This is a genomic window from Mediterraneibacter sp., assembly GCF_030825015.1.
In the GTDB taxonomy this organism is placed as follows: domain Bacteria; phylum Bacillota; class Clostridia; order Lachnospirales; family Lachnospiraceae; genus Mediterraneibacter.
On sequence record NZ_JAPJQP010000014.1, the window covers coordinates 1 to 48790 of the forward strand.

A 48790-nucleotide genomic window follows, 5' to 3' on the forward strand; every position below is an offset into this window, starting at 1 on the left:
GGAAGAGGTTTCGATCTCTTCCCTTTATTTTTGCCAATGATAATTATACTCTAAGAACATGATTTCGCTCTCTTCATATGATGCAACAACATAATCTGCTTCACTTACGTCCTGCCCATTACCCGAACCGGTAAAAGCCACAACTTCAATTCCCGCCTGTTTCGCGGCATGAATCCCGACAGTAGAATCTTCAAACACAAGACACTCCTGCGGCATAGCGCCTAATAATTTCATTGCCTTTAAATAACACTCCGGATCAGGCTTCCTTTCGGCACACATATCGCCGCAGACAATCACATCAAACAAGTCCATCATCTTCATTCGATTCAGACCCATAATAATCAGGTGCGTCGTCGTAGAAGATACCAGCGCTGTTTTGATTCCGTTCTTTCGAAGTCTTTGTACCAACTGAACAATTCCTGGAATAGGAGCGATTTTTCCATTTTCATATGTGTTTCCGATTTCTTTTCGTCTCCTTGCAAGCTGCTCTACTGTTACTTTTTGGGAAGCTCGCGACAACAGTTCTATCATAAACCCTTGATCATGAGTACCTATTAATTTCTGCTTATCTTCCTCTGTCAGTTCGATTCCAAACTCCTTCAGAGCAAGCCCAAGATAACGACTGTTACTTTCTTCTGTGTCTGCAATCACACCATCAAAATCAAAGAGAACATACCTTTTCTTCATAACCTATAACCGCTCCTTTTCCACTTTCCAATTACATTTTTCTATGCTTTGCCTGTGAAATGTCAGGCGAACAAATTACGCGCTTCTTCCTGAATCCTTTTGATTTCCTCTTCCGAAAGATCACAGAAATCACTGTTCTCCATAGAGCATCCCGAATCTTGAACATAAACCATCTTCGTATCTTTCTGTGTGATCGAATAGAACCAGCACTCCTGCGGAACATTATAGACTTTTCCCTTTTCCATAAGTGTTAATTCTGTCTCGAATTTTCCATCTTTTCTTTCTGCTGTGATCAGTATTGCTTTTCCATTCACAAGTATAAACTGCTCATCTGTCGTATGATGGATCTCTAAATGTTTCAGTCCTTCGATATCATTATCCGGTTTCCAATTTTTAATGCTTACAAGCCATTTCTCATTCGTATATACACATTTGATTCCTTCTTCTTTGTTTTCGTATACATTTGGTTTCATTTTTCATTCTCCTATCTGCATTTTTTAATTCCTTAATTTACTTTTTTATAATATTTTTGTGACTTCAACTTTTTTCTGAGCTTATATTCTGTTTTCTATACGGTTGTCTTTCCTAAAATCGGAACACCATATCCAAACGCGCCTTCCAAAGCACATACTTTTGCTGCAAAAGCAGCTCCTTTTCCCATCGCCGTCTGAAGTCTTTCTTCCATTTCTTCTTCTGTTCCTTCAATGATCTTTCCTGTCTTTGACTTCTCAAGAAGTGAACATAAGAATGCCGAGAAATAAGAATCTCCTGCTCCCATTGTATCAATCACATCGTCAGCATGTACGGCAGGAACGTATAAAATCTTGTCATTATAAAGTACATAAGATCCATCCTCACCGATTGTTCCTAAAACAATTTTCACTCCATAAGACTGTGCTTTTCTCATTTCTCTTTCCCGCTCTTCATCTGTAAGGTGCGCACAAGACATGATCGCAACCGTCACATAAGGACAGATTTCTTTCAGATATTCGTCTGTCCAACGAGTAGAAAAATCATACGCAACCGGAACGCCTGTCTGCTGTAAAACAGGAAGTTCCTTCTCGATGTAAGAATTCAGATTTGTATAAATAAGATGGAATCCTTTAATATAATCTAAATCTTCTTTTGTAAATCCGAAATCATGCTCTTTTGCGATACCACCTTTATTTGAACCTAAAAATACACGGTCAGTTCCTTCCAAAGTTACAAGAGCAAATCCATTTTCCCCGCTATAATGACGGCAATGGCTATCGTCAATCCCTATTTCCTTTAACGTGTCCTGAACACATGCAGCAACTTCATCATCTCCGTATTTTCCAAGATACGCCGACTCCATATCATTCATTTTAATATAGGCACATGTATTGACACACTGTCCGCCGGGATACATCTTTCCTCTTGATAAATATTTGTCACATACGTTATCTCCGATTGCAATAATTTTACAACGCTCCATTTCCTCTGTTCCTTTCTTTTTCTTAGTATTTTTTGTTCGATATTCTTTTTCCATTTTGCTGTTCAGCCGCAATCTTCTATGTAATATCATTTTTCAGCATTTTTATTTATAAGGATTAAACTGCTGTATGATCTCTGCTGCGCGCTGTCTTCCGCGCCGCATACACTGCATGATATCCTCTCCCAGACTTACTCCGTATGTAAAAGCTGCAATATAGGAATCCCCTGCTCCTACTGTATTTACCACTTCAACTTTTTCCGCTTCCAACTTATAAAATTCCCCATTCTCATAAGCAAGGCTTCCGTGTTCTCCGAGCATTGCAACAACTGTTTTTGCCCCTTTTTTACTCGTTTTCAACATAAAATCTCTTATATATTCATCATCCCGATCATAAGAGAAGAACGCATAATCAAGATACGGTATGATCTCATCATTACTTTCCTGCTCCAGACGTTTTGAGAAATCATACACCCAAATCTGATCTTTTTGCTTAATTTCTTTTATATATTGGCCAATCTTTGCCCAACGCTCCGCATAAACAATATCAAACTGTTTCACAAATTCCAAATCATCATCTTGAAGTTCTATCTCTTCCATCGCATTTCCTTCAAAATGCAGATGCTTCTTATCTCCGTCAACAAGATCCATTTTTGCAGTTCCTGTAGGACGGTCAGAACGTTTCAGTATCCGCAGCGGGATTTCCCTTTCTTTTAACCGCTCTTCCAACGCATCAGCGAATACATCATTTCCAAGAATCGTCATTTCCGTAACATCACCGCCCAGATCTTTATAATTCAATGCAAAATCAATACTGTTTCCCGTCAGATAATAGCGGTCTAACTTATAGTAAACATCAATGCAGTTATCCGCCATCGCAAGTGTCCGTTTCATAACACTTTCAACTCCTTTCCCCAACGACATAAACCATATAGCGCCTGCTTTTTATCCCGTCATACTCACAGAAATAAATATCAACTGCATGTCCGAGTTTTAACGTTCCATTCAAAACGGGAAATACACAGTGATTTCCTGTCAAAAGCGATTTCAAATGCCCGGGAGCGTTTCCTCCGATCGTTCCGTAAGTCGGAAGATAATGATTATGATTATACGGATAATCTTCTGGCGCAAGCCGATCAAGACATTCCATAAGATCTTTCTCCACACACGGAAGGCTTTCGTTTACCGTGATCCCCGTCGTTGTATGTTCTGTGATTACATAGACGATCCCTTTTTCGACTCCGCTTTCTTCTACAATCTTGCGTACATCATCTGTGATCCTGATCATCTCAAACTCTTTATCTGCGCATATCGAAACTTCCTTCAATATAAATTCCATCCGTCTCACCCCTTTCCAAGAAACCGCTCTGCATTTTCGGCATATATTTTTTCAAGTGTCTCTTCTGAAAAGCCGAGACTGTCCAATCCCCTTTTACTTCTGACCGGACGGATTCTTGGCGAACCCGAGCCGAACATGACCTTATCCGCTATATTATGTTCAACCCAAAGCGCTCCCATATCCTCGGTAAATACTTTCTTATAAATCTCATACGGTCCGTCAAAATTCATGAGTGCTGTATTTGTATAGCAATTTTTATATTTTAAAAGCAATGATGCAGTTTCCTGTACCCACGGCCATCCAACATGAGAAAGACACATCTTCACTTCGGGATATTTACTTAAAACTTCCTCAAATTCGATTGGACGGCAATATTTTGCCAAAGTATTATTTTCCATGCTTAATCCTGCCTGAAAAATAATCGGCTTTTTGTATTTTTTACATATATCATACAGCACAAATAGTCTTTCGTCACAAGGGTACATATGTAATCTCGCCGTATTGATATAAAGCCCTGCCAGATTTTGAATTTTAAATGCCGTTTCCAGTTCTTCCGCTGCCGTTTCTTTTCTTGGATCAACAGATGCAAATCCAACAAAAAACGTCGGATCGCATTGTACGATCTTCTCAATCTCTTCATTTGATATATCCGGCTCTCCTGTTTCAAACGAGCAGTCTGACGGAAGAAGAAATACTTTTTCTATTCCTGCTAATGCATATTGCTTTTTCAAAAGATCAATGCCCGACGGATTCATCAAATGATAATTCATCTGATCGCATCGTTTTTCAAAACGCTCTTTATTTTCGCAGATCGGTGCGAAAAGTGCAGGGCGGATATGTGTATCTATTACCATCTTTATCACTTCCTTTTCTTTTGTTTACTTTGCCTTAATGCCTTGATTTCACTTGCTTTATTCCGATCCTTTTATTATGACTAAATTTTATGCATCATATTTTTATTATTCAAATATAAATCTCTGAATATCTTGTAGTGTTCTTTGTAATATATATGGTTCTTTTCATTCGGAACAAGTATTTTTCCTTTTGGAAGAGAATCGCTAAGTTCCTTAAAATCACGAAACCTTCGATCTCCAAGCGCCGCCATTACGGCATCTCCATAGGATGAACACTGATATCTTTCCGGAATGCATATCTGTTTTCCGATCATATCGCATATGATCTGCATCCACGCTGCATTTTTCGTTCCTCCGCCTGCCGTAATAACAGATTGCGGCGGAAGATTCATTTCATCAAACAAGATCATATGCTGAAGAGTCGAATATCCGACCGCTTCAAGCGCCGCTCTGTTAATCTGCTTTCTTGTATGTGTTCCTTTTAAACCAAACAGCATTCCCGATGCCTTCGGATCTTGTATCGGACTTCGTTCTCCATAGATATAAGGAAGCATGATCAGTCCTTCCGATCCGGTCTCTATCTCTGCCGCCTCCCTCGCCATTACTGCATACGCGTTTTCACCGCCGGCACGTTCCTGATTCAATTCTTCCTGATAAAACGTATCCCGCACCCATCTCGTCAGCGTTCCTGCCGCATTTGTTCCGTCTCCGATACAAAATGTTCCTGGTATCGTAAATTCTTTGCCGCCTTTTAATGAACCGTTTCCATTTGCCGAAACATAATCATCAACATAATGATCGACACAATAATAGTAAAACATCGATGAACCGTACTGAAAAAATACCGTTCCCGATTCTACCAGTCCTGCACTGATTGCTTCTGCGGTAGAATCTCCTGTTCCCACAATTACCGGAGTCCCTGCTTTCAATCCGCTTTCTTTGGCTGCATCCTCTGTCACTGTTCCTGCAATTTCAAAAGAATAGGCACACTCCGCGATCTGATCCGGGCGGCAATATAAACCGCAGTTCTCTTTATTTATCGTGCCATCCCGATTATAAAGCGGACGAAACGATCCTTTTGCCAAAAACTGATCGATGACATACCTGCCGGTTAATTTTGCAGTAAGATATGAACTTCCTGTCAAAAACTTATATGTCTTTTCATATATTTCCGGCTCATGATGTTTGATCCACAAAATTTTCGTTGCCGTATCTCCGGTACAGATCGGATGCCCGAACATTTTTTTGACGTCATCTCCATAATATTGCGTCAGCCATTTGATCTCTTCTTCCGCCCGCGAGTCAATTCCATACAATATTGCAGGACGAAGCGGATTACATTCTCGATCAACGGGCAGGCAGTCTGTACCAAGAGCGCTCGTTCCGACACATCTGATTTCATCAGGACAAATCCTGCTCTTTTCAAGAAGAAGCCTGCATAATTTACAGAAGTCTCCCCACCAGACTTTCTCCGCGTCATGTTCAAACCATCCTTCCTGCGGATGATCCATCCCATGAGTTACCGAACAATCTGCAACAGGAATCATCTTTTCATCGATCAGCATTCCTCGCGACTCATATGTACCGATATCTATTCCCAGATAATATTCTTTCACTATTTTCTCCTCAAAGATTCTTCTTTACAAAATGTTTTCCTACAAACCTTTTCTTATATCAGCCACAATCCCCATAAATTCTCTTACACGTTCTTTATCTACTCTTCCGTTAAATACGCCGTCCTTTTTAAACGCCGTTCCCATGCAGACGCCGTCGCAGTTTGCCAGTTTCTCTCTGACATTCCCATGATTACATCCTGTATTGCAAAATACCGGGACTTTTCTTGGCGTCGCCACTTCGTGTACTTTCGCAAGGATCACATCGTCTGGTTCTGCTCCTGCTGCCGCTCCCGACACACATAATCCATCCGCAAAATCACCAAACATAATAGATTTTGCAACAACCTGAATATCTCTATGAACGAGATATGCATCCGCTTCTGGATTTACTTTAAAAAGAAGCTTCATCTCTTCGATTCCGAGAGCTTTTCTGTGACGGATCGCTTCTCCGCTGTTAGAGATATACACCCCATATTCTCCCATATACGCTCCTGAAAAACAGCTTCTGCCGAATTTTGCTCCTGTCGCCGCTCCGAGATCGATCGTTGCAATCGGATTCTTTACTACATTGACACCAAACGGTACGCTGATCTCATCTTTCAGTTTTCCGATGATGTATGCCATAGAAGAAATAACTGCGATATCCGCTGCCGGCTGATACGGAAGACTAAATTCATTCGCAAAAAGGATTCCGTCAACTCCGCCATCCTGCAGCGCCAAAAGGTCTTCATGCGCATGTTTTACAACCTCTTCTACATCTCCGCAAAATCCCGGATCTCCCGGAAGCGCATCCAGATGCAGTAACGCGATAATTGGTTTCTCTACTCCAAACATATCCTGTGTCCACATAATCTTTCTCCTTCATATAATAAAGTGTTTATAATGATCCAAGCTCATTTGTATTCGCCCTCAGCCATGAAACAATATCATCAATCGCCTTATCCGGATCGCAATAATATCTTCTGTCACATATTTCAAAAGAAACCGTTCCGTCATAACCTCTGTTTTTGATCAAATCATAATATTCTTTCATCGGAAAATCCCCATCACCCGGAACGGTATGTCCCCGATCGTTAAAATGAATATGCTGAAGCTTATCGCCCAAATTATCAAAATAATCCTCAATCGTTTCCCCGGCGTATGTCATCTGATCCATATCGACCATTCCGACGACTGCCGGAGAATCAATCTCTTCAAGCATCTTTGCAATATCCTTACTGGTGATAAGCACATTTGTCGTTGTCACTTTCAATTCTTCCAAAAACAGCTTAACACCTTTTTTTTCGCAGTATTCCGCAAGTGTCCGCAGCGATTCTCTGCAATACTTCCAGCTTTCTTCCCTCGGCTGATCAAAGTATCCGAATCCGGTACTGATCTGTACGCATGGGCAATCAAGAAACTGCGCCGTATCGATCGCCCGCTGATAATACCGGATACTGGACTCTCTCGTAAGATCATCCTGCGTACAGAAATTAACAGGATACACACAGTTTTCAGGGGTCATCGCCATCACACTCAGATGATGCGCATCAATTTCCCGTTTCAGCTCAATCAATCTGGAAAGAGGATAATCGAACAAATTAAGCTGCGGAGCCGAACAGTACAGATCAATACTGTCAAATGGAGACCGTTCCACTTTATCTAAAAATTTTTTGATTGGATATCTTAAATAATGATAATTCATAGGTGCAAATTTCATTGCAGTATCCCGCCCCTTTCAATACTTAAAATTTAAAAAGACTGCCGCCCGCTCCTTTCGGATTCAAGGCTGCAGTCTCGCTTTCGCTTTTCAGCTTTCTTTTTGTTTTGCCATTGCCGCAGCGCTTTGTCTTCTGCCTTCTTAGAATACAACTGCTCCTATAAGGAGTGCGACTATTACTGATACAACTGTACATACAAGACCCGGTATCATATAGCTGTGGTTCAATACAAATTTACCGATCTTCGTTGTTCCTGCTGAGTCAAACGCAATGGCTGCAACACACTGTCCTGAAGCCGGAATGAAATAGTTAGATGAACATGCGATCCAGCCTGCTACAATTACGTTTGCCGGAAGTCCTAAAGCAATTCCGATCGGAACCATGATCATTGTTGTCGATGACTGACTCGTTGTGATCGCACCCACTATGAATACCGCTACAATGTAAATCCATGGATGCTCATTTGTCAGCGCTGACATATTATCTGTAATAAAGGAAGACTGGTCGCCGATAAATGTATTTACAAGCCAGCATAATCCAAATGCCAGAACAACTGCAAACATACCTGTTTTAAATACCGGCTGATCAAGCACTTTGTTGCTGTCAAGCTTTGTAAGAAGGATCATAGCTGCAGCAGCTACCAACATGAAGATTTCGATTACTGTCGTAAGCGGAAGTTTGCTTCCGTCTGCCAGGGTCGGAACTAAACCGCTTACCGCTCCGAGAAGAACGATTCCTGCCATTGCAATAAGGAAGATCGTAACGGAAATTTTTGCTTCTTTGCTGACTTTTTTCTCTTCTTTTTCTTTCTTAGAAAAATCTTCGATCTGTCCTGCTGCTACACGAGCCTGAAATTCTGGATCGTCTGCAAGTTCTTTTCCTTTCTTGAGCACTGCGATTGCCGCAACAACCGTTCCGATTAAAGTTGCCGGAATACAAACAAGAAGTAATGTGAAGATATTCACTGTTGTATAATTCGTTGCCTCTGCCATGAAAGCGAGGATACCAACTGTCGCTGCGGAAATCGGACACGCTGTGATCGCCTGCTGTGAAGAAACGATCGATGCGGAAATCGGTCTTTCCGGGCGAACGCCTGTCTCAATAGAAATTTCATTAATAACCGGAAGAAGACTGTAAACAATATGACCTGTACCACACATAAATGTAAAGATATATGCTACAACAGGAGCAAGTATTGTAATCATCTTCGGATTCTTCCTAAGAATTTTCTCCGCTATACGGACGAGGTAATCCAAACCTCCGCAAGCCTGCATTGTTGCCGCCGCACAAATAACTGCTATCATGATCAAAATTACTGTGACAGGCGGATCAGAAGGAGTAACATGAAGAATGAATGTCATAATAAACATTCCGACTCCCCCTGCCATCGCAAGGAACGTACCTCCCACACGAACTCCGATAAAAATGATTGCAAGAACGATAATCAATTCTATCCAAAACATAATCTAACCTCCTAAATCTCTCTTTCGTATCTCTTCCTTGAGTGTTCTTACTTAAAAAAACTATGCGCATATTCTTTAACTCTACAAACCAATCCAGCGGAATGTATTTATTTGTATTGCTCTGTATTGTTTTGTATCTGATACAATAGTATATTTGTTTTGTTGTTTTGTCAATTTGTTTTTGCATTTTTGTGTATTTTACACTAATATAACTTATTTTTTTGTGCACTATGTCATAATTCTATTGTTTTGTATTACTTAATTGTATTACCTTTATTTTCCAGTGCATTACACCGAGATTCAAAGAGATCACTAAGACCCCGGCAAGTCCTGACTTTTACTCTTCCCAGTTACAAAAAAAAGTCTGCACATTGGCAGACTCCTTTTATAAAATAAGTTTTATCGCTTAATCGGTCATAAATAGTTTGTTTTTATATCCTGTTTTTAATACTCTACTTTCCACATATAACGGCGCGTCGCAAGCGGGTGCTCACGTTTCGTTGCAAGAGCATGGTTGTAGATCGGGTATACATTATTAAACAAAGCATGATTGAAGTAATCAACAACCGATGCATCGATCGTTGAAAGCCCCAGTTCTTTTGCATCAAGAACTTCGATACGTTTCGCATATTTTTTAAGGAATGTAAGAGCTCTTTCGTCTAATTCCCTCGTTGTTCCTTCTGAAATCTGGATCATAAACGGACGGTTTGCGTCTGTGATTTCAAAAGGACCGTGGAAATATTCCCCTGTATGGATGCTGCTTGAATCAAGCCACTGCATCTCCATGAAAATACAGATGCTTTCCATATAGGCAGCTCCGTAAGAAGCGCCGCTTCCCATTGTATAGATCACGGAATCATTCTTATATTCTTCTGCAAAAGCTTCCGCTCTCTCTGCCACATGTTTACGGGCATTTTTAATAATATTACTGATCATGCCAAGTCCTTCATAAAACTTGTCATAATTCTCATAACCTTCTGTCTGCGCCAAAAGTTCAACAGCTACAAGCAGCGCACACTGTGTTTTCTCTCCTGCATAGTCAATATCTCCGGCAAGATGATCCGGACTTGCATCAAATGTATAACGGATAATATAGTCGCCGAATTCAATAATTTCAGACTCTTCAAGCCATGTCAGAATAATAACTGCAGCTCCTTTTTCTTTTCCGAGTTTTGCCGCCTGAATTGTTTCCGGTGTATTACCTTTGTGACATGCCAGACAGATAATCGAATTTTCACCAAAATCCTTCGGTGTACTGTGAACAAACTCATTACTGTTGATCCATGCCGATCTAAGAACCTGCGCTTCTCTTTCCATAAATGTTTTTGCCGGATAGAGAGCACCCAAAGAACCGCCGCATCCTACAAAATAAATATTTTTTACTCCGCCTTTTTCGTTTTTGTTTTCAATAATTTCTGTAATAATTTTTTTGATATCTGTACTTACATATGACATTGTATTACATCTCCTTCTATTTGTGTATTTCTTTGTTTCTATCCGAAGTGTAATACAATATAATACTTTTTGTCAATATATAATTTGTTTTCTCTTTATTATATACATTTTTATGCAAATGTATTATAATGTGAACAGTAATACTTTATTAGGGAGGTTGTTCTATGGAATTGAATAATACGATTGCAACGCCACTGTACAAACAATTAGAAGAAAAACTTCAACATGAAATCGAAACAGGTGAACGCCCTGCCGGCAGTCGCCTCCCTACAGAAAATGAACTAAGCGAAACTTATCATGTAAGCAGAGTTACAGTTCGGAAAGCGCTTGCCGGATTATCTGAATTAGGATATCTTGACCGCAAATCAGGAAAGGGAACGTTCGTTGCTGAAAAGAAATTACACCGCAGTATTACGGATGTCATTAGCTTTACTGACATGTGCCGTATGAGGAATGCAACCGCCGGAGCCAAAACTATTAAAATAGCACTGGAAGAACCTTCTGAACGGGAAATAAAAGAGATGTCTTTAAAACCAGGTGAAAAAATCCTTGTTTTAGAACGTATTCGCTATATGGACGACGAACCTGTTATTATTGAACTAAACAAGTTTCCGGAATCTTTTTCCTTCTTATTTGGAGAAAATCTAAACGATACGTCTTTATTCGACGTACTGAAAAAACATAATATTATTTTGGATCATTCACAGAAAACATTAGATATCGTTTTCGCTTCCCCGCAGGAAGCAAAAACACTCAGTATCAGTAAAGGCTATCCGCTTCTTCGAATTAAAAGCGTAATGCACGACGTAGATAATACAATTACAAATCTGTGCCAGCAATTATGTATCGGTGATAAATTTACCTTCATCGTCTGACTTTACAACAGGTTTGTATGTAACTTACCGGACATAGCTTCACCTTTTTCTATTAAATAATGCTCCTCATGAAACAGTTCACATCATACAAAACTGTTTCATGAGGAGCATTTTCAAGTTTGTCCGCCTTTATTTGCGCGCTTCACTTATCTATCCCAGCTTCTTTTTTTATCCTCTTCCGTGATTGCCCGTATTACTTTGCATGGATTTCCTACCGCCACGCTGTCCGAAGGAATATCTTTTACAACTACGCTTCCTCCTCCGATCACCACGTTGCTTCCGATTGTTACGCCCGGCATCACCTGTACACCCGCGCCAATCCATACGTTATCTCCGACTTTGATTGGATACGCATACTCCAATCCCTGATTTCTTCTCTCAAAATCGACAGGATGTCCTGAAGTATGAAAACCACAGTTTGGAGCAATAAACACATTATCTCCAAAAGAAACACCTCCGGCATCAAGTACGACCAGCCCATGATTGGCATAAAAGTTCTCTCCGGCTGATATAAGATATCCATAATCACACCAAAAATCAGGCTCTATATGAATATGCTCTCCTGTTTTTCCTAAAATCCGCTTTATCAACTGCCTTCTTTTTTCCAGATCCTTAATCGGCAGATGATTATACTCCTGACACAGCGCCTTGCATTCCAGCCGCTCTTTCTCCAATTCATGATCATAATTTGCATCATACAGCTTTTGAGATTTCATTTTTTCTTTTTCTGTCATTGTACCGTCCTCCTTAGACCGCATCTTTTTCACTTTTTCTCATCAATTAAAATAACTCCCTGCTCCGGATTGTGGCTGATTGCTCCAACAATCGGGTGCGGAACGTACAATTCTTCCAGATATACAAGATCATTTTCTGTTAATTTTACATTTAATGCGCCGACAGCATCATCCAAATACACCGTCTTTGTCGCGCCGATAATCGGAGATGCAGCACCTCTCGCCCACTGCCATGCAAGCGCAATCTGAGACATCTTACATTGATATCTTTCTGACAACTCATGCACACGTTCAACAATCTTCCTATCCTGCTGTTCCATCTTGTCATATTTCCCCATTGCAACACGATCTGTCTGGCTACGCAAAGAATCCGACTTCCATTCCGACCGCGCCAAACGTCCTGCTGCCAGAGGACTATACGGAATAAGCGACACACCCATTTGCCTGCAGATCGGTATCAATTCCCGCTCGTCCTCTCGATAAAGCAAATTATAATGATTTTCCATTGCACTAAACATTGTCCATCCATTTTTCTGTGCTGCAAGCTGCATATTATAGAACTGATAACCATACATTGCCGACGCTCCGATTGCCCTGACTTTTCCGGCTTTTACAAGTTTATGCAGCGCCTCCATCGTTTCTTCGATTGGCGTATCAAAATCAAATCTATGGATCATATAAAGGTCGAGATAGTCTGTTCCGAGCCTTTTTAACGTGCCTTCAATCTCCCTTTCGATCGCTTCTTTTGTTAAACGTCCCTCATTAAAATAAACTTTTGACGCAATTACCACCTTATCTCTGGCAATATTCTTTTTAAGCGCTCTTCCCAAATATTCTTCACTTGTTCCGGCAGAATAACTGTTTGCCGTATCAAAAAAATTAATTCCAAGCTCTAACGCATGTTTTATCATCTTCTCACTTTCAGATTCATCCAGCGTCCAGTCATGCATCGTTCCGGCCTGTCCGAAACTCATACAACCAACGCAGACCTTCGATACTTCTATTTCCGTATTGCCTAATTTCGTATATTCCATTTTCTGCTGTCCCTCCTCAAAACAATTCTCTGCTGTTTTTATAGTATCACCTGTCATCTTATTTTAACAGCGCTGATTTCTTCTCTTTCAGCTAGATTTATTATTTATCTCTTCCATATAGAAATTGATTGCCAGATGCATAAATGTATGATATTCCCGCAAAGTAACTCCGGTGATTTCCTCAATCTTATTGATTCGATACAAGAAAGAATTCCGATGTAAATGAAGCTCTGCTGCGCTGTCCGATGTATTACACAGATTACGAATATATACTTTCAATGTATCAAGAAAATCTGTCGAATGCTTTTTATCATACTTCTGAAGCTGTGTAATTATCGGCGATATATAATTGTTCTGCGACATCTCATTTATTCGCGGCATCAGGATCGCCGAAAGATAATAATCCTTATAAAAATGAATCCTGCTGTGCCCGTCCAGCATTTTCCCGATCCGCATAGCATCGATAGCCTGCGTTTTATAATCACCTATATCCAGCAAATTGTCAAATGGATTACTGACACCGCAGTGGGCATTAAATTTGCACAGAAAAATATATAATTCATTTGAAGCGATCTGCGCCGTTTCCGGCAATAAACTATACTGTAAAATATATAATACGCCGTCTTGTATCAAAAGTAATTGATCTGAAAACAGCCTCTGAAAAGATTTACTAATGTAAGACAAGACATTTTTTTCAGAAGAGAAATTTGTATTTACAGTGATGATCCTGTACGGCGGTTTCGGAAAAAAACGGCTGTTCCTTTTCCAAAGATCCAGTTGTTTCTGCGACACGATCCGATTATGAAACAATTCATTGACAAATGTTTTCAGATAAACGGATTCCATACTGCTTTCTGACGATTTTCCCTTTAACAGAAGGCCGCATGCTTCTTGGATAATACGCATCGCCTGCATCCGATCCTCCGTGATCTCTCCTTTTTTGCACTGCATGACAACATAACCTTCCACGATATTATCAATTTTTATGACACCGAGAATTTTAGGAAATTCTTCAGTTGCAGCACCCCAGTTGACTACATAAGGAGCTTCTTTTTCATTGACAGACTGCATAATACCATCTGTATATAACTGCACTGTCATATCCATGTCATAAGTTTTATGCTCCACAAGATAATCCCAATAATAATCTCCTGTTTTTCTCTTCGAAACAACTCCTAAAAGATTATATCCGATATCAACCGCTAAGATTGGAACACCTGTGATCTCATATGACACGTTCATCAGTTCCTGCATATTTCCACACGAAAGAATCTGAAATAATCTTTGATACAATGTTAAAAAGTCAATCTTCTTTTCCATGATGTCTTTTACTCCTGTCCTAATATGATGTACATGATTGTTTTGAATTTCCCTTCAATTTTAACAACGTTATTATACAGCATAATCATGTGAAATGTGTGAGAAAAAATATATTTCTTTCTTGTTTATTGTGCATTTGCACTAAAAACCAGCGGCATTTTCATGCAAGGTCATGATGAAAAGATTGTTAAAAAATTATACAATCATATTATAAAAAGTCTTAAATAACGTATCGTCTAAAACGATGAAGGAGGATGAAAATGAAAAACTATTTTGATTTAACAGGACAAACAGCAGTTGTAACAGGCGCATCTACAGGATTAGGCGTTCAGATGGCAAAAGCATTTGCAAGTCAGGGTGCAAACCTTGTATTGATCGCAAGACGTCAGAATTTACTGGAAGAAAATGCCGCGGCAATCGAAGCAGAATTTGGCGTAAAAGTGCTTCCTTATCCGTGTGACATCACAGACACTGAAAAAGTAAAAGCCGCAGTTGCCGCTACTATGGAAAAATTCGGACGGGTAGATATCTTAGTCAATAACGCAGGAACCGGCGCAGTTGCTCCGGCAGTGGACATTACAGATGACCAATTCAATAACGAGTTGAAAATCGATCTCTTCGGCTCTTTCCTCTGCGCACGCGAGTACGCAAAAGAAATGATCAAAGCACACTATGGACGTATCATCAATATCGCTTCTATGTACGGTCTTGTCGGAAATATGGCTGCAACCTGCGCGCCTTATCACGCAGCAAAGGGCGGCGTTGTCAATATGACACGAGCGCTTGCAGCAGAATGGGGAAAAGAAGGCATCACTGTAAATTCAATCTGCCCAGGATATTTCATGACTCCGCTTACAAAGGAAACACTTGAATCCGACTGGTTTACAGCATACGCAAAAGGAGCAATCCCTGTCGGACGCTACGGAAATGAAGGAGAACTGGATACATGCGCTCTGTTTCTTGCCTCTGCCGCTTCTGCCTATGTAAACGGACAAAATATCGCTGTAGACGGCGGTTACACAGCAATCTAAACAAAGATCTGTTTTAATAATGATATTTTAAAATACAAGGAGAAATAACTATTATGGGATACGAAAGTTTATTCACACCTTTTAAAATCGGAAACATGGAAGTAAAAAACCGAATCGGTCTTTCTCCCATGGGAACAAACTCTGCATTTACGAACGGACGCAAAGATGCACAGGAAATTGATTATTTTATTGCAAGAGCCAAAGGCGGCGCCGGAATCCTTTATATGGGATGTCAGATGTTAAACGAACAGATCGCACAAGGCTCAATGGAAGGCTACCTTGATACATATACCGTTCTTCCGTCTCTGACATCCGTATGCGATGGATGTCACAGATACGGCGCTAAGATCGTGTGTCAAATCAGTCCGGGTACAGGACGAAACGCCTTTCCTGATACGTTTGGAAACCCGCCGATTTCCTCATCAGCGCTCCCTTCCGTATTCAATCCTGACGTAATCTGTCACGCATTGACAAAAGAAGAAATCGCTCAAATGATGGAAGGTTTCAAATTCTCAGCCGGAGTTGCACGAGACGCAGGTTTTGACGCTATCGAAATCCATGCACATGCAGGTTATCTGATCGATCAATTTATGTCTCCGGTATGGAATAAAAGAACAGATGAGTATGGCGGATCTCCTGAAAACTGTGCAAGATTCCCGAAAGAGATTGTTGAAGCGATCAAAAGTGTCGTCGGAGACAGTCTGCCGGTCATCTTCCGTATTTCCCTTGATCACAGATTTGAAGGCGGCCGAACATTAGAAGACAGCCTGAAACTACTGAAGGTACTGGAAGACGCAGGCGTAGATGCATTTGACATTGACGCCGGATGTTATGAAACTTTGGACTATATTTTCCCGCCATCTTATTTGGGCGAATCCTGCATGTCTTATGTTTGTGAAGCTGCAAGAAAAACAGTCAGCGTACCTCTCATCAACGCAGGTACACATAATCCGGATTCTGCTGTTGAATTGATCGAAAGCGGAAATGTAGACTTCGTAAACATGGGTCGTGCATTAATCGCAGATCCTGATCTTCCGAATAAATTAATGACCGGACATCCTGAAGATGTAAGACCTTGCCTTCGCTGTAATGAATACTGCATTGGACGCATTTGGAATAAACATACTAAACTGAGCTGCGCAATCAATCCTCAGGCAATGGAAGAAGTTCGGTTTGAAATCAAGAAAACAGATACTCCGAAAAATGTCGTTGTAATCGGCGGCGGTCCGGGAGGCATGGAAGCTGCAAGAGTTGCCGCAATGGAAGGACACAAAGTAACATTATTTGAAAAAAATGCAAAACTTGGCGGAGTTATGGGCGATATCTGCACTGCCAAATTTAAAAATAATATTAAAAAACTGACAAAATGGTATACGGTTCAATTAGAAAAACTGGGAGTTGAAGTTCATCTGAACACAGAAATAACAGGAGACGAACCTATCCTTGAATCCTGTGATAATATTATTATCGGATGTGGAGCTGTTCCGATTACACCTTCTATCCCTGGTATTGACGGAAATAATGTCATTTCCATCTTAGATGCCCACAGAAATCCATCTTTGATCAAAGGAGAGAAAATCGTAGTCTGCGGCGGAGGCGCTTCCGGTTTGGATGGGGCTTTAGAGATTGCTTCTGAAATGGGCAAAAAAGTCACTGTTGTAGAAATGCTTCCTGAATGCGGTAAAGACGTATTCTTTATCAACAAAATTACATTATTTACTAAACTTGCCGAAAACGGCGTTGAACTTATGACAAATGCCAAAGTCGTTTCCATTGATGAAAACGGACTGACTGTTGAAAAATCCGATGGAACAACAGATACGATCCTCGCTGATACTGTAATTTCCGCATTCGGAATGAAACCTGTACTCACAACCGTAGATGCAGTTAAAGCAAAATATCACCTTAAAACACGTGTTGTCGGAGACAGCAATCAATTAGGCAAAATAGGTGAAGCTGTACGAGACGGTTTCTATGCTGCAACCAGCTTATAATTTTTAAAAAATAATCATTCTTAATACTATGAGGGCGTCACAAAATCATCAAAACAGATGATTACGGCGCCCTCATAATATCCCCTGCAAATACTTTCAGCTCATCCAAATCAATCCAGCCTTCGCTGTATATTCCGCTTCCTACAGTTTCCTTCAGCTTCATCAAAACTTTGTTGCACATCAACAGTGATACACTAAGTATACTTTTCAATCTATTTTAAATTTACAAGTGGAAGTTTTCCTCTCGATGTTCTATAATAAACTTAAAATCACTGGAAGTGCCAAAAGGCACATTCCGGGATTGTAAGCGGTTGCCAATTTCTCGGGCAAGCCCGGACTTTAGCTCGTCGCCATTACAAATAAAAGCCCTCTTTAAATCCTGAGGGCAACCGTCATATGTACGCGATAATATGTGGTGTTTTTCGGAACAGGTCTCAAATCATGTACTGATTATTAGTTACCGAAGCGTCATTTGACGGCTGCTCTCAAGACTTAAAAAGGGCTACTTTATTATATGCACCTTATGGTATTAATATTCCATCTGTGTATGAAAAATCTTCTTCATATGGATATTCATTTCCTGCGATATGATCACAGTGAACTCTGTAATAATATCCTCTATCTACTTTCAATGACTTTGCTGTGGACATATAATATGTATTCTCTTCTTCTGCTACCCAAGCATCAATTCTTCCCCACTCATCATTTTTTTCATCATATTGATCTACATACACGATTGTTGCCATATATTTAACTTCATGATTTGCTGTTGTTGACCCATATGCATAAATCCGAGAAACTCCAGCTTTGGAAATTGTAGACTCCCCATCCATCAGATGTACACCTCTCAGATCAGGCGAGGAAGTATATCCCGTTGATCTTTCTTCTGTCGTAAGATAAGAACCATCCACTTTTTTCAAATCCATATCCGACGCATTAACATTCATTGCCGATACGGAAATTACACCACTTAATAAAACAGCGCTTCCTAATATTGATAATATTCGTCTCTTCATAGTCTTCTCATCCCTTTTCACTGTTGTTTTTTAACTCTCTATTAAGTAAACAACTAAACTAGAAAAAACTTACGCGTTTTACTTAGAAAAATATAAATTTTTTAAAATTTTTTCAAATTCCTCTTTTCCTATATCTCCTTTTATCTCATATTGAGCCCCGCCATATTCGAATTCCGCTTCATATCTTTTTGCTACTCCATTTTGTATTTCATACTCCTTGACTTTGATTTCTATATTGCTATTATCTAAATATAAAAAATACTCGTCTATTAAATTATCGGGTTCTTTTTGTCCAAAGGATGAATCTGCGTCATTCATATACATTGTATACTTAATTATTTCATTATCATGTCCATATAATAAGGTTGCTTTCTTTAAATCATGATTAATTTTGTAACTTTTTAATACCATTCTTTCAGGAGTATATATTAACCTTACAGGTAGTATCCCAATTTCTTTGTTTATTTCTTTGTATACTTGCACTTCATCTATATTATGTATTGGTTTGGTTTCCATATCTTCCACATTTACAATGGATGATTTTTCTCCATCTTCATCTCTATTTCCTACATCTTTCCAATATGATTTACTTCCTACTCCTGTCATCACACTTCCAAATACAATAATAAAAATAGCCGCAAGAACAAATACTGCATACCGTTTTTTCTTCTTACGATATACAACTTTCGTCCGTTTTTCATATTCATAATCTTGTATTTTTTGAAATAATTCTTCTTCCATATCTTCAGATACAGTCATTTGTTCAAGATCTTTTCGTCCCAAAACTTCTTTTTCAAGTTCTTCTGCTTCTCTGTCTACTTCTTTTTTCAGTGATAATTTTTTCAGTTTTTTCATTCCTTACCCCTTTTTCTGTCCTATATTTTTCCTTGACATTTCACCAAATAAGGTTAAGATGAAATTAGCTTTAGCCGTGTGCTATTATTACCGGAGGTTAATTATATGAAACGAATCATTTTAACCGGCGGCGGAACTGCCGGACATGTCACTCCTAATATTGCCCTGATTCCCAAACTTCGGGAACTTGGTTTTGATATCCACTATATCGGCTCTTATAACGGCATTGAAAAGGATTTAATTGAGCCGTTTAATATTCCTTATCATGGAATTTCTTCTGGAAAACTTCGCCGTTATTTCAGTTTGCAGAACTTTACAGATCCATTCCGCGTAATCAAAGGTTTTGGAGAAGCCCGCAAATTAATCAAAGATTTAAAACCTGATGTAATTTTTTCAAAAGGCGGGTTTGTCTCTGTTCCTGTTGTCCTTGCCGGAAAAAAATGTAAAGTCCCGGTAATCATTCATGAATCAGATATGACTCCCGGTCTTGCTAATAAAATTGCAATTCCATCTGCAACTAAAGTGTGCTGTAATTTTCCTGAAACATTAGACTGTCTTCCGAAAGGGAAAGCAGTTCTTACAGGATCCCCGATTCGACAAGAACTTCTCTCCGGAAACAAAATTGCAGCGATGGATCTGTGCAGATTCACTGCAGATAAACCTGTCATTCTTGTGATCGGTGGAAGTCTTGGTTCAGTTGTAGTAAACAATGCGGTCAGAGAAAGTCTTCCTTGTCTGCTTAAAGATTTCCAAATCATCCATTTATGCGGAAAAGGAAAAACCGATGAATCCTTAAAAAATACAGAAGGATACTGTCAATTTGAATATATAAAAGATGAACTTCGAGACATCTTTGCTTTATCAGAAATTGTCATATCCCGAGCCGGAGCAAATGCAATCTGCGAACTTCTTGCTCTCCGAAAACCGAATCTCCTGATTCCACTCTCTGCAAAAGCAAGTCGCGGAGATCAGATCTTAAATGCCAAGTCATTTGAACGACAAGGATTCAGCATGGTTTTAGAGGAAGAAGAACTTACAAAAGACACTCTTACTTCTGCTGTATACAAACTATTTGAAAATCGAGGTTCTTTCGTTGATGCAATGCGTAACTCTAATCAGCAAGATTCGATTGACACGATTATTTCTTTAATTACACAGGCATCAAAATAACTCTTTTTCAGTAAATTTTATAACAACAAAAAGAGAAATACTTTTAATTTAAGCAGCAGATGCCAATACGACATCTGTTGCTTATTCTTTAAACATATTACCCTGTTTTTTTAACAACCACATCTTATTCCTCTACTGCATCTCTTCATATTCTGCACCAAACTTTTTTCTAATCCATTTCTTTGCTCTGTGCAGTAAAGCATGCAGGACTTCTTTGCGGACGCCCATCATCTCGGCTGCCTTTACCTGAGGCACTTCCATATAATAAACAAGCATAACCGCTTCGTACCACCTCGGATTTTTCTGCGACAATGCTGACATGATTTTATTGTGAAACTCTTTTTTGTATAAATTTATCTCGTTCTTTAAATATTCTGTCTCTAAACTATCTCCGAACTGATCATTATTTTTATACAGTTCATCGTCTTCCGACAGCATTTCTCTTTTGTACTTTTTTCTGTAATTCAGCGCAGAATTTTTTGCTGTTGTATATAACCATGCCGAAACATTTCCATCTTTCAGCTTTTCAAATCCTATGTATAATTTAAGAAATGTATCCTGAGTTATGTCTTCTGCCGCATCGTAATTATCACCTGAATAAATATAAGCAACTTTCAGGACGAGATTTTTATACTTTTTATAAATCTCGTTATATTCACGATTACCTGTTAACATAATTTCTCCGGTTTACTTCATTTTTTCTAAAATCTCTTGTTTATCTTCTTCAGATAACTCTCCCATGTGCCATCCTAATCCGACTTGATCTCCCACATAACGCGGTATCAAATGCATATGAAAGTGAAATACGCTCTGTCCTGCACACTCTTCATTATTCTGAACAATATTATATCCGTCACAGCCAAGAACTTCTTTCAGCTTCGTTACCATCTTTTTAGCCAACACCATCGCCTTCGCAGCTATATCCTCATCAATATCATACAAATTCCGATAATGCTCTTTCGGAATAATCAACGCATGTCCCTTTGATGCCGGGCCAAGATCCAGTATTACCCGAAAATCGTCATCTTCATAAAGCGTTGCAGACGGAATTTCTCCTGCTGCAATCTTACAAAAAATACAATCTTTTTCTTTCATAAAATAACGCCTCTTTTCCTTTATTTATTATGATTACATCATAAATCATTTTACCACAAAAAGATTATTTTATCAAAATTCACACTTACACTTTCCATTGTATTTTATGTCGAATTTCGTCGTATGAATTATATTGAACACACATTTTTCTCATGCTAGACTTACTTTATACAGACATTTACTCATATATTTATTTCAATAAGAAAGAGAGAACACTTATGCTTAGTAATATCGATTTAAATAAAATGAATCAATTAACAACCGAAAATGAAACTGCAGGACAGATCATCTCACAGCTTTTGGAAAACCACCAAACGATTGTTTCTATGATTTCTCATGAAATCAGAAATCCACTGACACTTGTTTCTTCCGCTCTTCAAATTATCGAAATACAGCATCCTGAAGTAATTGATTTTCACGGATGGTCACAAGCAGTAGAAGACATTGAATTCATGTGTACCCTTCTCAATGAACTTTCAGACTTTAACAACGGAAACACTCTTCATCACTCCGTTTTTTCGATTGAAAAACTGCTTAAAAATATTGCTGTTTCATTCGCAATGTCTCTTGACGCAATCGATTCTAATATCGAATTTACATCAAAAATATCCGTTGGACCGGACAATTATACAGGCGATAAAATAAAACTGGAAGAAGTTATATTAAATCTTCTTCAAAATGCAAAAGACGCAGTCTCTGAAACGGAGAATCTTAACGAAAGAGGCCGTATCTCTCTTTGTGCTCAAAGAATATCTGACTCTGTTGTAATTACTTGCACAGACAACGGTTGTGGAATCCCTGATGATATTATCGACACAATCTTCGACCCATTTGTTACACATAAGGTAAACGGCACCGGACTTGGCCTCTCCCTTTCAAAAAAGATTACGGAAGCACATGGAGGCGCTTTAAATGTAACTTCTTCTGACGAGACTGGTACTGTATTCACTATGACTTTACCAATCTGACCTATCGTATTCGTTATAATACACTTTTTTCGGTCTGTATAAAATAACCGCCAGGAAAAATCCGCATATCAAACCACCGATATGAGCCATATTATCAACTCCGCTGCTTGTTAATCCAAAATAGAGACTCAGAATGACCATAAAAATCATTCCTCTGCCCGAAAGCCTTCCTAATCTTCCTCTGTTTGCAATTACTACATAAAGAAGCGCTCCCATTAAACCAAAAACAGCCCCTGATGCTCCGGCAGAAACTACAGCTTCTCCGGCGGAGATTCCTGCGATTAAAGAAAGAATATTTCCGCCGAGTCCGCTGATAAAATAAATGATAATAAACCGGATCTTTCCAATCTCAACTTCAAGATTCCAGCCAAGCGCACCAAGCATTACCATATTATTCATCAAATGTGTAATTCCAAAATGCAGAAACATACATGTAAAAAGCCGGTAATATTCCTGTCCTTCTGTAACTAACGGTTCATACATCGCTCCATGGTGCAGCATAAATACCGCATCTTCCGTATTCCCCAGCATCGATAATATTAAAAATACCGCAACATTAATAACAATCAACACTGTTGTACATAAAGCTTCTGATCTTCTTCTCACATCAAGTCCTCTTTTCTATGATTTCCTTCAATTTATTTTTAATTATAGAATACCCGATGTGCTCTGTCCATCTATTTCGGTAATCAGATCATCCCAACTTCCCCATCTGTCACCTTTTATTTTTTCTACTATTCTTTTTACTGATTTTCCTTTCATATAACTTTGTTCTTCATGGCATATTTCTGTTTCTTTTCTCCCGCTTCTTTGCTCTTCTCCCGTAGAAAAAATCAATTTTTCTGAAATAGATTCCTCCGTATCTTCGATTTTCGTTCTTTTGCGTTTCATCTCCTCTGCCTGTGTCATTCGATCCTTCTTACATTCCTCTGTCAACTTCTTGAGATCACAATGTTCTTTTAATGTTTCCCGATGCATTTTTAAAACAAAAGCCACCCCTTGTGTGTCTTTGTAATCAAGACGTTTCACAAAATATTCCGTCAGCTCATGAAAAGATCTGCATATCGTTTTTTCGTTATCTTGTCTTATAATCGGAAGATAGCAGAAATAATACTTATTTTCCTTTTTAAATATTAGTTTCGGATCAAGAATAATATGATTTGGATTCAGAAAAAGCGCTTTTATCCGTTCTTCAATATCAAAAAGCTGATCTATAAACTCTTCTATTTCTTCGCCCCTCATTTCTTCTTCCTCATAAATCTTATCCATACTCATCCCATTTTCCAGCCGAAATGTATATCTGCTCTGACCGTTTTTTCCAATACCATGTACAGGCAACAGTCCACTGATCTCATTATAATTAATCATCTTGACCTGATAATCTTCCTCATACGGTATCGGAAGATCAACATGGATATTTGTATAATCCCACTCGTTTTGATAGATTATCTTCATTTTTCTTTTACTCCGCTTTATTTTTCAACATGAATACATTACTTCAACAATCTTATTTTTTTCTCTGGGATAACAATGTTAGCCTTTCGTCTCACTTTTATTTTCATAAACCCTCTTTCAGCTTCTGCTGATACTTGCACTTCATTCTTTATCACTTCTATTTTCACATTAACATCTGTCATATATATTAATTTTCCATAGATCCGCTGCTGAAAAAGCGTTTCCATATCACAATTTTTCTCAGACCTTCTTGCCAACTGCGCTCCTGCCGCCGCTGTTTCGATTGCTGCTCCTCCTATGATTGCCTTATCATGATAATAGAACGATGTATTTATAATAATTACGAAAAGACTGAATAACAGCGGCATGATATACGACATCTCAATGACAGAACTTCCTTTTACCCATTTTTCTTTTTTAATATCCACTGAAAATCATTCCTCCCGCATACGCTGCCATGATAAATGGGATAAACGGAAATTTTGATTTTCTGTGAAATTTCATTTTCAGAAGCATAAAAATCGAAAATCCCCCTGCTAAAAAGAACGCGATAAAAAGAACAGTTATAAGATTCCAAAAGCCAATAAAAATACCTGTGATAAAAATCAGGATACTGTCCCCATAACCAAAAGCTTCCTCCGTCAACTTGCTTAATAAAAGAAACAAAACACCTGTCACTGCGCCTAAAATAATTTCAACTATAGTTACACTTCTTTCACACATACCACCTAAAATCGCCAATAAAATTCCTGATAATAAAAATCCTAAATGCACCTGAGTCTTTTTCATATCCATACAGCTAAGTACGAGCAAATAGAGGGAAAATGCAATCTGACACAAGTTCCATCCATTCTCCAATATGAAATCCACTATATTTATCTTCCCGAACATCTGGAACACCCTCCTAATCCTTCTACTTCTGATTTTTTCACAGCTTTAATCGTTCTTTTTAATCCACCGCATCCTAAGGAATTATGATATTTACTTCCATTTTCAGTAATGTATACCCCTGCCGATGCACTGCCATATACACATTTTTCACATGCGCGATACATTCCTCCGTCTTCGTTACGGATTTTATCCAGTTGATCATACGGTACAAATCGAATAGATAACTGTAAATAAGAACAGTGGTAATCTTCATGATAAACAGATTGTTTCTCTGTTATATAAACAACTTCAGAATTTTGGGTTCCTTCTCTATTCCCATACCCCGTCCATCCATGAATACGGAATTCTGTCTCCATTTTTGCTGACGGATTTCCGAATAAGGGAATCGGTATTTTTACCGCATATCGAACATGGATATTCATTTCTCCTGTTGCAGGAGACAAATACGAACTCCAACAGGAAATTCCATCACTTCCGTCTGCAAGAATGCTTTGATCTATTTTTTCTTTTCCAAGCGACCGAATCATATCTGACTTTAACTTCACTGTATTTAATACCGGGATGACTGCCGTATCTTCTGCCGCACTTTTAGCGGCGCTGTAAGCGGCGTTTTTTATTCCGATTTTAATACTTTGTATCTCTATTATCCAAATCAGACAAAGTACTGCAAAGAGAAACAGTGGAACGGCAAAAGCTGCTTCAATCGTAATACTTCCTTCTTGTTTTCCTGTTATCTTCGGTGCAGATGCCCTTTCAGATCGTACCAAGATTTTATTTTTATTCGTATTGTATTTACTCATCGCAACCGACTTTTTCCTTTCATTTTTTTCGTTTTTTATAAGATATTTTCCGCACGAGGGAATGCGGGAGAGAGAAAGGGCATCTGCACCGAAGATAACCTATTCATATCCATAATAAGATGGGAACGTATAGGTAAGGTTTCCAAATATTTCTACGCTGTTTTTGATTCCACATTTCGTCACACATTGATCTGCTTTAAACTTTTCAACTTGGAATTCCGACCGCATATTCTCTTCTATCCGATCAATCGTCCGCATCGTAATCTCATCTTCAGACTGTAAAAACAAAAATGCTCTCAGATAATCTTTATATGTAATTCCATTTTCTGTATCTTCTCCCGATATACTGTCTTCATTTGTTCCTAATATAAACAAAGATGTAAGAGTAAGCTGCCATGTATCTTCTGTTTTAATAAGAGGTACTCGGCATCCTGAAAGAAGTGTCCTTATATCTATTACGCTTTCCCCTGCCGCCCATGCCAGCAATATTAACTGTTTCACAACATCTGCAGCTTCAGGGATTAACAACAATGTCGTAATTGTTACTGCCATTGCCATAGCCTCAGACTGTTTTACAGAATCTCCCATAAGATAAACATAATCTGCAGCCATTCTGATAAAAAATATTTTCGTTACAACATTTTCCAGATTTTCTTTATCAGATGCTTTCCCTGAAAGAATATATTCGATTTCATAATCTAAAGATCTTGCATATTCTTCATCTCTGTTATTTTCACGATCCTCTTGTTCTTCAGTGGAAGCCTGAGAAAAATTTTTCATAATATATTCATTGAACAGCAATCTTTCTTCTATCCCATCTGTATTCTGCCGTGCCGGAAATTCCCCTCTTCCTTTCTGCAGGCTTCGTTTAGAAGCCTGCAAATCAAGATTAATCTGACGTCCCGAAAGCGTCATATTCCGCGGCATGGCAACGGATAAAATTCCCGTTTGTTCAATCTGTTCCAGACATTGAAAAGGATTGTCTTCTAACACCTCTTGTTCCATATCTCCTTGTTCTGATTCCTCTTGTCCTTCTTCACTACTTTCTGGCTGTGCTGATTCTTTTATTTCTTCAAAATCATCCAGTATTGATTCTTCCGTCTGTTTAATTTCCTCTCCTTGTATCTGTTCTTCTTCCCATCTTGCTGTTAACCCTGTCAGATTTTCAATAAGTTCTATTCCATATTTTTGCTCCATATATGCAAGAACCTGTTCTCTGAATGACTGTCCTTTGTTATCTGTAAGATATTGAATACGATCTATTTCGTAATCTATATTTCTATCACTGTAATAATGCATTCTTCCAATCAGATGATCTTCACTGAAATTTCCTGTTCCATAGCTTCCGTCAATCCCGAATATGTGATACTTTTCAAGCATTGTCCTCTCATATTCTCCAAATATAGAAAATACAGCTCCATCCGCACAGACACGACTCAAATTCTTTTCAGTCTGTATTACAGTGATTTCAACAATCCCGAATAAAAAAGAAACTAAAAGGATAAACGTAAGACTTAAATACGCCGTGATTTCCGCTTTCTTTCTTTTCATATTTTCTCTTTCCGATCAGATGCCCGAACTTTCAGATGTGATCTTGTCAAAAATCGAATGGATCAGATTGATCAGCTCTGTTTTAAATATCAGCAGCAAAGCAATTACAATTACTAAAATCAGGACAAGTTCTATAACTGTCACGCCCGAAACATATTTCTTATTTCTGAAAAATCTTCGGATTTTTTCTCCTGATCTTCTTTTGTATGAAACAAAATAACTCGTCATTTTCATCATCGTCTTTTCCATAATTTTCTCCCTTCTATCAATCTCATCTGCTCTGTCATTCTTTTTCTTAGATTTGTATACGCTTGGATCTCACCGGAACACTTTGAGTTATATTTGAATTGAAAAAAATGCAGGAACGATCACAATCGCAAACACAATAATCAACATAATAAACAATGGAATCATCAACTTTGTTCCCGCTTCTTCTCCTGTTTTTTTCGCTGTATTTTTTCGTTGTTCAAATGCGTCCGCTCCTTCTCTTGCAAGCAGTTCTGTAAGACCTTTTGTTCCTTTTCTTAGATTCTGTGATAACATCATTCCGAATTTTCGATATTCTGACAAATCACATCTTGTCCCATACTCCTCATAGCATTCTCCTTCTGAAGCGCCTCCTCTGATCTGGTACATTGTAATAATCATTTCCTCATAGGCTTTCTTTCTTCCGCATATCTTACCGGATACTTGCTCTTTCTCCCTTTGCTTTTTCTCATATTCTTCAGCAATTTGAAACCATGCTCTTCTGATTGTCATTCCTGATCTGATATACAGATTAAATTTATTAATAATGTGAGGGTAGTCCATCTTCATCTGCTTGATTGCTTTCTTCTTTTCTTCTTTCATTTTTTGCTCTGAGGATACGACAAGAAAAGCAGCAAAACCAATCCCCATAACAAGAATTCCATACGCCCTCTTTTGAACGCCGTATTCCCACAAAACTTTTTTCCCGTTTACTTTATCCGGCAAAATCAGATAATCTTCCGTTTTCGTCTGTTCATCCGCTTTTTTGATTTCTTCCTTAAGCTGCCTTAATTCCTCTTCTGTACGATCTGATTTCGGCGGAAATACTTTCGCATAAAACTCATGTATTTCTTTTTGATCTTCATAAGTTAAAATAGCCGTAAGCTTTACCAGTGTTCCTTCTTCTTCCAGTTTATCCTGACGTATATGACCTTGGACGTCTATGACGTCATAATGATCAAGTTCCCACGAAACCGTCATCTTTTTTTCAGGAAGAGAAGTAATTAAATTCAAATCTTTTCTTACTTCATCGAATGTTTTATTATCGCCAAGCGCAGCTTTTTCCACTTCTTCTTTTGCCATTGAAAATGCCTGTTTCAACTCTTCTTCATCATATTTTTCTCCTGAAACTGAAAGATTAATTTCTTCTTTCCTGTCATCAATCTTTACCTGAATCCTTCTCGATTCTTCATTGCCGTCCTTACTTCGCCTTAATATTTCCCGCCCTTCCGCATCTTTTTCTATCTTCTTTCCATTATCATAAATATAGACACATGAAAATATAAAAACTGCGGCTGCTGCAAGAAGTCCTGCTTTAACGTAAACCGGATTCTCACGGAAAAAGTATTTTATTTTTCTTCCTTTCATTTTTTCCTTTCCAACCTTACACCTCAATACGGATGATTTTTTTTCCAAAGCGATATGCCCCCATATAGACGATCAGACATATTGTCATAAAACTTATCCCAAAAATATTTCCATATAAAACGTTTAAAAATTCTCCAAATGTCACCTTCATATACAAGATAATAAAGAACGGTACAGAACACATAATTTCAAATTCTAATTTCTTTGAAGCAATCATTGTCTGTATTTCCTGTTCTGTCTCGATTTTTTCACTAATCATCTTCACTGCATTTCTTATAATTGCAATGCTGTCCCCTCCGCTTGCTTTTGCAGATGAAAACACGGTTACAAAATCCGAAGTATCTTCCTGCTTCATCCGCTCGGAAAATTGTTCCATTACATTGACGGCTGCCATTTTCATGTCAAGCTGATGTACCATTTTTCTGTACTCTTTTCTGATCCGTACATCTTCTTCATACATCGAAGCCAGATCTTTTTCTGCTTCTCTTATTGCATTTTCTACCGAATATCCGACTTTTAAAGCTGCTCCCATCGCCTGAATCGCATTTCTGAATTGAATTCTGAATTCTTGTTTCTTCTTACGACACAGATCATAAAGTCCGTCTCTTGTATATAAAATCCATACCGGAAGCAAAAACAGCGCCGATAAGATCGATCCGTAAAATATATATGCGATCAAAATACAAACAGCGGTAGATTTCACAATTAAAAAAAGAAAGTCCGTTTTTTTAATATCCTGCAGCCATAAGTTTTCCTCTGTTTTCAAGATCACCGACCTTCATAAGGCTTCCTTTAATTTTTTCATCTTCCATTCCCATCTCCTTAAATTCATATAATGTTTTTGTCCTTATTTTCCCGTCTTCATATCCCAGTATTTCTTCGATCATAAGGACCTTCCTTGTCTTGTCCCTCAATCGTCCGAGATGAATAATTAAATCAAGCGCTGATGCAACCTGTCTTTGGATTGCATGAAGAGGAAGATCGATTCCCATCATCATCATTGTTTCAATTCTGTGAAGCATATCAGACGGATTATTGGCATGTCCTGTTGACATAGAACCGCTGTGTCCGTTCAACATTGCAGACGAGATCATATCAACCGTTTCATCTCCTCTTACTTCACCGACTATAATCCTGTCAGGACGCATCCTTAGCGCTGATTTAATCAGATCTCTGATAGTAACCGCACCTTCTCCTTCAAGATTAGCTTCTCTGGCTTCCAGCCTGACAAGATTCTCTACTCCTTGAATCTGGAGTTCCGCATTATCTTCTATCGTAATAATCCTCTCTTCTTTCGGAATAAAATCTGACATTGCATTCAGAAAAGTAGTTTTCCCTGCTCCTGTTCCTCCGCTCACAAAAATGTTATATTTTGAACAAACAGCTTTTCTTATAAATTCTGCTGCCTCCTCAGTCAAACTTCCCATTTTGATCAAATCTTTCATCCTGATCGCTTCTGACGGAAATTTTCTGATCGTCATAATCGGACCATTGACGGCTACCGGTTTTAGAACAACATTGACGCGGGACCCATCTGCCAGCCTTGCATCAACTATAGGGGAGGTTTCATTTACATATCGATTTGCCTCTCCTACGATCTGCTGTATCACATCACATAATCTTGCCTCAGAAAAGAAATGCCTGTTTGTCCGGTATAATTTTCCCTCCCTTTCGCAAAATATATTTTCTGTCCCATTCACCATAATTTCTGTAACACTGTCATCTTCAATTAAATCCTGCAATATATCCAGTCTCCGAAAAGCATTAAACAATTCCCTGCTCAGCCTGATCTTTTCGTTCAAGGAAATAAATTCCTTTTTCGCCTCTTCTTCCAATACCACTCTGATTATTTCCTGGAGTTCCTCTTCATTTGTTTCCTTCGTCATATCCATTCGACACATAACCTGCTCATACAATATTTCTGTCGATATCATCTTTTTCACTTCACCCTCATTCGTCGTTTTACCGTATGTTTCAACACATCTGAATATCCCGACGCTTTCAGATTTTCTTCATATTGCCGCATCTTTGCCATAGAAATCTCATCTTGAATAAACGGAGTATAAACACGGTCACACCTTTTTAATATTTCATAAAGCCCTAATATGCAATCTCCCAAATCAAGAATAACCGTTTGATAAATACATTGCTCCATGATTGTATCTAAAAACGTGAGCCATTCTTCCTTCGTCACTTCCCGCAGATCTTTTTCATTTGCAATCGGCATAATATAATCCAGCTTCTCATATTGTCCGGTCATCAAACTTGTTTTTAGTCCATAATCCACACGTTCCTGCTTTAAGTAATACAAAAGATCTCCCAGATCCTGATTCTTCCCGCTTTGAAAATAAAAATCATTTCCCGAATATCCTTCCATGTTGATATAAAGAACCGGAACTTTTTCTGCTATTTTTTCTCCCAGGCAAAGAGCAAACTCTGTTTTTCCAATTCGGTGTATCGGTGAATAAACTCCAATCAGACCTTTTACGTCAGGTTCATCCCTTATCCTTTTTTTCCCTTTTTGAGACATGTTCCCTTCTACTGCATATTTCTCTGTCTTTTCGAAAGTTTCTTCATGCTTTCTCACATCCTCTGTTCTTTTTTCTTCTGTCTCTTCACATTTATCCAAAATCTCCTTTACAACTTTTCTTCTTTCGATTTCTGTGCTTCCTTCTTCTGCTCTTCGTTCTACGGTTCTTTTTTCTCCTGTTCTTATTCCTGCTCTTTCTAATCTTCCGTTTCCGATCTTTCCTGTTTCTGCCTGAATGATCTTGAGAATTTTTGCTGCAGACTGATACCGAAATACGACTGTTTCTCCCGCTTCTCCCTGTCTTTTTACACTTTCTGACAAGAGGAACGTCTTACTTGCTTTTACATATTCTTTCACAGCCGGATAACACTCTTCTGCAATAAAAAGAGCTTCTATTTCCTCATGTTTTCCAAATTCTACGACTTTCTGAATGTCACTGAAAAAATGGAATTGAAATCTTATTCCAAAATGTTTCACTAATATGCTTAATAAGTATTCTGCATATTCTTCCTGCACATCACAGACTAAAAAATTTCCCGCTGTATGTTTACTCTTTTCTTTTTCCATAATTTGAATTTTGCTGCGAACCGCACAGCACGAATAAAAATATACGATATCCGGTCTTATGATTTCCGGATTTTTGAAGATCTGTTTTCCCTCAAAAACAGATCTGTCAGCAGTTGATCTCTGCCGGTAAAATGCATTATAAACAGCAGATTTTATTTTGTCTATAACAAATTTCAAATCTGCCGTTTTTTGTAAAAATCTCACAAAACTTGATAGCAAACAATCCCATAAAGCAGTCCAACCCCAGGAATTCCAAGCATTCCGGATGTCAAAAAGGAAACTGCATTCAAACCCACATTAATTGAAGATTCAGGTGGAATCACATACTGGTTTATAAAAAAAATAAGCGCCATTCCTACCACTGCACGAACGATAAAATTCACTGCTGCGGATAAAATTTTTCTTCCCAGTTTTCTCTCTTCCTTTCCGCTACTTTTCTATGACTCTATTTTATTCTCACATAAAACTCTTTATTCCACTCTTCTGTTTATATCCTTAAGTACAAACTGTTATAAGTCAAATCGCATGAAGTCTAAAAAGCACATTCCGGGATTATAAGCGGTCACCAAGGTCTCGGGCAAGCCCTGACTTTGGCTCGTCGCTATGAAAAAAAAGACTGACAAGATTTCCTCATCAGTCTTTTTCACATAACCCTTACTGTTTATCAACAATAATTCCTCTGTTTTTATTTGTTTTCCACATCTTCTTCCGTGTTATCTTCTGACTTATCCACTGCATTTTCAGCTATATTTCCCACAGTGTCGTCTTCCTCTTTAATCTCGACTTCTTCTCCATCGATCTCTGCTGATGCAGTTCTTACTTTTGCCACGCTTGCCACTGTTTCGCGTTCCGGAAGATTAATCAGTTTTACTCCTGATGTAATTCGTCCATACTGAGAAATATCAGAGCATTTCATTCGAATCACGATTCCTTCTGTATTGATAATCATGATTTCACTTTCTTCATCCACAGCTTTCATTCCGACTACATTTCCGGTCTTTTCTGTGATCTTATAACATTTCACACCTTTTCCGCCGCGGTTTTGTTTCGTAAATTCTTCCATGCTTGTACGTTTTCCCATACCTTTTTCCGAAACAATCAAAATATCTTTTCCCTGACTGCTCATCTGCATACCGATGATTTCGTCATTATCACCTAAATTCATACCTCTGACGCCCATAGACACACGGCCTGTAGAACGAACGTCTTTTTCATTAAAGCGGATACATTGTCCATATTTTGTCACTAGAAGAATGTCCTGATCATTGTCCGTTACTTTGACTTCGATCAAAAGATCATCTTCACGGAGAGAAATCGCCGCAAGTCCTGTTTTTCTCACATTCATATAGTCCTGAATCGGAGTCTTTTTCACAAGACCTTTCTTTGTTGCCATAAACAGATATTTTCCATCTTCATACTCTTTGATCGGAATTGTCGCGGTAATCTTCTCATCCGGCATAAGCTGCAGAAGATTAATCACAGCCGTGCCTCTTGCAGTTCTTCCTGCTTCCGGTATCTCATATGCTTTCAGTCTGTACACACGCCCTTTATTTGTGAAGAACATAATATAATGGTGACTTGTTGTAACAAACAATTCTCTTATAAAGTCTTCTTCAAGCGTCTGCATTCCTTTGATTCCTTTGCCTCCCCGGTTCTGACTCTTGAAGGTATCCATGCTCATACGCTTAATGTAACCCATATTTGTCACAGTAATGACAACATTTTCTCGTGGAATCAAATCCTCCATCGAAATATCAAATTCATCATAACCGATCTGGGTTCTTCTATCATCTCCGTATTTTTCGGAAATGATAAGAATTTCTTTTCTGATCACTCCGAGAAGCAGTTTTCTGTCAGCAAGAATCGCACGATATTCTTCGATTTTTTTCATCAATTCTGCGTATTCTGCTTCCAGTTTTTCTCTTTCCAAACCTGTAAGAGCTCTCAGACGCATATCTACGATTGCCTGTGCCTGTGCTTCCGACAGATCAAACCTTGCAATCAACTCTGCCTTTGCTTCCTGAACATTTTTTGATCCGCGAATGATCTTGATTACTTCATCAATATTATCCAAAGCAATCAATAATCCCTGCAAAATATGAGCTCTTTCTTCCGCCTTATTCAGATCATATTTTGTTCTTCTTGTAACAACTTCTTCCTGATGCGTCAAATAATATTTCAACATATCAAGAATATTCATAACTTTCGGTTCATTATTGACAAGCGCAAGCATGATCACACCAAATGTATCCTGAAGCTGTGTGTGCTTATAAAGCTGATTCAAAATAACATTCGGATTCACATCACGGCGAAGTTCAATGCAGATACGCATCCCTTCTCGGCTTGACTGATCGCTTAAGTCTGTAATTCCGTCAATTTTTTTATCTCTTACAAGTTCTGCAATTTTCTCTATAAGACGCGCTTTGTTTACCATGAAAGGAAGTTCTGTAACGATAATTCTGTTCTTTCCGTTTTGCATCGGTTCAATGTCCGTCACAGCTCTTACTCTGATCTTTCCACGACCTGTTCTGTATGCTTCTTCAATTCCTCTTGTACCAAGTATTTCAGCTCCCGTAGGGAAATCCGGTCCCTTAATGATCTGAAGGATGTCTTCAATCGTAGTTTCTCCGTTTTCATCAATTTGATCGTCAATGATCTTTACAACAGCACCGATTACTTCCCGAAGATTATGAGGCGGAATATTCGTCGCCATACCGACTGCAATTCCTGAAGTTCCATTTACAAGAAGATTCGGAAATCTTGACGGAAGTACAACCGGCTCTTTCTCTGTCTCATCAAAGTTCGGTACAAAATCAACAGTATCTTTGTTGATATCCGCTGTCATTTCCATTGAAATCTTACTTAAACGAGCCTCCGTATAACGCATCGCGGCAGCTCCGTCTCCGTCCACCGAACCGAAGTTTCCGTGACCGTCAACAAGCGGGTATCGCGTTGACCATTCCTGCGCGAGATTTACTAACGCGCCATAAATAGAACTATCTCCATGCGGATGATATTTACCCATTGTATCACCGACGATACGCGCACATTTACGATGCGGTTTATCCGGACCATTGTTCAGTTCGATCATGGAATACAGAATTCTTCTTTGCACAGGCTTCAATCCGTCTCTTACATCAGGAAGCGCTCGCGCCGCAATAACGCTCATCGCATAATCAATGTAGGAAGTTTCCATCGTCTTTTTCAAATCGACCTCATGGATTTTGTCAAAAATATTATCTTCCATTCTTTATCTCCTTTTTACTGATTTCCAATCCATAGAATTCATTTTATTTCCTTCTCTTTCGCTCCGATCCAGTAAGAAAATCTTCGTTCCTCGATTTTCTTACTGGTTTGGCATTTCCAATGCCAAACCATACGCCCCTTATATGACATGAAAATAAATGAATTTATTTTCATGCCCTCTAAGGTTCTGTGATCGTCGCTGTAAAGTGTTATATATCCAAATTTTTAACGTATTTTGCATTTTCTTCTATGAATTCGCGTCTTGGTTCTACCTTATCTCCCATAAGGGTCGTAAATGTCAGATCTAATTCAGATGATGTCTCTTCATCCATCGTTACACGAAGAAGAATTCTATGTTCAGGATCCATTGTTGTCTCCCAAAGCTGATCTGCATCCATCTCTCCCAAACCTTTATAACGCTGTATCTTATTATTGCTGTCTCTTCCAACTTCTGTAAGAATCTGATTCAATTCTTCATCGCTGTATGCATACCAGACTTTTTTATTTTTCTCAAGTTTATAAAGAGGCGGCTGTGCAAGATACACATATCCTTCTTTAATCAGATCCGGCATAAACCGATAAAGGAATGTAAGCAGTAATGTACTGATATGCGCGCCATCTACATCGGCATCGGTCATAATAATGATCTTATGATATCTTAATTTTGAAATATCAAAATCATCATGAATTCCTGTTCCAAAAGCAGTGATCATTGCTTTGATCTCTGCATTTGCATAAATCTTATCAAGACGAGCCTTCTCTACATTCAAAATTTTTCCTCTCAGCGGAAGAATTGCCTGTGTCGCACGATCCCTCGCCGTCTTTGCAGAACCACCGGCAGAATCTCCCTCTACGATGTATATCTCACAATTTACGGGATCTTTATCCGAACAATCGGCAAGCTTACCCGGAAGAGAAGTTCCTTCTAATGCAGATTTTCTTCTTGTAAGATCTCTCGCTTTTCTCGCGGCTTCCCTTGCACGCTGTGCCATCACAGATTTCTCAACTGTAATCTTTGCAACACTCGGATTCTGTTCTAAGAAAATTTCCAACTGTGAAGAAAGAATACTGTTTACAGCTCCTCTCGCCTCACTGTTTCCGAGTTTTTGCTTCGTCTGACCTTCAAACTGAGGATCTTCTATCTTTACGCTTACAATCGCAGTAAGACCTTCTCTGATATCATCTCCTGAAAGATTCGGCTCACTGTCCTTTAAAAGCCTGTTCTTTCTTGCATAATCATTAAACGTCTTTGTGAGAGCCCCTCTGAATCCTTCGATATGTGTACCGCCCTCCGGCGTTGTAATATTATTTACAAATCCATAAGTATTTTCACTGTAAGAATCGTTATGCTGCATTGCAATTTCCACTGCAACGCCGTCTTTCATTCCTTCACAGTAAATAATCTGCTCATAAAGCGGCGTCTTACTTTTATTCAAATATGTGACAAATTCTTTAATTCCGCCTTCGTAATGGAATGTGTGCTCTCTTAATTCTTCCTCACGCCAGTCTCTTAATACGATCTTAAGACCTTTTGTTAAAAACGCCATCTCTCTGAAACGCTGTTTCAGCGTATCATAATCAAAAATCGTATCATCAAAGATTTCTGCGTCAGGTAAAAATGTTACTTTTGTCCCTGTTCTGTCAGGTTCGCATTCGCCGATCGTTTTTAATTTATATACAACCTTTCCTCTCTCATAACGCTGTTTATAAATCTGACCTTCATGATAAATTTCTACTTCAAGCCACTCAGAAAGAGCATTTACTACAGACGCACCTACTCCGTGAAGTCCTCCGGATACTTTGTACCCTCCTCCGCCGAATTTTCCACCTGCATGAAGTACAGTAAATACAACCTCAACTGCCGGAAGTCCTGCTTTGTGGTTGATGCCTACCGGAATTCCTCTTCCATTATCGCATACTGTAATGGAATTATCTTTATTGATATTTACCTGTATTTCATCACAATATCCCGCCAATGCCTCGTCTACGGAATTGTCTACGATCTCATATACAAGATGATGAAGTCCCCTCGTCGAAGTACTGCCGATATACATACCCGGCCTTTTTCTTACGGCTTCAAGACCTTCCAAAATCTGGATTTGATCCGCCCCGTATTCCGCGTCAAATTCTGTACTTGATGCACCCATGTAATACCCTCCTAATTTGCATTTACTGCATGTCCGTTCTTTATGTGAAATATCTTATTAATAGAAAATCTGTGATTGACAAACTCATCTAAACCTGTACACGTTATGATCGTCTGTACATCGTCGATACTATCTAATAAATAGTTTTGCCGATGTTTATCCAATTCAGACAATACATCGTCAAGAAGTAAGATCGGCGTATCGTTCAGCTCTTTTTTTACAAGTTCGATTTCCGATAATTTCAGCGATAACGCCGCTGTTCTCTGCTGTCCCTGCGATCCGAATCTTCTGATATCCAATCCCGTATCTGTCGTGAAACAAATATCGTCTCTGTGAGGACCTGCCGTCGTACTTTTCATACGCAGATCCCGTTCTCTGTATTTGTTTAACGCATCTTCGAACGTCATATTTCCAAGACTGCTCTCATACGTCAAAGTAATCCGCTCTTTTCCTCCGGTAAGCTTATAATGAATATCCGAAATAATGCCGTTTACCTCTTTGACAAATTCCTGACGACGCTCTAAAATCTTCCTGCCATATTCTGCAAGCTGCATATCCCATATATCCAATGTCTCTATCAGATTTTTCTGTCCGTATATATCTTTTAACAAGGAATTTCTCTGATTGATGATCCGATTATAGTTAGAAAGATTATTAAGATAAATTTTATCAAGCTGTGAAAGTTCCAGATCAATAAATCTTCTTCTTCCTGCCGGACCTTCTTTTATGATATTAAGATCCTCCGGGGAAAAAAACACAAAATGAACAATTCCAAACAATTCCCCTGCTCTCCTGATCGGAACTTTATCAATAGCAATCCCTTTCGGACTGTTTTTTTTCAAATGCATATCGATCTGAAAATCTATTTTCCGCTTTTCAATAATCGTCTCTATATGTGACTCATCATACCCGAACTGAATGACATCTCTGTCTTTCGTTCCCCTGTGGGATTTCGTCGTTCCCGATAAATACAGAGCTTCCAGTATATTCGTTTTTCCCTGAGCGTTATCACCATACAGAATATTTGTCTTCGGATCAAACGTAAGATCAAGAAGATCATAATTTCTGTAATTTTTAAGCTTCAAAGACTTGATAATCATAACTTTCCCATCTAATTTATTTTACACGTTTTTTATCTTTTTTTCAATGTACGGATTTGACTTACAATTCCGTTTCTAATTCCTTTCATACAGGATTTTTATTTTTGAACTGTCAATTCATCTTCTTCAAAAGATACAACATCATTCGGATAAAGTTTCCTTCCTCTTCTTGTCTCAACTTCTCCGTTTACACTGACAAGTCCTTCCTGTATAACCTCTTTTGCCTGTCCGCCGTTTTCAACAAAACCGGCTGCTTTTAAAACCTGTCCGAGCCGGATGAATTCTTCTCCGGCTCTCAAATGAAACAATTCCATATTTTACTCCTTTTATATTATACCGCTGCATTAAAATTCACAGGAAGAATGAGATAAATATAACTCTGCGTCTCATCCTTTATGAAGCACGGCGCTTTTGCATTCATGAAATAAAGATCTACCTCTTCATCATCAATTACACGAAGAGCATCGATCAAAAATTTCGGGTTAAATCCGATAAGAAGATCCTTCCCTTCTTTGATACACATAATCTCATCATCCATCGAACCAACCTGAGATTTGATCTTAAACTCCATCGATTCATCTCTTATATCGATAATCAACGGTTTTTTATCTCCCTCTTTGATCAACAAAGTAGCTCTGTCGATACAATCCAGCAGCTCTCTTTTATTTATTTTTACTTTTGTTTCATAATCGCTTGAAAGCATCTGATCGATTCGGAAATATTCTCCTTCGATCAGTCGTGATACAACGATCGTCCTTTCAAATTCGAAAACGATATGATTCTTTGTAAACGAAATGTCTACATCTGCGTTTGATTCCCCGCCTATAATCTTACTGATTTCCTGAAGTGTCTTACCTGGAACGATTACTTTCTTAGGAGCATAAGAATCTTTCAGTTCTATCTTTCGAATTGAAATTCTGTGTCCGTCAAGAGATACAACTTTCAGTATATTGTCCTCGATCTCAAAAAGCTCTCCTGTCATCATCTTATTCGTATCGCTGTCTGCGATTGAAAAGATCGTCTGCCGGATCACTTCCTTCAACGTAAATTCTGAAACGGTAATAAAGTCATCTTTCTCAATATTCGGCAGGTACGAGAAATCATCTCCCGGCTGTGACGCGATTTTAAATTTCGCTTTCCCACATACGATAAGAGTTTGATTATCTCCCTGTGTTTCTATAATCACTTCATTGTCAGGGAGCTTTCTTACAATCTCTGCAAATATTTTTGCATTCAATGCCAAAATTCCGCGTTCAATAATTTCCCCGTCTATAGACGTTTCGATTCCAAGCTCCATATCATTTGCAGTCAGTTTAATAATGTCTGTTGATGCGTCTATTAAAATACATTCGAGAATCGGCATTGTTGTTTTTGATGGAACTGCTTTAGATACAATGCTGACTCCTTTAGACAGGTTTTGTTTTGTGCATATAATTTTCATGAAAAAAGTAACTCCTTTCGCTCTGTGTGGAAAAGTCTAACGCACGCGAAATTATATGTATTTATATAAAATCAATTCCGCAGTCGTCGTATTAGGGGCTGTGAATAAGTTGAAAACTGTCTCAACCCCTTGAAAAATCAAGGTTTTCAGCTTGTGATAACTGTGTGGGTTTCAAGTTGAAACGATGAGGAAAGTGTGGGAATAAATCTGAGCCTTAAAAAAGCGATTTTATGTTATTAACATCTTTTCCCATTGTTTTCCATAATAATCTACATAGTTATCCACAATTAAATTGGATTTATCTTCTTTTTTATAATGTTAACTGTATTGTTAAGAGCTTCGTCTGTTTTCAATTCGTTCTCAATCTTCTTAACGCCGTGGTTGACAGAAGCATGGTCCTTTCCTCCGAGAATTGCTCCGATGGCTTTAAGCGGCGTATCTGTAAGAGTACGGCAAAGGTACATGATGATCTGCCTTGGAAGAACGATTTCAGCATTACGTTTCTTTCCTTTTAATTCAGAAATAGGAATATTAAAATGTTCAGATACGATATCAATAATAAGTTCCGGAGTGACCTCGCGGTTATTGTCAGGAGAAATCATATCTTTTAAAGCCTCTGCAGCAAGTGGAATATCGATCGGTTTATTCTCAAGGTTAGAAAGAGCGATCAGCTTATTCAGAGAGCCTTCCAATTCACGGATATTTGATTTGATATTATTAGCAATATACTGCATAACATCGTCAGGTATATGATATTTTTCAAGACCGTCAAGTTCTTCTTTCTTCCTAAGAATTGCCATTCTTGTCTCATAGTCAGGCGAGGAAATATCGGCAATCAGTCCCCACTCAAATCTTGTGCGAAGACGGGCTTCCAGTGTCTCAATATCTTTTGGAGGTTTATCACTGGAGATAATGATCTGTTTTCCTGACACATGAAGATGGTTAAACGTATGGAAAAATTCTTCCTGTGTACTTTCTTTTCCTATAATAAACTGAATATCGTCAATTAGAAGGACGTCGTTATTCCGGTATTTTTCACGGAACTTTGTCATTGCAAGTTCACTGCCTGTTTTACCGGCTTTCAACGCGTCGATCAATTCGTTTGTAAATGTTTCACTTGTAACGTACAGCACTTTTTTAGACGGATCGTTTGCAAGTATGAAATGGGCAACGGAATGCATAAGATGCGTTTTGCCCAATCCAACGCCTCCATATATAAAGAGAGGATTGTAAATCTCTCCCGGAGACTCCGCCACTGCAAGTGAAGCTGCGTGCGCGAAGTTATTGTTGCTTCCTACAACGAAAGTATCAAAAGTATATTTCGGATTCAGGTTTGCTTTTTCATAGATCGCGTTCACTCTGTTCTTTTTATTAATGCTTTCCTTTTTCTCCTGAATAACCGTCTCATTATCTGTAACAAAAGCGACTTCAAATTCAATCCCGGTTACTTCTGCAATGCAGACTTTAAAAGGAAGAAGATATTTTTCTTCAATATGTTCAAGACTTGCCCTTAATTGGACAAGGATATAGACGGTATTATCCTTCACTTCATAAACCGTCAAAGGCGCGATCCAGGTAGTATAAGAAATATTGGACGAGCAGTATTCAAGTTTCATCTTATTTAATATCAAATTCCAGTTTTGTTCTACAATGTTCATCAAAAGTAACTCCTAATCAATAGAATAGAGAGATATCAAGGCAAAATCTCTCTATTACATTTTACATCAAAAGCGGTTCTTAGGCAATGAGAAATAATGTGTATAACTTTATTCACAAGAATAATATGCGTAATATAAACGTTTTTTCAAAAAAATAAATCTTATCCACAGCTTATCCCAAAGTTTTTAACAGGTTATCCACACAAAAAACAATATTTTTCCCCAAATTGTGGATAACTTAAAAAAAAGTAAAAATAATTTCAATAAATTAAGAATCACTTCGGAATAGATTTTTTTAATAAATTTGAAGAAATATTTCTATGAAACCCTTGATTTTGCTTGACTTATAGCGGTTTTCTTACTATAATTAAGAGCAGTGTTTTTTCAGATATAATAAGAAAAGGTTAAATTTGGAAAAAACACAGAAAGAAAACGTTAATTATTGTGAATACTTTATTATAAAGTATATCAGAAAAGAGGAGGTGTATTTGATATGAAAATGACATTTCAGCCGAAGAAAAGATCCAGATCTAAAGTTCACGGATTCAGAGCAAGAATGAGCACACCGGGCGGAAGAAAAGTATTAGCTGCCAGAAGAGCAAAAGGAAGAAAACAGTTATCAGCTTAGGCCGCATATATGTGGCCTTTTCTTCTATTTATTTTTATTACGCAGTCACAGGCAGACTGAAGAAGAGGTTTTGAATGAAATTTTCCCAGTCTTTAAAGAAAAACAGAGATTTTCAGAATGTTTATAAAAAGGGAACATCTTTTGCAAACAGTTATCTTGTTATGTACATTTTAGAAAATGGACTTCAGGAAAACCGAATAGGTATATCAGTAAGCAAAAAAGTAGGAAACAGTGTTGTCAGACATCATCTGACGAGACTGATCAGAGAAAGTTACAGACTGTCGGAAGAACATTTCCGGTGTGGACTGGATATAGTTGTAATTGCAAGAACAAGTGCGAAGGGAAAGAATTATCATGAAATTAATAGCGCACTGATCCACCTCGGAAAGCTTCATAAAATATATAATTAAAAGGAAGTGGCGCGGATGAAGCGGGTGATGTTATGGCTGATCCGATTTTACAGAAAGTATTTATCCGGTCTGAAAGGATACAGCACATGTAAGTACTATCCCACATGTTCCCAGTACGGGATCGAGGCGATAGAAAAATATGGTGCAATCAAGGGCGGTGCACTGACCGTCTGGAGAATCCTGCGCTGCAATCCATTTTCAAAAGGCGGGTATGATCCGGTACCTTAAGGAGGACAAGTAATGGAAATTTTCGCAATGTCGGCTGCAGGAATTTATGATTGGCCGATCATTAAGCAGGTATCATGGCTGTTAGGTCAGGTCATGAATGGTATTTACAATGCATTGAGCGCAATCGGAATTGAAAATATCGGTGTGGCGATCATCGTATTTACGATTATTGTATACACGATCCTTCTTCCGCTTACGATCAAACAGCAGAAGTTTACAAAGATGTCGGCTGTGATGCAGCCTGAGATTCAGAAGATCCAGAAAAAATATGCAAATAAAAAGGATCAGGCTTCCATGCTGAAACAGCAGGAAGAGATGAATATGGTTTATGATAAGTACGGTTTGAAGATGTCGAGCGGATGTCTTCCGTCATTATTACAGATCGTATTTCTTTTCGGACTTTATCCGGTAGTACAGAACATTCCGGAATATGTTACAAAAGTAAGAAATGTATATCTTCCTCTCGTTGAGAAAATTCAGGCAACGTCAGGATATCAGAAAATTATCGAATCTTTGGCAACAGGTCTTGTTCCGGGAGCAGAATCTATGGATTATTCGAAAGCCGGAAACTTGATCGAAGTAATGTATAAGTTCCAAACATCTACATGGAATGAATTGATCGATAAGATGCCGAATCTTGAGAGTGTTGTAAACAGTACGATGGCAGATGTCTCTCATCTGAACAACTTCTTAGGAATTGATATCGGAGCGCATCCGTGGAATCTTCTTACAGATGCTTTGGCAGCGGCTTCTATCGGCGGAATCATCATTGCGGTTCTTATTCCGGTGCTTGCAGGTTTGACACAGTTTATCAGTGTAAAACTTTCTCAGGCAGGTGCAGGCGCAGCTGCGATAAGCGATGATAATCCGATGGCAAGTTCTATGAAGACAATGACTTATACAATGCCGTTGATCTCCGTTGTATTCGGTTTCACACTTCCGGCAGGTCTTGGTTTATACTGGGTAGCGAGTGCGGCCGTGCGAAGTGTTCAGCAGCTTGCCGTTAATAAATATTTGGCAAAGAAAAGCATTGACGATATTATAAAAGAAAATCAGGAAAAAGCGAAAAAGAAACGAGAGAAAAAAGGTACTTCCGCGGAAGAAATCAATAAGATGGCAACAAAGAGTACCCGAAATGTAGGAACGTCTTCCACTTCTAAGGCAAAGGGGAAAGCAATCGATGCCGAAAAGGAAGAGAAGATAAGGAAAGCACAGGAACTTGCAAAGAATGCAAAACCGGGAAGTCTTACTTCAAAAGCAAATCTTGTAAACAGATATAACAGCGGAGCAAAGACAGAAGAAGTAATTCCGGAAAAGCAAGATAATAAGAAAAAGAAATAAACTGTTTGCGGGAAAGGAATGAATGGTATGAAAAGTAATATCAGAGTATCTGCAAAAACTTTAGATGATGCAATTACAGAGGCAATGATTCAGTTAGGCGTTACAAGCGACAGAATTGAATATAATGTGATTGAAAAAGGAAGCGCAGGTTTTCTTGGAATCGGTATGAAACAGGCAGTGATCGAAGCGTGGAAAAAGGAAGATAAAGAAGAGGAAGCGTTTTTGAAAGCTGTTGAAGAGACGATAAGAGAGACTCCCGTAACAGAAGATTTTTCAACAGAAGATGATGTGAAAGAAGAAAGCGCATCAGTGAAAGAAGAAATTGTACGGGAAGAAAAAGTTGAAAAAGAAGAAGCTCCTGAGAAAGAGAAAAAAGCAGAGCAGACTTCCGTAAAGAAAAGAGAGCATCTCGGAAAAGTAGAAGATGAGACAATTAAATATGTAGAACAGTTTGTAAAAGATACTTTAAAAGCAATGAATATGGAAGTAGAAATTACATCTTCTATTGATGAAGACGGCGCGCTTTATGTTGATATGAAGGGCGACAACATGGGAATTTTGATCGGCAAAAGAGGTCAGACGCTTGATTCCCTTCAATATCTTGCGAACCGTGTTGCAAACAAACATCAGTCAGATTATGTAAGAGTGAAACTTGATACAGAAAATTATCGCGCAAGAAGAGAAGAAACGTTGAAACATCTTGCAAAAAACATCGCTCATAAAGTAAAGAGAAACAGAAGACCGGTAATACTTGAGCCGATGAATCCGTACGAAAGAAGAATCATTCATTCCACATTGCAGTCCGATCCATATGTGACGACACACAGTGAAGGTGAGGAGCCGTACAGAAAAGTTGTAGTTACATTGAAAAGATAATAAAAGTTCATAAAAATTAAGAGTAAAAAGACGCTTGACAGGATGCGGTAAACGCAAAATATCAAGCGTTTTTTTCATTGACGAACAGGAAGTTTCAATCTAAAATAAAAGGTAGCGTTTAGGTAAAATATAATATGAAAAATTAAATCATTCATAGAGATAGAATATGTGGAGAGCGGGATAGAATGAGAAAAGAAACGATTGCAGCCATATCGACAGGGATGACAAATTCAGGAATCGGAATTGTGAGGATCAGTGGAGAAGAGGCTGTTGTAGTTGCAGACCGGATTTACAGAGGAAAGAAGAATCTTTCTGAAGTTGAGAGTCACACGATAAATTACGGATATATAGTAGATTGTGAAAGCAGTTTGTCTGAAGATCAAACGGAAAATGTGATTGACGAAGTACTTGTTACAGTTATGAGAGCGCCGAGAACGTTTACCGGAGAAGATACAGTGGAGATAAATTGTCACGGCGGAACATTTGTTGTGAAAAAAGTACTGGAAACTGTTTTAAAATATGGCGCAAGTCCGGCAGAACCCGGAGAGTTCACAAAAAGAGCATTTTTAAATGGAAAGATGGATCTGTCGCAGGCAGAAGCCGTGATCGACGTGATCCATTCGGAGAATGAATATGCGCTGCAAAGTTCTGTAAGTCAGTTAAAGGGAAGCGTAAAAAATAAGATCAATGAGATAAGAAGTGAAATCATATATCATACGGCGTTTATCGAGACGGCGCTTGATGATCCTGAACATATCAGTGTCGACGGATATGCAGATACGCTGAAAAAGTCAGCAGATAAGATTATTCAGGAACTGGAACAGCTGATCCATTCTGCCGATGACGGAAGAGTGATAAAAGAAGGAATCAAAACTGTGATCGTAGGCAAACCGAATGCAGGAAAATCCTCTCTTTTAAACGTTCTTGCAGGGCATGAGAGAGCAATCGTAACGGATATTGAAGGTACAACGCGGGATGTGTTGGAAGAGCAGATTAAATTAGGCGGATTAAATCTTAATGTGATTGATACTGCGGGAATCCGTGAAACAGAAGATCTGATTGAAAAAATAGGCGTAGATAAGGCGTTGGAATATGCAGAAACGGCAGATCTGATTATTTATGTTGTTGATGCATCAAGAAATTTAGATGAAAATGATGAGAAGATCATCGATATGATCCGGAATAAAAAAGCAGTAGTTTTGCTAAACAAAACAGATGTTGATACTGTGATCTCAGAAGAAGATATGAGAGAAAAAATTGAGGATCTTCCGATTATTTCAATATCTGCAAAAAAAGAAACCGGAATTAAAGATCTGGAAAATAAAGTAAAAGAGATGTTTTTAAAAGGTGACATTTCGTTTAATAATCAAGTATATATCTCAAATGTCCGTCAGAAAAATGCTCTTTTAGAAGCTCTTGAAAGTATGAAAAAAGTGATCAGAAGCATTGAGGATAATATGCCGGAAGACTTTTATTCCATCGATCTTATGGATGCATATGAGAGTCTCGGAAGTATTACGGGAAATTCAGTAGGAGAAGACTTAATAAATGAAATATTCAGCAAATTCTGTATGGGAAAATAAAGATCAATATGATATTGCAGTTGTAGGTGCAGGACACGCAGGCTGCGAGGCGGCTTTGGCGTGTGCGCGTTTAGGCTTTCGCACAGTTATGTTTACGGTGAGTGTGGACAGTATTGCGCTGATGCCGTGTAATCCGAATATAGGAGGAAGTTCAAAAGGACATCTTGTGAAAGAGATTGACGCTCTTGGAGGCGAGATGGGAAAGGTGATCGACAGAACATTTATTCAATCGAAAATGCTGAATCAGTCAAAAGGACCGGCTGTTCATTCTCTTCGCGCACAGGCAGATAAGGCGGACTACAGCAGAGCGATGCGTCAGGTTCTGGAAGATCAGGAAAACCTGGATATCCGCCAAATGGAAGTGACAGATATTTTGGCAGATGATCCAGATGAGTCAGGAATAAGAAGGATACAAGGCGTTCAGACCTATTCAGGCGCCATATACCCTTGTAGAGCGGTTGTTCTGTGCACAGGCACATATTTGAAGGCTCGATGCATTTACGGCGAAATAAGCACACAGACGGGGCCAAACGGACTGCAGAGTGCCAATTATCTCACAGACAGTTTAAAATCACTTGGCATTAAAATGTATCGCTTTAAAACAGGAACTCCGGCAAGGATTGACAAAAATTCGATTGATTTCACAAAGATGGAGGAACAAAAAGGGGATGAAAGGGTCGTTCCTTTTTCGTTTACAACAGATCCAGAAGATGTGCAGATCGATCAGGTGTCATGCTGGCTCACGTATACAAATGAAAAGACACATGAGATCATACGTGATAATTTGGACAGATCCCCGCTGTTTTCAGGCGCTATAGAGGGAACAGGTCCTAGATATTGCCCTTCAATCGAAGATAAGGTTGTAAAATTTCCTGATAAGAATCGTCATCAGGTCTTTATCGAACCTGAAGGAATCCATACAAACGAAATGTATGTCGGAGGTATGTCAAGTTCACTGCCTGAAGACGTTCAGTATGCGATGTACAGAAGCGTTCCGGGATTAGAAAATGCAAAAATTGTAAGAAATGCATATGCAATCGAATATGATTGTATAGATGCAAGACAGTTAAAAAGTACGCTGGAATTTAAAAATATAGACGGACTATTCAGTGGCGGACAGTTTAACGGAAGTTCAGGATATGAAGAAGCGGCAGCACAGGGAATTGTCGCAGGAATTAATGCTGCAAGAAAATTGCAGGGAAAAGAAGGGATTGTGATCGACAGATCCCAGGGATATATCGGAGTATTGATTGATGATCTTGTTACAAAAGAAAGTCGTGAACCGTACAGAATGATGACTTCAAGAGCAGAGTACAGACTTTTGTTAAGGCAGGATAATGCGGATCAGCGTTTGACGAAATTAGGATATGAAATTGGTCTGATCAGTGAAGAAAGATATGAAAAACTTCTTGAAAAAGAGAGATTGATAGAAGAGGAGATCCGGCGGGTAGAAAAGGTAAATGTCGGAACATCGCAAGAAGTTCAAGATTTATTGAAGATATATGAAAGTACACCATTGTCATCAGGAACGACTCTTGCAGAATTGATCAGAAGACCGGAATTATCTTATGAAAAACTTGCGCCAATCGATAAAAACAGGAAAAACCTTCCTGAAGATGTGGCGCAGCAGGTTGATATTAATATTAAATACGATGGATATATAAAACGTCAGATGCGTCAGGTAGAACAGTTTAAGAAACTGGAAAATAAAAAAATACCGGAAAATATCAATTATGATGAAATAAAAAGTCTTCGTATAGAAGCAAAACAAAAATTAAATCAAATCCGTCCGTCTTCGATCGGACAGGCATCCAGAATATCAGGAGTATCACCGGCAGATGTTTCTGTACTTCTCGTTTACTTAGGGAGTAAGTAGAAAGTGAACAGGACATAAACAAAAAAGTAAATAAAACGATAGATTTATGTATTTACAGAGTTTTGGAATGCCATAGTTATGTGATGATAGCGTTTTGGAATAACATAGTTGTATGATGATAGATTTTTATATAAAGATATTAATATAGTTATCTGATTATATATTTATTGGAGAGTGTCTTATATATAC

48 protein-coding genes are annotated in these 48790 nt (G+C 38.6%); 12 read left to right on the forward strand and 36 right to left on the reverse strand.

The window, feature by feature from the left end; translation table 11 throughout:
* Positions 1–24: 24 nt before the first annotated feature.
* The 11 genes from RCH61_RS07015 to RCH61_RS07065 all read right to left on the reverse strand — a co-directional run bounded on the left by RCH61_RS07015 (position 25) and on the right by RCH61_RS07065 (position 10567).
* Complete coding sequence (locus RCH61_RS07015) at positions 25–687, reverse strand: HAD family hydrolase (RefSeq protein ID WP_306480271.1); 663 nt, start codon at positions 685–687, stop codon at positions 25–27.
* Positions 688–749: 62 nt separating this feature from the next.
* Entirely contained in the window at positions 750–1160 is a 411-nt protein-coding gene (locus RCH61_RS07020) for a cupin (protein ID WP_306480272.1), read from the reverse strand.
* A 95-nt stretch (positions 1161–1255) separates the two neighbouring features.
* The gene (locus RCH61_RS07025; protein ID WP_306480273.1) at positions 1256–2143 is read right to left on the reverse strand and encodes a fructoselysine 6-kinase; all 888 of its coding nucleotides are present in this window, start codon (positions 2141–2143) and stop codon (positions 1256–1258) included.
* A 102-nt stretch (positions 2144–2245) separates the two neighbouring features.
* Positions 2246–3034, reverse strand: a complete 789-nt coding sequence (locus RCH61_RS07030) for a PfkB family carbohydrate kinase (RefSeq protein ID WP_306480274.1) — start codon at positions 3032–3034, stop codon at positions 2246–2248.
* A 7-nt stretch (positions 3035–3041) separates the two neighbouring features.
* On the reverse strand, positions 3042–3479 hold the full coding sequence (locus RCH61_RS07035) for a secondary thiamine-phosphate synthase enzyme YjbQ (protein WP_306480275.1): 438 nt from the start codon (positions 3477–3479) through the stop codon (positions 3042–3044).
* A 5-nt stretch (positions 3480–3484) separates the two neighbouring features.
* Positions 3485–4333: an amidohydrolase family protein gene (locus tag RCH61_RS07040; RefSeq protein WP_306480276.1), complete on the reverse strand. Its 849-nt coding sequence runs from the start codon at positions 4331–4333 to the stop codon at positions 3485–3487.
* Between the two features lie 80 nt (positions 4334–4413).
* Positions 4414–5949, reverse strand: coding sequence for an FGGY-family carbohydrate kinase (locus tag RCH61_RS07045; RefSeq protein ID WP_306480277.1), 1536 nt, complete (start codon positions 5947–5949; stop codon positions 4414–4416).
* Positions 5950–5988: 39 nt separating this feature from the next.
* The gene (locus RCH61_RS07050; RefSeq protein WP_306480278.1) at positions 5989–6798 is read right to left on the reverse strand and encodes a BtpA/SgcQ family protein; all 810 of its coding nucleotides are present in this window, start codon (positions 6796–6798) and stop codon (positions 5989–5991) included.
* Between the two features lie 28 nt (positions 6799–6826).
* Positions 6827–7648: a sugar phosphate isomerase/epimerase family protein gene (locus tag RCH61_RS07055; RefSeq protein ID WP_306480279.1), complete on the reverse strand. Its 822-nt coding sequence runs from the start codon at positions 7646–7648 to the stop codon at positions 6827–6829.
* A gap of 141 nt (positions 7649–7789) precedes the next feature.
* On the reverse strand, positions 7790–9112 hold the full coding sequence (locus RCH61_RS07060) for an anaerobic C4-dicarboxylate transporter family protein (protein ID WP_306480280.1): 1323 nt from the start codon (positions 9110–9112) through the stop codon (positions 7790–7792).
* 444 nt (positions 9113–9556) lie between these two features.
* The gene (locus tag RCH61_RS07065; RefSeq protein ID WP_306480281.1) at positions 9557–10567 is read right to left on the reverse strand and encodes an SIS domain-containing protein; all 1011 of its coding nucleotides are present in this window, start codon (positions 10565–10567) and stop codon (positions 9557–9559) included.
* 164 nt (positions 10568–10731) lie between these two features.
* Between RCH61_RS07065 and RCH61_RS07070 the strand changes: the two genes are divergently transcribed.
* Positions 10732–11442 (forward strand): GntR family transcriptional regulator, encoded by a 711-nt coding sequence (locus RCH61_RS07070; RefSeq protein WP_306480282.1) that lies wholly within the window; start codon positions 10732–10734, stop codon positions 11440–11442.
* Positions 11443–11588: 146 nt separating this feature from the next.
* Here the strand turns inward: RCH61_RS07070 and RCH61_RS07075 are convergent, their stop codons facing one another.
* The 3 genes from RCH61_RS07075 to RCH61_RS07085 form a co-directional block, all read right to left on the reverse strand.
* Positions 11589–12176, reverse strand: coding sequence for a sugar O-acetyltransferase (locus tag RCH61_RS07075; RefSeq protein ID WP_306480283.1), 588 nt, complete (start codon positions 12174–12176; stop codon positions 11589–11591).
* A gap of 29 nt (positions 12177–12205) precedes the next feature.
* Positions 12206–13210 carry an aldo/keto reductase gene (locus tag RCH61_RS07080; RefSeq protein ID WP_306480284.1) on the reverse strand — a complete coding sequence of 335 codons (1005 nt, stop codon included), beginning with the start codon at positions 13208–13210 and terminating at the stop codon, positions 12206–12208.
* Positions 13211–13297: 87 nt separating this feature from the next.
* Positions 13298–14530: a PucR family transcriptional regulator gene (locus RCH61_RS07085; protein ID WP_306480285.1), complete on the reverse strand. Its 1233-nt coding sequence runs from the start codon at positions 14528–14530 to the stop codon at positions 13298–13300.
* Positions 14531–14790: 260 nt separating this feature from the next.
* Between RCH61_RS07085 and RCH61_RS07090 the strand changes: the two genes are divergently transcribed.
* On the forward strand, positions 14791–15561 hold the full coding sequence (locus RCH61_RS07090) for an SDR family oxidoreductase (RefSeq protein ID WP_330692941.1): 771 nt from the start codon (positions 14791–14793) through the stop codon (positions 15559–15561).
* Positions 15562–15614: 53 nt separating this feature from the next.
* Positions 15615–17555: an oxidoreductase gene (locus RCH61_RS07095; RefSeq protein WP_306480287.1), complete on the forward strand. Its 1941-nt coding sequence runs from the start codon at positions 15615–15617 to the stop codon at positions 17553–17555.
* A gap of 521 nt (positions 17556–18076) precedes the next feature.
* Here the strand turns inward: RCH61_RS07095 and RCH61_RS07100 are convergent.
* The gene (locus RCH61_RS07100; protein ID WP_306480288.1) at positions 18077–18571 is read right to left on the reverse strand and encodes a DUF6147 family protein; all 495 of its coding nucleotides are present in this window, start codon (positions 18569–18571) and stop codon (positions 18077–18079) included.
* Positions 18572–18649: 78 nt separating this feature from the next.
* On the reverse strand, positions 18650–19426 hold the full coding sequence (locus tag RCH61_RS07105) for a DUF4367 domain-containing protein (protein WP_306480289.1): 777 nt from the start codon (positions 19424–19426) through the stop codon (positions 18650–18652).
* A gap of 105 nt (positions 19427–19531) precedes the next feature.
* Between RCH61_RS07105 and RCH61_RS07110 the strand changes: the two genes are divergently transcribed.
* On the forward strand, positions 19532–20596 hold the full coding sequence (locus RCH61_RS07110; RefSeq protein WP_306480290.1) for an undecaprenyldiphospho-muramoylpentapeptide beta-N-acetylglucosaminyltransferase: 1065 nt from the start codon (positions 19532–19534) through the stop codon (positions 20594–20596).
* 132 nt (positions 20597–20728) lie between these two features.
* Here the strand turns inward: RCH61_RS07110 and RCH61_RS07115 are convergent, their stop codons facing one another.
* Together RCH61_RS07115 and RCH61_RS07120 are read right to left on the reverse strand one after the other, a co-directional pair.
* Positions 20729–21271, reverse strand: coding sequence for an RNA polymerase sigma factor (locus tag RCH61_RS07115; RefSeq protein ID WP_306480291.1), 543 nt, complete (start codon positions 21269–21271; stop codon positions 20729–20731).
* A gap of 12 nt (positions 21272–21283) precedes the next feature.
* Positions 21284–21691, reverse strand: a complete 408-nt coding sequence (locus tag RCH61_RS07120) for an HIT family protein (RefSeq protein ID WP_306480292.1) — start codon at positions 21689–21691, stop codon at positions 21284–21286.
* Between the two features lie 218 nt (positions 21692–21909).
* Between RCH61_RS07120 and RCH61_RS07125 the strand changes: the two genes are divergently transcribed.
* Entirely contained in the window at positions 21910–22659 is a 750-nt protein-coding gene (locus RCH61_RS07125) for a sensor histidine kinase (protein WP_306480293.1), read from the forward strand.
* On the opposite strand, the gene RCH61_RS07130 is transcribed toward RCH61_RS07125, so the two are convergent.
* The 18 genes from RCH61_RS07130 to dnaA form a co-directional block, all read right to left on the reverse strand.
* Positions 22648–23265: a rhomboid family intramembrane serine protease gene (locus tag RCH61_RS07130; protein WP_306480294.1), complete on the reverse strand. Its 618-nt coding sequence runs from the start codon at positions 23263–23265 to the stop codon at positions 22648–22650. The genes RCH61_RS07125 and RCH61_RS07130 overlap by 12 nt on opposite strands.
* A 42-nt stretch (positions 23266–23307) precedes the next feature.
* A complete protein-coding gene (locus tag RCH61_RS07135; protein WP_306480295.1) occupies positions 23308–24114 on the reverse strand; it encodes a DUF6382 domain-containing protein in 807 nt (268 codons plus the stop codon).
* A 38-nt stretch (positions 24115–24152) separates the two neighbouring features.
* Positions 24153–24542, reverse strand: a complete 390-nt coding sequence (locus RCH61_RS07140; RefSeq protein ID WP_306480296.1) for a TadE family protein — start codon at positions 24540–24542, stop codon at positions 24153–24155.
* Positions 24532–25005 (reverse strand): prepilin peptidase, encoded by a 474-nt coding sequence (locus RCH61_RS07145; RefSeq protein ID WP_306480297.1) that lies wholly within the window; start codon positions 25003–25005, stop codon positions 24532–24534. Before RCH61_RS07145 ends, RCH61_RS07140 begins: the two co-directional genes overlap by 11 nt.
* Positions 24990–25805 (reverse strand): pilus assembly protein, encoded by an 816-nt coding sequence (locus RCH61_RS07150; protein WP_306480298.1) that lies wholly within the window; start codon positions 25803–25805, stop codon positions 24990–24992. The genes RCH61_RS07145 and RCH61_RS07150 overlap by 16 nt, the downstream gene beginning before the upstream one ends.
* Positions 25806–25904: 99 nt before the next feature.
* Positions 25905–27356, reverse strand: coding sequence for a DUF5702 domain-containing protein (locus tag RCH61_RS07155; protein ID WP_306480299.1), 1452 nt, complete (start codon positions 27354–27356; stop codon positions 25905–25907).
* Between the two features lie 15 nt (positions 27357–27371).
* The gene (locus RCH61_RS07160) at positions 27372–27605 is read right to left on the reverse strand and encodes a Flp1 family type IVb pilin (protein ID WP_306480300.1); all 234 of its coding nucleotides are present in this window, start codon (positions 27603–27605) and stop codon (positions 27372–27374) included.
* Between the two features lie 87 nt (positions 27606–27692).
* The gene (locus tag RCH61_RS07165) at positions 27693–28970 is read right to left on the reverse strand and encodes an immunoglobulin-like domain-containing protein (RefSeq protein WP_306480301.1); all 1278 of its coding nucleotides are present in this window, start codon (positions 28968–28970) and stop codon (positions 27693–27695) included.
* Positions 28971–28986: 16 nt separating this feature from the next.
* Positions 28987–29736, reverse strand: a complete 750-nt coding sequence (locus RCH61_RS07170) for a type II secretion system F family protein (RefSeq protein WP_306480315.1) — start codon at positions 29734–29736, stop codon at positions 28987–28989.
* Entirely contained in the window at positions 29699–30904 is a 1206-nt protein-coding gene (locus RCH61_RS07175; protein ID WP_306480316.1) for a CpaF family protein, read from the reverse strand. Before RCH61_RS07175 ends, RCH61_RS07170 begins: the two co-directional genes overlap by 38 nt.
* Positions 30905–30909: 5 nt before the next feature.
* Complete coding sequence (locus tag RCH61_RS07180) at positions 30910–32067, reverse strand: hypothetical protein (protein ID WP_306480302.1); 1158 nt, start codon at positions 32065–32067, stop codon at positions 30910–30912.
* Between the two features lie 200 nt (positions 32068–32267).
* Entirely contained in the window at positions 32268–32465 is a 198-nt protein-coding gene (locus RCH61_RS09900; protein WP_442920448.1) for a pro-sigmaK processing inhibitor BofA family protein, read from the reverse strand.
* A 287-nt stretch (positions 32466–32752) separates the two neighbouring features.
* Positions 32753–35314 carry a DNA gyrase subunit A gene (gene gyrA, locus RCH61_RS07190; RefSeq protein ID WP_306480303.1) on the reverse strand — a complete coding sequence of 854 codons (2562 nt, stop codon included), beginning with the start codon at positions 35312–35314 and terminating at the stop codon, positions 32753–32755.
* 208 nt (positions 35315–35522) lie between these two features.
* Positions 35523–37460: a DNA topoisomerase (ATP-hydrolyzing) subunit B gene (gyrB, locus tag RCH61_RS07195; RefSeq protein ID WP_306480304.1), complete on the reverse strand. Its 1938-nt coding sequence runs from the start codon at positions 37458–37460 to the stop codon at positions 35523–35525.
* Between the two features lie 11 nt (positions 37461–37471).
* Positions 37472–38560: a DNA replication/repair protein RecF gene (gene recF / locus RCH61_RS07200; RefSeq protein WP_306480305.1), complete on the reverse strand. Its 1089-nt coding sequence runs from the start codon at positions 38558–38560 to the stop codon at positions 37472–37474.
* A gap of 98 nt (positions 38561–38658) precedes the next feature.
* Positions 38659–38874 carry an RNA-binding S4 domain-containing protein gene (locus RCH61_RS07205; protein WP_306480306.1) on the reverse strand — a complete coding sequence of 72 codons (216 nt, stop codon included), beginning with the start codon at positions 38872–38874 and terminating at the stop codon, positions 38659–38661.
* A 17-nt stretch (positions 38875–38891) separates the two neighbouring features.
* Positions 38892–40001, reverse strand: coding sequence for a DNA polymerase III subunit beta (dnaN, locus tag RCH61_RS07210; RefSeq protein WP_306480307.1), 1110 nt, complete (start codon positions 39999–40001; stop codon positions 38892–38894).
* 287 nt (positions 40002–40288) lie between these two features.
* Positions 40289–41659, reverse strand: coding sequence for a chromosomal replication initiator protein DnaA (gene dnaA, locus RCH61_RS07215; RefSeq protein WP_306480308.1), 1371 nt, complete (start codon positions 41657–41659; stop codon positions 40289–40291).
* Positions 41660–42152: 493 nt separating this feature from the next.
* Here dnaA and rpmH point away from each other — a divergent pair, with 493 nt between their 5' ends.
* The 7 genes from rpmH to mnmG all read left to right on the forward strand — a co-directional run bounded on the left by rpmH (position 42153) and on the right by mnmG (position 48601).
* Complete coding sequence (rpmH, locus tag RCH61_RS07220; protein WP_004847680.1) at positions 42153–42287, forward strand: 50S ribosomal protein L34; 135 nt, start codon at positions 42153–42155, stop codon at positions 42285–42287.
* 74 nt (positions 42288–42361) lie between these two features.
* Positions 42362–42697: a ribonuclease P protein component gene (gene rnpA, locus RCH61_RS07225; protein WP_306480309.1), complete on the forward strand. Its 336-nt coding sequence runs from the start codon at positions 42362–42364 to the stop codon at positions 42695–42697.
* Between the two features lie 15 nt (positions 42698–42712).
* A complete protein-coding gene (gene yidD / locus RCH61_RS07230; protein WP_306480310.1) occupies positions 42713–42925 on the forward strand; it encodes a membrane protein insertion efficiency factor YidD in 213 nt (70 codons plus the stop codon).
* 12 nt (positions 42926–42937) lie between these two features.
* Positions 42938–44266, forward strand: coding sequence for a membrane protein insertase YidC (gene yidC, locus RCH61_RS07235; RefSeq protein WP_306480311.1), 1329 nt, complete (start codon positions 42938–42940; stop codon positions 44264–44266).
* A gap of 27 nt (positions 44267–44293) precedes the next feature.
* On the forward strand, positions 44294–45142 hold the full coding sequence (gene jag / locus RCH61_RS07240; RefSeq protein WP_306480312.1) for an RNA-binding cell elongation regulator Jag/EloR: 849 nt from the start codon (positions 44294–44296) through the stop codon (positions 45140–45142).
* Positions 45143–45327: 185 nt separating this feature from the next.
* Positions 45328–46725 carry a tRNA uridine-5-carboxymethylaminomethyl(34) synthesis GTPase MnmE gene (mnmE, locus tag RCH61_RS07245; protein ID WP_306480313.1) on the forward strand — a complete coding sequence of 466 codons (1398 nt, stop codon included), beginning with the start codon at positions 45328–45330 and terminating at the stop codon, positions 46723–46725.
* Positions 46691–48601 (forward strand): tRNA uridine-5-carboxymethylaminomethyl(34) synthesis enzyme MnmG, encoded by a 1911-nt coding sequence (gene mnmG, locus RCH61_RS07250; protein WP_306480314.1) that lies wholly within the window; start codon positions 46691–46693, stop codon positions 48599–48601. The genes mnmE and mnmG overlap by 35 nt, the downstream gene beginning before the upstream one ends.
* The last annotated feature ends 189 nt before the right edge of the window (positions 48602–48790 follow it).

Coding starts and splice junctions, on each gene's coding strand:
- RCH61_RS07015 (WP_306480271.1), bottom strand. CDS start 687: ATGAAGAAAAGGTATGTTCTCTTTGATTTTGATGGTGTGATTGCAGAC.
- RCH61_RS07020 (WP_306480272.1), bottom strand. CDS start 1,160: ATGAAACCAAATGTATACGAAAACAAAGAAGAAGGAATCAAATGTGTA.
- RCH61_RS07025 (WP_306480273.1), bottom strand. CDS start 2,143: ATGGAGCGTTGTAAAATTATTGCAATCGGAGATAACGTATGTGACAAA.
- RCH61_RS07030 (WP_306480274.1), bottom strand. CDS start 3,034: ATGAAACGGACACTTGCGATGGCGGATAACTGCATTGATGTTTACTAT.
- RCH61_RS07035 (WP_306480275.1), bottom strand. CDS start 3,479: ATGGAATTTATATTGAAGGAAGTTTCGATATGCGCAGATAAAGAGTTT.
- RCH61_RS07040 (WP_306480276.1), bottom strand. CDS start 4,333: ATGGTAATAGATACACATATCCGCCCTGCACTTTTCGCACCGATCTGC.
- RCH61_RS07050 (WP_306480278.1), bottom strand. CDS start 6,798: ATGTGGACACAGGATATGTTTGGAGTAGAGAAACCAATTATCGCGTTA.
- RCH61_RS07055 (WP_306480279.1), bottom strand. CDS start 7,648: ATGAAATTTGCACCTATGAATTATCATTATTTAAGATATCCAATCAAA.
- RCH61_RS07060 (WP_306480280.1), bottom strand. CDS start 9,112: ATGTTTTGGATAGAATTGATTATCGTTCTTGCAATCATTTTTATCGGA.
- RCH61_RS07065 (WP_306480281.1), bottom strand. CDS start 10,567: ATGTCATATGTAAGTACAGATATCAAAAAAATTATTACAGAAATTATT.
- RCH61_RS07070 (WP_306480282.1), top strand. CDS start 10,732: ATGGAATTGAATAATACGATTGCAACGCCACTGTACAAACAATTAGAA.
- RCH61_RS07075 (WP_306480283.1), bottom strand. CDS start 12,176: ATGACAGAAAAAGAAAAAATGAAATCTCAAAAGCTGTATGATGCAAAT.
- RCH61_RS07080 (WP_306480284.1), bottom strand. CDS start 13,210: ATGGAATATACGAAATTAGGCAATACGGAAATAGAAGTATCGAAGGTC.
- RCH61_RS07085 (WP_306480285.1), bottom strand. CDS start 14,530: ATGGAAAAGAAGATTGACTTTTTAACATTGTATCAAAGATTATTTCAG.
- RCH61_RS07090 (WP_330692941.1), top strand. CDS start 14,791: ATGAAAAACTATTTTGATTTAACAGGACAAACAGCAGTTGTAACAGGC.
- RCH61_RS07095 (WP_306480287.1), top strand. CDS start 15,615: ATGGGATACGAAAGTTTATTCACACCTTTTAAAATCGGAAACATGGAA.
- RCH61_RS07100 (WP_306480288.1), bottom strand. CDS start 18,571: ATGAAGAGACGAATATTATCAATATTAGGAAGCGCTGTTTTATTAAGT.
- RCH61_RS07105 (WP_306480289.1), bottom strand. CDS start 19,426: ATGAAAAAACTGAAAAAATTATCACTGAAAAAAGAAGTAGACAGAGAA.
- RCH61_RS07110 (WP_306480290.1), top strand. CDS start 19,532: ATGAAACGAATCATTTTAACCGGCGGCGGAACTGCCGGACATGTCACT.
- RCH61_RS07115 (WP_306480291.1), bottom strand. CDS start 21,271: ATGTTAACAGGTAATCGTGAATATAACGAGATTTATAAAAAGTATAAA.
- RCH61_RS07120 (WP_306480292.1), bottom strand. CDS start 21,691: ATGAAAGAAAAAGATTGTATTTTTTGTAAGATTGCAGCAGGAGAAATT.
- RCH61_RS07125 (WP_306480293.1), top strand. CDS start 21,910: ATGCTTAGTAATATCGATTTAAATAAAATGAATCAATTAACAACCGAA.
- RCH61_RS07135 (WP_306480295.1), bottom strand. CDS start 24,114: ATGAAGATAATCTATCAAAACGAGTGGGATTATACAAATATCCATGTT.
- RCH61_RS07145 (WP_306480297.1), bottom strand. CDS start 25,005: ATGTTCGGGAAGATAAATATAGTGGATTTCATATTGGAGAATGGATGG.
- RCH61_RS07150 (WP_306480298.1), bottom strand. CDS start 25,805: ATGAGTAAATACAATACGAATAAAAATAAAATCTTGGTACGATCTGAA.
- RCH61_RS07155 (WP_306480299.1), bottom strand. CDS start 27,356: ATGAAAAGAAAGAAAGCGGAAATCACGGCGTATTTAAGTCTTACGTTT.
- RCH61_RS07160 (WP_306480300.1), bottom strand. CDS start 27,605: ATGGAAAAGACGATGATGAAAATGACGAGTTATTTTGTTTCATACAAA.
- RCH61_RS07165 (WP_306480301.1), bottom strand. CDS start 28,970: ATGAAAGGAAGAAAAATAAAATACTTTTTCCGTGAGAATCCGGTTTAC.
- RCH61_RS07175 (WP_306480316.1), bottom strand. CDS start 30,904: ATGATATCGACAGAAATATTGTATGAGCAGGTTATGTGTCGAATGGAT.
- RCH61_RS07180 (WP_306480302.1), bottom strand. CDS start 32,067: ATGGAAAAAGAAAAGAGTAAACATACAGCGGGAAATTTTTTAGTCTGT.
- gyrA (WP_306480303.1), bottom strand. CDS start 35,314: ATGGAAGATAATATTTTTGACAAAATCCATGAGGTCGATTTGAAAAAG.
- gyrB (WP_306480304.1), bottom strand. CDS start 37,460: ATGGGTGCATCAAGTACAGAATTTGACGCGGAATACGGGGCGGATCAA.
- recF (WP_306480305.1), bottom strand. CDS start 38,560: ATGATTATCAAGTCTTTGAAGCTTAAAAATTACAGAAATTATGATCTT.
- RCH61_RS07205 (WP_306480306.1), bottom strand. CDS start 38,874: ATGGAATTGTTTCATTTGAGAGCCGGAGAAGAATTCATCCGGCTCGGA.
- dnaN (WP_306480307.1), bottom strand. CDS start 40,001: ATGAAAATTATATGCACAAAACAAAACCTGTCTAAAGGAGTCAGCATT.
- dnaA (WP_306480308.1), bottom strand. CDS start 41,659: ATGAACATTGTAGAACAAAACTGGAATTTGATATTAAATAAGATGAAA.
- rpmH (WP_004847680.1), top strand. CDS start 42,153: ATGAAAATGACATTTCAGCCGAAGAAAAGATCCAGATCTAAAGTTCAC.
- rnpA (WP_306480309.1), top strand. CDS start 42,362: ATGAAATTTTCCCAGTCTTTAAAGAAAAACAGAGATTTTCAGAATGTT.
- yidD (WP_306480310.1), top strand. CDS start 42,713: ATGAAGCGGGTGATGTTATGGCTGATCCGATTTTACAGAAAGTATTTA.
- yidC (WP_306480311.1), top strand. CDS start 42,938: ATGGAAATTTTCGCAATGTCGGCTGCAGGAATTTATGATTGGCCGATC.
- jag (WP_306480312.1), top strand. CDS start 44,294: ATGAAAAGTAATATCAGAGTATCTGCAAAAACTTTAGATGATGCAATT.
- mnmE (WP_306480313.1), top strand. CDS start 45,328: ATGAGAAAAGAAACGATTGCAGCCATATCGACAGGGATGACAAATTCA.
- mnmG (WP_306480314.1), top strand. CDS start 46,691: ATGAAATATTCAGCAAATTCTGTATGGGAAAATAAAGATCAATATGAT.